Genomic DNA, 44032 nt, shown 5'->3' with positions numbered 1-44032 from the left:
ATGCTGACGATGGTGATGTCCATCGTCCACCGGATCACCGGCGCCGCGCTCTATTTTGGAATGTTGCTGCTCGCCTGGTGGCTGATCGCCGCCGCAAGCGGGCCGAACGCCTATGCGAGCTTTGAATGGTTCATGGGGAGCGTGCTCGGTCTGCTGCTGCTCTTCGGATACACCTGGGCCCTGATCCACCACATGCTGGGCGGTCTCCGCCATTTGATCTGGGATACGGTGCACGGATTCGAGCCGGCCGAGCGCGAAATGCTCACGCTGGCCACTTTGATAGGCTCGGTAACGCTCACGCTCATACTTTGGGTCGTCGGTTATCTCGTGATGGGAGGCCCCCGATGAGAGAGGCCCCGCACATGCGAACCCCCATGCGCCGCGTGCGCGGACTGGGTGCGGCTCATTCCGGCACCGGGCATTTTTGGCATCAGCGCGTCACGTCTGTTGCCGGCATCCCGCTGACCATCGCTTTGCTGCTCATTGTCACGGCATTACTTGGACGCAGTCATGCCGCAGTCGTGCAAATTCTCGCCTCACCGATCGTCTCGATCATTGTGCTGCTGTTCATCATCAACACCGCCTATCACATGTGGCTTGGCATGCAGGAAATAATTCTCGACTACGTGCATGACGAAAAGTGGAAGTTCTTGAGCCTGATGGCAAATACCTTCTTCGTCTTCGCGGTCAGTCTGGCGTCGGTCTACGCTGTCCTCAGACTGTCGTTCGGGGTCTGACATGGCGACGAATGGAAAATCGAACGGCGGCCCTGCGATCAACGGTCGTGCTTATCCGATCGAGGATCACAGCTACGACGTCGTTGTGGTCGGCGCCGGCGGTTCTGGGTTGCGCGCCGTGGTTGGCTGTAGCGAGGCTGGCCTGCGTACAGCATGCATTACCAAAGTCTTCCCCACTCGGTCACACACCGTTGCCGCGCAAGGTGGCATTGCAGCCGCGCTGGGCAACATGGGTGAGGATGATTGGCGTTGGCATATGTACGACACCGTCAAAGGTGCCGACTGGCTCGGCGACCAGGATGCCATTGAGTACCTCTGCCGTAATGCCCCAGCCGCCGTATATGAGCTGGAGCATTGGGGCCTGCCATTCTCGCGACGCGACGAGGATGGCAAGATCTATCAGCGTCCGTTCGGCGGCATGACCACGCATTACGGCAAGGGCACCGCGCAGCGCACCTGCGCCGCGGCGGATCGTACTGGCCACGCGATCCTGCACACGCTGTATCAGCAGGCGCTGGCGCATGACGCCACGTTCTTTATCGAATACTTCGCCATCGATCTGATCTTCGACGACGAGGGCGTGTGCCGCGGTGTGCTGGCGCTCGACATGAACGAAGGCACGCTGCATTTCTTCCGCGGCCAGGCCGTGGTGCTGGCCACCGGCGGCTATGGCCGTGCGTACTTCAGCGCCACCTCGGCACATACCTGCACCGGCGACGGCGGCGGCATGGTGCTGCGTGCCGGGCTTGCGCTGCAGGACATGGAGTTCGTGCAGTTCCATCCCACCGGCATCTATGGTGCGGGCTGCCTGATTACCGAAGGCGTGCGCGGCGAGGGTGGCTATCTCACCAACTCGAAGGGCGAGCGTTTCATGGAGCGCTATGCGCCGAGCGCGAAGGATCTTGCCTCGCGTGACGTGGTCAGCCGTGCCATGACGGTGGAAATCCGCGAAGGCCGCGGCGTAGGCGAACACAAGGATCATGTGCATCTGAACCTGATGCATCTGGGCCCCGAGGTGATTCACGAACGCCTGCCGGGCATCGCCGAATCCGCGCGCATCTTTGCTGGCGTGGACGTCACCAAGGAACCGATTCCGGTGCTGCCCACCGTGCACTACAACATGGGCGGCATCCCCACCAACTATCACGGCGAAGTCGTGCAGAAGAAAGGCGACGACGTTGATGCCGTCGTGCCGGGGCTGTTCGCCATCGGCGAGGCCGCGTGCGTGTCGGTGCATGGCGCCAATCGCCTCGGTTCCAACTCGCTGCTCGATCTGGTGGTGTTCGGTCGTGCGGTGTCGCATCGTTGCGCCGAGATCATCAAGCCGGGCGCTCCCCACAAGGATCTGCCGGCCAGCGTACTGGACAAGGCGCTGGCCCGGTTTGACAGCTTGCGCAACGCCGACGGCGGTACGCCCACGGCGAAGATCCGCCTCAACATGCAGCGCACCATGCAGGAAGACGCCGCCGTGTTCCGTACCGGCGAAACGTTGAAGGCCGGCTCAAAGAAGATCTCCGAGGTGCACGACTCCTTCAAGGACGTGCGCGTCAGCGATCGCTCGATGGTGTGGAATTCCGACCTGATCGAAACGCTGGAGTTGTCCAACCTGCTGGGCCAGGCGGTGGCGACCATGCATTCAGCCGAGCAGCGTCCGGAAAGCCGCGGTGCGCATGCCCGTGAAGATTTCCCCGAGCGCGACGACCACGACTGGATGAAGCACACGTTGGTGACGGTCGACGAAGCGGGCAAGACCAGTTTCGATTTCCGTCCGGTGCACATGTATACGCTCACCGGCGAAGTTGAAGTCGTGCCGCCTAAAAAGCGCGTCTATTAATCTGGAGAGGCAATCGTGGCCGAGTTCACGCTACCCAAGAATTCCAAGATCCAGCCGGGCAAGAACTATCCGGCGAAGGACGCGAAAAAACCGCGTACGTTTCGCATCTATCGCTGGTCACCGGACGACGGCCAGAACCCGCGCATCGACACGTATGAAGTCGATCTGGCCGCTTGTGGTCCGATGGTTCTGGACGCACTGCTGAAGATCAAGAACGAAATCGATCCCACTCTCACGCTGCGCCGTTCCTGCCGCGAAGGCATCTGCGGTTCGTGCGCGATGAACATCGACGGCACCAATACGCTGGCTTGCACCAAGTCCATCGAAGAGTGCGCATCGGGCGACGTGAAGATCTATCCGCTGCCGCACATGCCGGTGGTGAAGGATCTGGTGCCGGATCTCACGCACTTCTATGCGCAGTTCGCCTCGATCCGCCCATGGCTGCGTACGCAGAGCGCAACGCCGGACCGCGAGCGCCTGCAGTCGCCGGAAGATCGCAAGAAGCTAGACGGTTTGTACGAGTGCATCCTGTGCGCCTGCTGCTCGACCAGCTGCCCGAGCTACTGGTGGAACGGCGACCGCTATCTGGGTCCCGCGATCCTGTTGCAGGCTTACCGCTGGATCGTCGACTCGCGCGATGAAGACACCGGTGCACGCCTGGATGATCTGGAAGATCCGTTCAAGCTCTACCGTTGCCACACCATCATGAACTGCGCACGCACCTGCCCGAAGGGTTTGAACCCGGCGAAGGCGATTGCGGAGATCAAGAAGCTGCTGGTGGCGCGGCGGTCGGCGTAAGGCTCGTCACCCCGAGTAGGCTGGGATGAAATCCCAGCTTTCTTGCAACTTCGGATGCGGGGATTTCATCCCAGCCTACTCGGCTTTGAAAAACTGATTCTATGGACGAAGCCTACCTAAAACGCTTGCGCTGGCGCACTCGCCGAGGCACCCGCGAATTGGACGCATTGTTCGGCGGTTGGCTGGAAACCTCGTTCCCCACTGCCGATGCAGCCCTGCAACAAGCCTTCGACGAACTGCTCGACGTGCAGGACCCGGACCTGTGGGACTGGGTGATGGGCCACGCCAAAGCGCCGCGTGCCGATTGGCAGGCGATCATCGATGACATCCGCGCCCGCCATCGGCTTTGAATACCGGTCTTCTCGCTGGGTGCCGCGTCTGTTCGCAGGTGTGACAGGGCTGGCGATGGTGGCGATAGCCGTATCGGGGCTGCCATTGTCCGCGCGTATTGCACTGGTACTGGTGTCGATAGCCGGTTGCGTGCACGCCATCCGCCGCTTGTCCTTGCCGGTCTACGCCGTGGGTTGGGCCAGCCAAAGCGGCTGGACATTGCGAGGACTGGATGGCGGCGACGATGCGGCAACCCTGGTTGCCTTTCGCATCTTTCACCAATCGGTGTTGCTGCGTTTGGCCAGCGCCCGCTACGGCAAGCTCACCCTCTGGCTGATGCCGGACAACAGCGATGCGGATATCCGCCGCCGCCTGCGCATGCGTCTGGCGGTGTTGACCCATGACAGCGAGAAGTCCGCGTAGGTTGGGGTGCGAACCCCAACATTCCGGCGTCACCTTGCATGGCGATGTTGGGGTTCGCACCCCAACCTACGTTTTGGTCAGGTTGCCCCCTAGGCCCACTTCGGGCACTCTGCGCGCGCAGCGCGGTCTTACGGATTCCTACGGCCCGTCGCCCTTACCCCACAAGCGAAGCCTCCATGTTCCGACCGCTCGAGCTTTTCATCGGCCTGCGCTACGTCCGCGCCAAGCGGCGCAACCAGTTCATCTCCTTTATCTCCACCGTCTCCATCGTCTGCATCACCATCAGCGTGATGGCGTTGATCACGGTGATGTCGGTGATGAACGGTTTCGACTACCAGCTTCGTTCGCGCATCCTTGGCGCTATTTCCGACGCCACGGTTTCAGGCCTGCCAGGCGAGCCGGTGCAGAACTGGCAATACGCCATGCAGCAAGTCAAGGCCAACCCGCACGTGCGTGGCGCGGCGCCTTACGTGGAAATTCAATCCTTTCTGCAAGGACAGCGCTCCAGTGGCGCGATGGTGCGTGGTATCGATACGAAGCAAGAACCCAACGTGTCGGACATCAACCAGCACATGGTTGCCGGCTCGTTCGATTCGCTGAAGTCGGACGACTGGAATATCGTCCTCGGCAAGGATCTTGCCCTGCAGCTTGGCGTCAACGTGGGCGACAAGGTCACCATGGTCGTGCCGGAGCTGCGTACTTCACTATTAGGCGCGATGCCGCGCATTCGTGGCTTTACGGTAAGCGGCATCTTCGAGATGGGCATGGAGGAATTCGACTCCGGCCTCGGCCTGATCAGCCTGGACAATGCAGAGAAGCTCAAAAGCATCAACGGCCCCACCGGCATACGCCTCAAGCTCGACAATCTGTACAACGCGCAACCTGTTGCACGCGAACTGAGCGACTCGCTGGGCCAGGTCTATATGGTCACCACCTGGATGGACAGCCACGCCAACTTCTTCACCGCCATTTCGATGGAGAAGAAGGTGATGTTCATCATCCTCTCGCTGATCATCCTGGTGGCGGTGATCAATCTGATCTCGATGCTAATGATGTTAGTGACCGACAAACAGGCCGACATCGCCATCCTGCGTACCCTCGGTTCGACGCCGCGCAGCATCATGGGCATGTTCATGGTGCAGGGCGTGCTGGTGGGTTTTGTCGGCATCGGTTTTGGCGTGGGGCTCGGTTCGCTGCTTTCCTGGCGGTTGCCCGGTATCGTGAAATGGATCGAACACGTCACGGGATACACCTTCCTGTCGCCGGACGTCTATTACATCAGCGAAGTACCCAGCAAGCTCGACTGGCACGATGTGATTTGGGTATCGCTGGTCACCTTCCTGTTCTCCCTGCTTGCCACGCTCTATCCCGCATGGCGCGCCTCGCGTACGCAACCGGCCCAGGCATTGCGCTATGAGTAATCCCATGACTAACGACATCGTCCTGCGCGCCAGCCACGTCGCCAAAACCTATGAAGAAGGCGATCTGCGCACGCCGGTGCTGACCAACGTCAGCTTTACTCTCAAACGGCAGGAAACACTGGCCATCGTCGGCGCTTCCGGTTCCGGCAAGAGCACGTTGCTGCACATCATTGGCGGGCTGGATACGTTGACCCGCGGCGAAGTGGAAGTGGAAGGGCAGGTGCTTTCCAAATTGTCCGATGCCGAGCGCGGCCGCGTGCGCAATCGCTCGATGGGTTTCATCTACCAGTTCCACCATTTGCTGCCCGAATTCACCGCACTGGAAAACGTCTGCATGCCGCTGTTGATTCGCGGCACCGGCATACTGGAAGCGCAGAAGCATGCCAAGGTGTTGTTGGAACGTGTGGGCCTTGGCAAACGCCTGGAACACAAGCCGGCAGAGCTTTCCGGCGGTGAGCGTCAACGCTGTGCGGTGGCGCGTGCGCTGGTGACGCGGCCTTCCTGCGTGCTGGGCGACGAACCGACCGGCAATCTTGACGAGGACAACGCCGCACAGGTGTACGCGCTGATGCTGGAATTGAATCGCGAGATCGGCACCAGTTTCATTCTCGTTACGCACGACAGCCGTCTAGCGGCGCGGATGGATCGCACGCTGGAGCTGCATAACGGCGAGTTGCGCGAGAAGGCGTAAGGCTCACCACATGGCGATGCCACGCATTTGGCCGCACTCCGCTCGATAACTGAGAAAAGCCCTGAACCGTCGTCCCGGCAAAAGCCGGGACCCAGCGACTTTTTCAGATCCTCAAAGGCACTGGGCCCCGGCGTTCGCCGGGACGACGAGGCTTAAACTTCGTTCCATTTTTTCTTAGGTTGGGGTGAGGCGCAGCCTAACCCCAACATCGCCATGCATTGCGCCACGTCGGGGTTCGGCTGCGCCTCACCCCAACCTACGCGTGTCGCTTACAACCCCTGCGTTTTGCCTGCGCTAGCTTGCATGCATGGCAAGCGGAGATACACACGCGCGAGGATGGCCAAGCGTTGTCACGTCGGCACTGGCGTTGTTGCTTGGCATCGCCGTCGTGCAATGGCTTCCCGTGTTGCCGCCGCGTTGGCTTATGGGAATCCTGGCGATCGGTGCGTTGATTATTGCCTGGCGCCTGCCACGCTTGCGCGTACTGGCCGTGCTGCTGTTCGGCTTCGCCTGGGCGGCCTGGTATGGCAGCACGGCGATGGCGGCACGCTTGCCGAAAGATTGGGAAGGGCAGGATTTCCAGGTTACCGGCCGCGTCGTTGGTCTGGCGCAAACCAAGGCCGGCGCTACCAGCGTGCCATTCCAGATCGAACGAGCCTCGCGCGATGGACAAGTCGTGCCCTGGCATGGACGCGTGCGCATCAGCTGGTACGACCAGCCATCCGCGGAACCCGAGCCGTGTTCACGTTGGCGATTGCTGCTGCGTTTGCGCCGCCCGCGCGGAACGATCAACCCAGGCGGTGCCGATAGCGAACGCAGCGCACTCGCGCGCGGCATCACTGCGGTCGGTTATGTGCGCGATGATCCCGGCAACCAGCGCTTGAGCGTGGCGACGTGGTGCCTGGATCGCTTGCGTGGCTCGCTCGCCGACGGCATCCAGTCGCGCGTACGCAATCCACATGATGCTGCCTTGCTGCGCGCGTTTACTGTCGGCGACACGCGTGGGCTCGAACAGCACGATTGGGAGGTGGCACGCGCGAATGGCATCTCGCATTTGATCGCCATTTCCGGTTTTCATGTCGGCGTTGCGGCGGTGTTTGGCGTGTGGTCGTGTTACGCACTGTATTGGCTATGGCCTTCGCTCGCAGTGCGATGTCCGCGAGTGCAGGCAGAAGCGATGTCAGCGTTGGCTTCGGCCAGCGCATACGGTGCCCTGGCCGGCTTAGGTATGCCCACAGTGCGCACCATGCTGATGATCGGTGCGTTTGCCCTGGCGCGATGCAGCCGGCGCGCCACCGGTTCGGCACATGCGCTGGCGATGGCATTGATGGCGATCTTGTTGATGAATCCCACCGCCGTGCTGGAAGCGGGCTTTTGGCTCTCGTTTGTGGGCGTGGCGTTCCTGATCCTGTGCATGAATGCGAAGGGAAGCGGCCTGCGCGGTTTTCTGCGCGAATTGACGCTAGGTCAGATCGTGATGACAGTGTCGCTATTGCCGTTGACGATGTGGTTCTTCGGCGAGGCTTCTTTGGTGGGCGCCTTGTCCAACCTGGTTGCGGTGCCGTTCGTGAGTTTCGTGATCGTGCCTTGCGCGCTGTTGGGCATGTTGATGCTGATCATCTGCCCGCCGCTGGCAACGCCGTTGCTACGCGTGGCGGAATGGCTGACACATGCGCAATGGTGGTTGCTGGAACAGACGGCGACATGGCCAGGCGCACATTGGTATTTGCCCACGGTGGAACCTCGCGCGCTGCTGTTGGCGACGCTGGGCGCCGTGTGGTTGTTCATGCCGCGTGGCGTGCCATTGCGCATGTTGGGTGCACTGCTGTTTCTGCCATTGTTGTGGCCGGTACGACATCTTCCGGCCACGGGCGCATTCCAGACGTGGGTGCTGGATGTAGGGCAGGGGTTGGCCGTTGTCGTACGCACGCGCGATCACGCCCTGGTTTATGACGCAGGTGCGCGTTATCCCTCCGACTACGATCTTGGCGCAGCGGTCGTCATTCCTTCGCTGTATGCGTTGGGTATTGATCGGTTGGACATGTTGATGATCAGTCATGCCGACAACGATCACGCTGGCGGCGCACCTGCCGTGGCCGCCGCGTTTCCTGCCGCGCAACGCTATTCGGGAGAACCCGGTCGCCTTCGTTTGCCGATGGCGCAATGCCTGGCCGGACAGCAGTGGGAGTGGGATGGCGTGCGTTTTCGTGTGGTGAGTCCCACCGCGGCCATGTTGAATGCCTCGGCGAACGATCATTCCTGCGTGCTGCTGATCGAAGGCCGGGCGGGGCGCTTGTTGCTTACCGGCGATATCGCCATGGACACAGAGCCGTCGGTTGCCGCCTCATTGGGCGCGGGGCCGCGGCTGGTGTTGCAGGTGCCGCACCATGGCAGCAAGAGTTCCTCCAGTGCCGATTTCATTGCCGTGGTTCAGCCTGAATGGGCCGTGGTCTCCGCCGGCTGGCGCAACCGTTTCGGTCATCCGCGCCCGGAAGTCATGCAGCGCTACGCGGCGGCTGGGGTACCGGTGTTCAATACGGCCGTTGACGGGGCGGTTCAGATTGATTTTCCGGTGGCGGCGCCCGCTCGGCTGGCGGCGCGCTGGCGGACGCGGGAACAGCGTTATTGGCGCGAATAAATGAAAAAGCCGGCGTAGGTTGGGGTGCGAACCCCAACATTCCGATTTCCCATACATCCCATGTTGGGGTTCGCACCCCCAACCTACGGAGTGATTGGCCGCACGGTACGTTTCGGCATCACTGCTATGATGTTGGCTTGCGCAGACGGCAGGGCCGGGAGTTTTTCTGTGGGTGATTTGGGTCAGATTCTGATGGCGGGTGGCTGGGCGATGGCGCCCATCCTGATCTGCTCGGCGGTGGCGCTGGCGATCGTATTGGAACGGTGCTGGACCTTGCGGCGCAACTACGTGCTGCCGCCCGGATTGGCGCAGGAAGTGCGCGAGTGGGCGCGCTCCGACCAGCTCGATCCGGCCCACCTGGAAAAACTTGCGACCGGTTCCCCGCTGGGCGAACTGCTGGCGGCAGCGCTGGCCGTGCGCCATCACTCGCGCGAGTTGATCAAGGAGCGCATCGAGGACACCGGCCGCCACGTGGTGCATCGCATGGAGCGCTATCTGAACACGCTCGGCACCATCGCCCTGATCGGCCCGCTGCTCGGCCTGTTCGGTACCGTCATCGGCCTGATCCGCATGTTCATGCAGGTAATGGTCGGCGGCATGGCCGATCCCACCAAGATGGCCGGCGGCATCGGCGAGGCGCTGATCTGCACCGCCGCCGGTTTGACGGTGGCTATTCCCGCGTACGTGCTGCATCGCTACTTCCGTTCCAAGGTAGCCGGCTACGTGGTGGATATGGAAAAGCAGGCCACCTTGCTGTTGGACGATCTCACGCTCTCCGCGCCGGCGCCGCGCGCGCGCCGCGCGCCGTTGGCTGCAGGCGACAAGGCACAGGCTTAAAGCCATGCGTATCGGTAACGACCGTCGCAGCGATGATTTCGAGATCAACGTGGTCTCGTTGATCGACGTGCTGCTGACCCTGCTGATGTTCTTTGTGCTCACCACCACCTTCGTGCAGCATTCGCACCTGAAGGTGAACCTGCCGCAAGCCAGTGCAGAAGATCGCGACATGCAGCAACCTGCGATTACCGTGATGGTGGATCGCGATGGACATTTCTACGTGGGCAGCGATGAAGTGCAAGGTGCCAGCGTGGATGCGCTAAAGCAGGCCATTGCGCATGTGGCTGGCGACGATCGCAACCAGACCGTCACCATCCGCGCCGACGCCATGACCGCGCACCAGAATGTGGTCAGCGCCATGGATGCGCTGGGCCAGCTTGGCTTCACGCACCTTTCCATCGCCACGACGCCGACGCAGTCGGCCACGCAGCAATGAGCGAAGGCAAGAAGAAAGTCGCGTTATGGGATAAAGAGAGCCGGCAAGTCTATAGGCGATTGCTAGGCTATTCGGGTCGCTATTGGCCAGTCATCCTGATCGCCGTCATTGGCTTTGCGGTGGATGGTGGCGCGCTGGCTTATTTCACCAGCAAGCTGCAGCCGATCATGGATAAGCTGCTGCAGCAGAAGGATCCGTACCTGATTCATTGGATGCCGATCTGGATCATCGGCATTTTCCTCGTGCGCGGCGTGGCCATTCTCATCAGCAACTATGGCATGGGCTACGTTTCACGCAACGTGGTGCAGGCGATGCAGCGCGACGTGTTTGCGGCCTATCTGCGCTTGCCCGCCTCGTTTTTCGGCAGCGAGCATTCCGGCCATCAGATCTCGCGCATCACCTACACCAGCGAGCAGATTGCCGGTGCGGCTACCGATGCGCTGAAAGTGTCGGTGACGGAGAGCATCACCGTCATCGGCATGGCCGTAGTCATGCTGTACAAGAGCCTTTATCTCACCACCGCGCTGCTGGTGCTGGTGCCGGCGATCGTGGTGATTGCTTCGGCGGTCAGCAGGCGGTATCGCGTCGTCAGCCGGCGCATCCAGGGCCAGATGGGTTCGGTGACCGGTACGGTGGATGAGATGCTCAGGGCGCATCGCGAAGTACGCATCTACGGTGGCCAGCAGCAGGCGGACGAACGCTTCAAGAAAGTGTCTGACCACGCGCGCTATCTCAATCTGAAGATCGTGGCGACCAGTGCGCTTTCGGGTTCGTCCATCCAGACGGTGGCATCGCTGGCGCTGGCCGGCATGGTGTTTCTGGCCTCGCGTCCGTCCGAGATCGATCACATCTCACCGGGCGTGTTCATTGCCGTGCTCACCGCGATGGGCGGCATGTTGTCATCGCTCAAACGCCTCACCAATGTGCAGTCCACCATGCAGACGGGCATTGCCGCGGCGGAGAACTTGTTTGCGGTGATGGATTTGCCGCCCGAAGTGGATCACGGCACCAAGGTACTGGAACGCACGGAAGGCGATCTGCACTTCCAAGAGGTGGGCCTGGTTTATCCGCGCGGCAAATTCGAAGCGCTCGCGGGCGTGAACCTGCATTGCGCGCCGGGTACCGTTACCGCGTTGGTGGGCCGCTCGGGTAGCGGCAAAAGCAGCCTGGTGAGCTTGCTGCCGCGCTTCAACGAACCCACGAACGGGCGCATCCTGCTCGATGGCTCCGATTACGAAAGCTACACACTTGCTTCCCTGCGCAAACAAATCGCGTGGGTAGGACAGCATGTGGTGCTGTTCGACGGCTCCGTCGCCGAGAACATCGCCTATGGCGAACTGGCCGGTGCAAGCGAGCAGGACATCATCGCCGCCGCCGAAGCCGCCAACGCGATGGAATTCATCGGCAAGTTGCCGAACGGCATCCACAGCCCGATCGGCGAAGGCGGCAACATGCTTTCCGGCGGGCAGCGCCAGCGCATTGCGATTGCGCGGGCGATTCTCAAGAACGCGCCGATCCTGGTATTGGACGAAGCGACCAGCGCACTCGATACGGAATCGGAGCGTTTGATCCAGCAGGCGCTGCAGCGTTTGATGCGCGACCGCACCACATTGGTGATCGCTCACCGCCTGTCCACGATCGAGCACGCCGATCAGATCGCTGTGATGGATCAAGGCAAGATTGTCGAACGCGGCACGCATGCCGAGCTGATCGCACTGGGCGGCCACTACGCCGCGCTGCATCGCATGCAATTCAACGAACGTCCCGCCGCGGTTGCCGCCGATTGACGATGAGCCTGGCCGATACGCTCCAGGCAGGCTGGTATGAGGGAAAGCCACTGCCGTGGTGGTGTCATCCGCTGTCGAAGCTCTACGGTGCGGTGATTGCTTTGCGCCGCACGTTGTATCGGCACGGCTGGTTGCGCGCGGTGCGGCTGCCGTGTCCGGTGATCGTGGTGGGCAACCTTACGGCCGGCGGCACGGGCAAAACGCCGCTTACCTTGGCGCTGGCCGAGGCATTGCGCGACCGTGGCTACCGTCCCGGCGTGGTAAGCCGCGGCTATGGCGGAAGCCATCACGATCGCATGCTGCTCGGCGAATCGCCCGATCCAGTGGAAGTGGGCGACGAACCCTGCGTGATACGCGCCAGTGGCGTGCCGGTGGCGATTGGCCAGGATCGTCCCGCGGCGGCACAACTGCTGCTCGATGCCGGTTGCAATGTGGTGATTGCGGACGATGGTTTGCAGCACTATCGATTGGCGCGCGATATCGAGATCTGCGTGATCGACGGAACCCGACGCTTCGGCAACGCCCGCTTGCTGCCGTCGGGGCCACTGCGCGAGCCGCTGAGCCGCGCGCAGCAGGTGGATTTTCGTATTTGCAACGGCGGCCATCCGCAGGCGGACGAAGTGCTCATGCGCCTGCAAGGCGGATCGGTACGCGCACTGTCGGATGGACGCGAGCAGCCGATCGCAAGCTTTGCCGGCCAGCGCGTGCATGCGGTAGCGGCCATCGGCAATCCGCAGCGCTTCTTTGCCAGTCTTGCCGCGCAGGGGCTGGAAGTGATTCCGCATCCTTTTCCCGATCACCATTTCTTTATGCAGGCGGACCTTACCTTTGGTGATGACCTGCCCGTGCTGATGACGGAAAAAGATGCGGTGAAATGCTGGGCCTTCGTGCAACCGCACTGGTGGAGTGTGCCGGTCAAGGCTGAACTGCCGGCGAGTTTCCACGAGGATCTGTGCGCGCGGATCGCCGCCAAGGCACGCGTATCGCCGATGGCGTTATCATAGGCGCCGTTTTCCGGCGACCTGCCGGCCTTTTCCGCATGAGGTTTTTGCATGAGCCTGATCCAGGTACCGGTCTCCTTTGGCGAGCTGATCGACAAGATCACGATCCTCGAGATCAAGGCGCGCCAGATTTCCGATCCCGCCAAGCTCGCCAACGTGCACAACGAGCTCAACCTGCTCAACGCCACCTGGGCGAATGACCATGCCTCGCAAGCAGATATCAGCAAGGAGCGCGCACGCCTGCTCGCGGTGAACGAAGCGCTATGGGATATCGAGGACCGCATCCGCCTGAAGGAAAAGGCGCAGGCGTTCGATGCCGAGTTCGTTGAACTGGCGCGTTCAGTCTATTTCCAGAACGACGAGCGCGCAGCGGTGAAGCGCGAGATCAATCTCAAGCTTGGTTCGCAGCTGGTGGAAGAAAAGTCGTATCAGGATTACCGCGCGACGAAGTAACAGCGTGACTGCGTAGGCTGGAATGCAATTCCAGCACTGCCCTGCACATGAAAGCTGGGATTTCATCCTAGCCTGCGATCGATTCCCAGAAGTCCGGTGAGTCCCACTACACTGGCTGAAACGCCACAGGGGAGGTCGTCGTATGCGCCGATGGACGGGGTTGCTGGGGCTGTTGTTTCTCGTATCACCTTTGATGGCCCAGGAGGTTCCTCCTGCGCTGCGCGACTGGCAGGGATGGGTGTTGCATGACGTCCCTCAGCACAGCTGTCCATTCCTGGCCAACAGCGCTCCAGACGCCAACAGCCGCCAGTGCATCTGGCCGGGGCGCCTGAGCATCGACGCTGGCAAGAGCGGCGGCCATTTCAGTTTCGACGTACACGTGGATGCCGCCGGCTGGGTCGCCTTGCCCGGCGATGAGCACAGCTGGCCGCAACAGGTCATGGTGAATGGCAAACCATGGCCGGTATTGAGCCGCGACGAAGAGCCGGTACTGCGGCTGGAACCGGGCGACTACACCATCCAGGGAAATTTGCCGTGGGATACGCGTCCCACACGTTTGAGCGTGCCGTTGTCGATCGGCCTGGTGTCGCTCAGCGTGGATGGCGGTGTGGTCGATCGCATCGGGCGCAATGGCGATCAGCTCACGCTCGGCGAGGCGGCGGCGGCACAGCGCCAGGCCGATGCGTTATCGGTGCGCGTCTATCGCCATTTGACTGATGGCATGCCCGCGCTGCTGGAAACGCAGCTGCAATTGAACGTCACCGGCAGTGCGCGCGAACAACTGCTGGGACCTGCCCTGCCCAAGGGTTTTGTAGCCACGTCGCTGGATAGCGAGGTGCCCGCGCAATGGCAGCCCGATGGACGCTTGCGCCTGCAGCTTCGTCCCGGGCAATGGATGGTGCACCTGTCCGCACGCGCCACCGATACCTTGCATGACGTGAGTTTGGCGGCACCTGCCGACAATGTGTGGCCCAAGCAGGAAATCTGGAGCTATAGCGATGATCCGGCATTGCGCAGCACACGCGTCGAAGGCCGCGCGACGGATGCAGCGCAAGCAGGCGTACCCGCTGATTGGCGTGAACTTCCTGCCTACGTGCTGGACCAGGGCGGCGGTTTAGCCATCCAGCAAGGTACGCGTGGTGGAGAAGGCGAGGCGGGTGACCAGATTCGCCTGCAGCGCCAGGTCTGGCTCGATTTCGACGGCCATGGTTTGAGCGTGAGCGATCACCTCACCGGCACGCTGTCGCGCACGCAGCGTCTCGATGTGGGCGCGCCCTGGCAATTGCAGCGCGCGGCGCAAGGCGATTCTCCCTTGCTGATTACTGATTTGGGTCAGGGACGAACGGGTGTCGAACTGCGCAGTCCGGGGCTGGATCTGCATGCGGGCCTGCGCGTCGCCGATCACAGCGGATCGCTGCCCAGCGCGGGATGGCTGGTGTCGCTGGAAAACATCGACGCGGTGTTGCATCTGCCTTATGGCTATCGCCTGATCGGTGCAGCCGGCGTGGATCGTTCGCCGGATTCGTGGGTGGCGCAATGGAGCTTGCTGGATCTGTTTGTCGTCGCGCTGATGGCTTTGCTGGCGGGACGGCTGCTCGGTTGGCGGTGGGCCGTGATCGCTGCACTGTTTTTGATTCTTTCGCAGCACGAAGCCGGCGCACCACGCTGGACGCTGGGTGTGGCGTTGGCGTTCGCCTTGCTGATGCGTGCGCTTCCTGCGGGTCGGCTGCGGCAGTGGGCGCAGATGGCCAGCATGCTTGCGTTGGCCTTGGCGATTGTCTGGACGTTACCGTTTGCCAAAACGCAATTGGAAAATGCGCTGCATCCTCAGCTGGAAGGAAATGGCGATTTTTCGGCGTTGATGCAACGCATGGAGGCTCAAGGCGGTACCCAGCTGGAAGCGAAGAAGCAGATGAAGGTTCAAGAGGAAGAAGTTGAACAGGAAGCGGCCCCAGCACCGCCGCCGCCCGCACCTGCACCGCCTGCTCCTCCTTCCGTTGCGCAATACGCACCGGCTTCTGCACCGTCCCCAGGTTTGAATGTGAGGATCTTGGGCGGCTATCTGGCAAGGCCTTCCTCTGCCATGGATAGCCACAGCATCATCCAGGCCGGTGCCGGTGAACCCAGTTGGGACGTCGGCAACAACTACCACCTCAGTTGGTCTGGCCCGGTCACGCCGGAACAACACATGCGCCTGGTGATTGCACCGTCCTGGCTAGTTCGCCTGCTGCGCGTGGTGATGCTGGGCTTGTTGGCAGTGCTGCTTGGCAGGCTTGCGCGAAGCTTCACCAGACCATCGGGCGCATCGTGGCGAATCTGGCGCTGGGGCGGCACGGCGGCAGCATGTCTGTTGCTGGCGAGCTTGCCGCATGCCGCTCGCGCGCAAGCGACGCCCAGTGCGGACCTGCTGAGGCAATTGCAAACACGCTTATTGGAAGCGCCTAAATGCGCGCCCGATTGCGCGGTGGTTGCCGCCGCTTCCATGCAAGCCAAAGACGATCAAGTCGCGATGGAAATGGAAGTACACGCCGGTGCATCGATTGCATTGCCGTTGCCGCAAACCGACGCGGGCTTGCAACTCCTCGGCGTGACGGTCGACGGCCACGCCAATGCAGCGATCGGCAAGCAGGACGAACAGATGCTGGTCAGGCTGGAACCTGGCGTGCACAAGGTCGGCTTGAGCTATCGCGCGCAGCCAGTCGACAGCACTACCTTGCGCTTTGCCTTGCATCCGCAATGGCTGACGTTTACCGGACAAGCCTGGTCGCTGGATGGGATCGATGGTGGCCGTTTGCTGGGTGACAGCGTCACGCTCAATCGCGTTCGCACGGTGGCCGCCGATGGCAAGCCGGCGCCGGCTTCGCAGCAGGCATTCCCGCCGTACGTGCGTATCACGCGGACCATCTTGCTTGGCGTGGATTGGACGGTGATCAACACGGTGGAGCGAATGGCGCCGAGTGATGGCGGCTTCACACTGGAATTGCCGTTGTTGCCAGGAGAGCATCCCTTAGGGGATGGCATGCGCGTGCACGACGGACGTATCGGCGTAACGTTCAATGCTAGCGAAAACAGCGTCAGCTGGACCAGTCGTCTCGATCATGCCGATGCGCTGAAAATCTCCGCGCCGTCGTTGAGCGATCATGCCGAGGTGTGGCAGGTGCGTGCATCGCCCATCTGGCATGTGGAGATGCAAGGCGTGCCGGTGGGCGATCATGGCGACGGCCTTGGTTTCCAGCCGCTGCCGAATGAAACCTTGCAATTGACGATAAGCAAGCCCAAAGCGGTCGACGGCGACAGCCTTGCTTTCGACAGCGTCAATGCAAGTGTCAGCGTGGGTGATCGTGCCACGGAGACCGAACTCAATCTGCTTGCGCGCAGCACTCGCGGCGGTGAGCACGCCATCGCATTGCCGGGCGGCACGGAGCTGCTTGGGGCTACACGTGATGACGAACAGCTAAGCCTCGCCGTAAAGGATGGCAAGTTGAGTTTGCCGCTGCTGCCTGGCAAGCATCGTTACGTGATACGCCTGCGCGAACCTCGTGGCATTGGCATGCACGTCACGACGCCTGCCTTTGGCCTTGGGGCGACCTCGGCAAATATCGGCTTGAACCTCAAGCTTCCGGAAGATCGCTGGGTCTTGTGGACGTCGGGGCCGTCTGTCGGACCGGCCGTGCTGTATTGGTCGCAATTGATCGTGCTGTTGGTGGCCGCCTGGTTGCTGGGGCGTTATGCGCCGACACCGCTGCGTTTCTATCAATGGTTGTTGCTGGGGCTGGGTTTTTCGGCATTCGCCTGGACTGCGTACGCGTTCGTGGTGGTGTGGCTGATCCTGCTTGGACTGCGCGTTCGACACGAGCCGGCCATGGCCAAGCTTGCGGATACGCGCTTCAACCTCGTGCAATCGTTATTGGCGGTTGTCACCGTGCTGGCGCTGATTACGTTGGTATCCGCGGTACCAAAAGGCTTGCTTGGATTGCCTGACATGCACGTGGCGGGTAATGCGTCCACAGCATGGGATTTGAACTGGTTTGCCGATCAGGCCAAGGATGTCTTGCCGCAAGGCGGCGTCATTACGGTATCGCTGTGGTTCTACAAAGTCGCGATGCTCGCTTGGGCGCTGTGGTTGGCGAATGCGCTGATTGGCTGGCTGCGCTGGGGCTTCGATGCGTGGACCAAAGGTGGTTACTGGAAGAAGCGGGAGCGCAAAGCCGTCGCGCCGCCGCATTTGCCGGATGCGCCGCATGATAGCCAGTGACCTTTAAGGCAACGCTGATTAAGTATCGCCGTCGTCACCCGCCCTGTCTGTTCGCAGGCCATAGGGCCGTCGGCGAAGGCAGACTGGCTGTCTGTCGAGACGGCGGACCGAAGGCATGCGGACAGACAGGGCGGGCCCCAACGTATTGAATTCAAAGTGATGGGGTGATGCCTGGAAGGCTCGCAGGCTGCGCCGCGCGGCTTGGCAAGACAGCCAGTCTTCCCGGCGCCGCGCGACACACCCTGCGAGCCTTCCAGACATCATGACGACGGCGATACTTAATCAGCGTTGCCTTAAAGACGCTGGGCCCCGGCGTTCGCCGGGGCGACGGGCATCTGAAGGTTATGCGGTCAGGGAAGCCGCTGCCGCTTCAAAGCGCTCGATAACATCGTCGATCTCGATCAAGTCCATCACGCCTGGCTTCTCGATCTTCGTTCCCCACGGAATCTCGCTTGCCGGTTTGCCGAAATATTTGCGCGAAGCGGCGTCGTATTTGTCGACGCACCACGTGCGGTCGGAATAGGGGCCCGAACGTGCGGGATTACTCGCAGCGTGCAAGCCGAGCACTTTCAGGCCGACGGTATTGGCCATGTGCATCGGGCCGGAATCGGGCGTGAGCAATAGCTGGGCGCGGCAGAACATCGCCATCAATTTCTTCAGCGTGTCCTTGCCGGTGAGATCGAGCGGCGCGTGTTGGCAAAGGGCAAGGATGGCGTCGGCCATGCTGCGTTCGCCCGGTGACGGGCCGCCAATCAGCACAACGCGCCAGCCGCGCGTGGCGGCATGATCCATCACCGCTGCATAGCGCTCCGGTCGCCAGTTGCGCAGCGTGTGGCTGGAGGTGGGGCTGACCAACAACAGCGGTTTGTCGTTCGGCCATTGTTGCGCAGCCCAGGCATGGGCTTCGTCGGGAATGGGGATGTTCCAGCGCACGTCGGTTTGTTTCAGGCCCAGCGGTTCGCAAAAACTGCCGATGGCTTGCAATACATGTTCGCCGCTCCGCGCCGGAATGCGTTCGTTGATCACCAGGCCATGCAAGTCTTTGGCGCGGGCATGATCATAGCCGACACGGCGGTTTGCCTTGATGCCGAGGCTCAGCAGGTTGGAGCGCAAGGCCACCTGCATCTGCAGCAATGCATCGAAGCGCCGGCCTTTCAGTGCGGCATGCACCTCGCGCATGCCGGCCCAGCCGGCGCTTTTATCGAAGGTAACGAATTCCACGCCGTGCAGGTCGCCGACCAGCTTGCGTTCCAGCTTGCCGACGATCCAGGTCAGCGAGGTTTGCGGCCACGCACGCTGCAGCGTGTGGACCAGGGGGACCACATGGGTAACGTCGCCGATGGCCGACGTGCGCAACAGGCAGATGGAAGCAGGAGAGGACATGTAGAATCGCCGGGCAATGAACCAAAACAGGGCCGCCGCAGCACCGATGCACGAGCAACTGCGCCAAGACGCCAAGGGTGCGATTCTGTTCGACGCTACCGTATCGCCACAAGTCGATGGCCCATGGTTCGACGCCGACCATTGGCGCGCACTGGGTGCGCTCAGCACGCAGTCGGGCGGTCGCGGCGGGGTGGCGATCATCCACACCCCTGCGGGTGAATGCGTGCTGCGGCATTACCGGCGCGGCGGCATGGTGGCGCGGTTGATGGGTGATCGCTATCTGTGGAGCGGGGCGGATCGCACGCGCAGCTTCCAGGAATTCCGTTTGCTGCAGGCGATGGCGAAGCAGCAGTTGCCAGTGCCGCAAGTGCTGGCCGCGCAGTATCGGCGGGCCGGGCTTTATTACCAGGCCGACCTGATCACGCGACGGATTGCCGATGCCCACACGCTGGCAGAGAGCTTGACCCAAGGTCGACTGGATGCCGAGCTTGCACGGGAAGTCGGAACGCTGGCGGCACGCTTTCATCGCGCGGGCGTATGGCATGCCGATCTCAATGCACACAATGTGTTGATCGCGCCGACGGGGCTTTATCTGGTGGATTTCGATCGCGGTCGCCTGCGTACGCCGGAACAAAGCTGGCGCATGGCGAACCTGCAGCGTTTGCGCCGATCGCTGTTCAAGCTTGGCGCTGCGGCACAGGGCGAGGCCGTGTTCGATCAAGCCATTTGGACACCTCTCATGGACGGCTATGAGGAGACACTGGGCGCATGAGCTGGCATCTGCATTTTCTCGGCACAGGCGCCGCGCATGCGGTCGAACTGGGCTCCTCGGCCGCCGTCGTGGAACGCGATGGCAAGCCGTTGCTGCTGATCGATTGCGGTCCTGACACGCTCGATCGCTACGTCGCTGCGTATGGCGAGCAGCCGCGAAATCTCTACATCACGCATACGCACATGGATCATGTCGGCGGGTTGGAGCGGTTGTTCACGCGCGTGTGGTTCGATGAAACCTTGCGTGGAAAAACGCGCGTGTTTGCGCATGCGGGGCTGGTGCCGTGGTTGCAGACGCGGGTGGCCGACTATCCCGGTGTGCTGGCCGAGGGCGGCGTGAATTATTGGGAAGCTTTCCGGCTGGTGCCATGCTCGCGCGGTTTCTGGCTGGATGGTGTCTGGTTCGATGTGTTTGCTACGCGGCATCATCGCCCGGGTACGTCATACGGGCTGGCCTTGCAGGGTAGTTTCGCGTTTACCGGCGACACACGCCCCATTCCCGAAGTGTTGACGCAGTATTCGGGTGGCTCCGAATTGATTGCGCACGATTGCGGTTTGGTGGGCAACCCCTCGCATACCGGTGTTGATGACATCGAGCGTGAGTATGACGACGGATTGCGAGCGCGCCTGGTGCTTTATCACTACGGCAGCAAGGCGGATGGCGATGCGTTGACGGCGCGCGGCTATCGCGTTGCGCGGGCAGGAGCGCGCGTGGCGCTGGCCGATCCATCGCCAACGAGCCCCGATGCGGGTTGACCGCAGGTTGGGGTGCGAACCCCAACATGTGGACGCATGGGCATGGCAATGTTGGGGTTCGCACCCCAACCTACGCCGTCCCGCTCTTGTCCGTCAGACGGCTAACGGCTATCCTTCCGCTTCTTTGCCGGCCTCCCACCGGCAAGATGGTTTTGCGTGCGGAGAGATGTCCGAGTGGTTGAAGGAGCACGCCTGGAAAGTGTGTATACGGCTTATCCCCGTATCGAGGGTTCGAATCCCTCTCTCTCCGCCAGATATTGAAAGACGCGACGGCCTGGAAGCTGGCGCAACGTTGTAAGAACACGGATGAGAGAGAGGGTGAGAACCCTCTGGTTCGACAAATTCGTCTGGAACGAATTTGGACAGCCAAAGGCTGGCCCCGGAGCGCGTAGCGCGGAGGGGTGAGGCCCAAGGACGGGCCGAACAATCCCTCTCTCTCCGCCAGATATTGAAAGATGCGACGGCCTGGAAGCTGGCGCAATTCTTCAGCGAAGCTGGCAATGGCAAGCCAAGCGCCAGCTTCAGGGCTTCGATGCCCACCCCTATGGTGGCCCCGTCGGTCCCCCCGCGACGATAGTTCGCAAACCCCGCCAGGTCCGGAAGGAAGCAACGGTAGCGAATGACTCGGGTGCCGGGGTGTGGCTGGCGGGGCCGCCACCTTTTCGGGCCGGCCATCGCTCGGTTCGCATGACTTGCCATCCTGGACTTGGCACAATCGGTCTTTGGCCCAAACAGCGTTAACGCATGTCCTATCAGGTACTCGCGCGTAAGTGGCGCCCCCGCAAGTTCGCCGAACTCGTCGGTCAGGAGCATGTCGTACGCGCCCTCACCAACGCCCTGGATAGCGGGCGTATGCATCACGCCTACCTGTTCACCGGTACGCGCGGCGTAGGCAAGACCACCATCGCACGCATCTTCGCCAAGTCGCTGAACTGCGAGCGCGGCGAGTCGGCCGATCCCTGCGGCGAGTGTGCGGTGTGCACGGCGGTCGACGCTGGCCGCTTCGTGGATCTTTTGGAAATCGATGCCGCCAGCAACACCGGCGTAGACGACGTGCGCGAGGTGATCGAGAACGCGCAGTACGCACCGGCGCGCGGTCGCTTCAAGGTCTATCTGGTGGACGAAGTGCACATGCTCTCCAAACCCGCCTTCAACGCCTTGTTGAAGACGCTGGAAGAGCCGCCGCCGCACGTGAAATTCTTGCTCGCGACCACTGATCCGCAAAAATTGCCGGTGACGGTGCTGTCGCGCTGCCTGCGCTTCAATTTGAAGCGCCTGCTGCCGGATCAGATCGCCGGACAGATGCGGCACATCCTCGGCGCCGAACACCTCGACTATGACGATGCCGCCATCGTGGAGCTTTCCCGCGCGGCGGATGGCTCGCTGCGTGATGGTCTCTCGCTGCTGGATCAGGCGATCGCCTACGGCGGCGGCACGCTGAAGGCGGATGACGTGCGCGCCATGCTCGGCAGCGTCGAGCGCGGGCAGGTGCTTGGCTTGCTTGATGCGCTGGCTGCTGGCGACGGACAACAGCTGATGGCCGAATGCACGCGCATTGCGTCGTTCTCGCCGGATTTCGGCAGCGTGCTGGACGATCTGGCTGCTGCCTTGCATCGCATTCAGTTGCTGCAGCTGGTGCCTGGTTACCGGCTCGATCAGAACGAGGGTGACGACCCGGCCTTGACCAGCTTGGCCGAGCGCATGACGCCTGAGGACGTGCAGCTTTACTACCAGATCGCTACCGCGGGCCGCCGCGATCTGGCGCTTGCGCCCGACACGCGTACCGGCTTCGAGATGGCGCTGCTGCGCATGCTGGCGTTTCGCCCCGGCGACGACGCGGCCCCGGTAGCGGCATCGGGCGGTCAACGTTCGGCTGCGCCACCGCGTCCGCCCGTTGCGCCATCGCCATCTGCTGCGGCTCCGGCACCGGGCACGCGCGCTGCCGCTCCTCCGCAGTCGGCGCCATCCGCACCACAACGCGACCATGCCGCTCCTGCTGCACCGCCCGCGGCACCCATGCAGCGCGTTGCCAGCCCGGGCGGCATGCCCGATTGGGAAGCACTGATCCGGCGTGCCGATCTGCGTGGTCCGCTCGGCCAGCTCGCGCAAAACTCCGCGTTGCGTGGCCGGGAAGGGCAGACGCTGGTCCTCGCCTTGCAGCCTACACATATGCATCTGGCGGTCGAACCGATCGTGAGCCAGATTGCCGATCGACTCAGCGAAGCGATGGGCGAACCGATTCGCCTGCGTTTCGTCGAAGACAGCCATGGCGCCGCGCATACGCCGGCAGCGCGTGCGGCCGAGGCGCGCAGTGCGGCGCAATCGGCGGCAGAGGCCTCGATCGAAGGCGATCCGCTGGTGCAGACGCTGAAGCGCGAATTCGGTGCGCGCGTGGTGCCGCAATCCATCAAACCGATTGAATCTTGAGGTAGGAGTAAACGTTATGAGAGGACAACTTGGCCAGCTGATGCAGCAGGCGCAGCGCATGCAGGAAGACATGAAGCGCGCGCAGGAAGAAATCGCCAAGCTGGAAGTCACCGGCACCTCCGGTGGCGGCCTGGTCAGCGTCTTGATGACGGGTGCGCATGAAGTACGCCGCGTGCAGATCGATCGCAAGTTGTTTGCCGACGATCCGGAAATGGCCGAAGACCTGGTGGCTGCGGCCGTCAACGATGCGGTCAACAAGGTGGCCGAAGCGAGCAAGAACAAGCTGGGCGGCATTACCGCCGGCATGAATTTGCCGGCCGGGTTCAAGATGCCGTTTTGATGCCATTCCCTCTCCCGCTTGAGGAGAGGGAGCAAGCGAAACCATGAGCTCATCGCCCCTTCTTGCCGAACTCATCGAAGCCTTGCGCTGCCTTCCCGGTGTCGGCGGCAAGAGTGCTCAGCGCATGGCGTTCCATCTGCTGGAACGCGAACGCGAGCGCGGACTGAAACTGGCTAACGCGCTGCAGCAGGCAATGCAGAAAATCGGCCACTGCACTCGCTGCCGCAACTTCAGCGAAACAACGGTGTGCGCCATCTGCGCGAGCAGCAGCCGCGACCGGCATGTGCTTTGCGTGGTGGAATCGCCCACCGATCTTGCCGCGATCGAACAGGCGACCGGTTATCGCGGCCAGTACTTCGTCTTGATGGGGCGCTTGTCGCCGCTGGACGGCCTGGGACCGGAAGAGCTTGGTCTTGGTTTGCTGACCGAGCGCCTGGCTGAGGGCGAAGTGGAAGAACTGATTCTTGCCACCAATCCCACCGTGGAAGGTGAGGCAACGGCGCATTACCTGGCGCAGCTTGCACGCGCGGCTGGCATTCGTCCGACGCGTCTGGCGCACGGCGTGCCGTTGGGCGGCGAGTTGGAATATGTCGATCGCGGCACCCTGGCGCATGCCTTCGGTAGCCGGCAATCCGTGGATTAAGGACAATGACACTCACTTAGGCATCGTCGCCCCGGCGAAAGCCGGGGCCCAGTGACTTTCGGCGACCCAACAAGTCACTGGGTCCCGGCTTTCGCCGGGACGACGGATTCAAGGTTTTTGAACTAGTCAAACGAACACCGGCTAAGTTAGTGCCATGGGATTAAGGAGACTCGCACATGGGTGACACCATCTTCGGCAAGATCGTCCGGCGCGAAATTCCGGCCGATATCGTCTACGAAAATGACGACGTGCTGGCCTTCAAGGATCTCAATCCGCAGGCGCCGGTGCACGTGCTGTTCGTGCCCAAGCGCGCACTTGCCACCTTGAACGAAGCCACGCCGGCGGATGCCGAACTGTTAGGCAAGCTCATGCTAGCCGCCGCCGATTATGCGAAGGCACAAGGCTTCAGTCAGGACGGCTATCGCGTGGTGGTCAATTGCAACGAGCACGGCGGACAGACCGTGTTCCATCTGCATGTGCATCTGCTGGCCGGTCGGCGCATGCACTGGCCGCCGGGTTGATGCATTCGTCGCTTCGCGACGACGCAAGGAAAAACGCCGGCAGATGCCGGCGTTTTCATAGGTGCTTTGCTGGTGGCGATCAGCGGTGGCGAACCACGATCACCCGCGGCGAATACCAGCCACCCCAGCCCCAGCCGCCCCAGTACGGGCCACCCCAATACGGACCCCAGTAGGGGCCCCAGAACGGGTCATACCAGCCTGGACCATACGGATAACCGACAACCACCGGACGCTTCGGCCACAGGTAGACCACGTCGGCTTCCACGCGCGGGTAGGCGTAGTCGTAATCGCCCACCTTGCGGCTGACCGTGCCCTGGACTGCACCCGTCACGGTGATTTCGCGGCCGGGCTTGAAGACCTCAGGATCGTAGAAGCCAGGACGGCACGCCACGAAACGGCCCTGGGTGTTGCTGTTGTCGCCGGCGACCGGACGGGCTTCATCGTCGAGCGGGCGGCTCAAGACATAGAAGCAGGTGGCGTTCTGGCTCGGTTCGGTGCTGATGATGCTGCCGCCCCAGCGCACTTGCGTGCCGTTGGCGGTGCTGCCCTGCTGGACGCTAGCGGTGGTGATGGGAGCGAAGTTGCCCTGCAACGGCTTCGGCACCGTGGCGCACGCGGCCAACAGGGTGGAAAGCGCTGCAAGGCTGATGATTCTGTATAGGGGAGACATGACGTGTTTCTCCATCTGGGGCGGGTGCATGCTACATCGTTGCGCCATGTTCAGACCATGCGGCGCGGGCGGAAATTCCGTACCGCCTGCCTGAAGGTGCGCAAGGATTCCGTGGAAGGTTCAAGAGTGGCGTAGCGCAATTCGATATAGCACCTCATCAAATGGTCCAGTTCCGCGCGTTGAGCCGGTAGTGCGCGGCTGGCGCGGCGAAGGAAGTGCTGCGGCCCTTCGCTGCGCCGGCGAATGACACCAGCTTGCGCAAGCTTGCGTTCCAGTGAGCGCAGCGCTGCGAGAGCCGGGTCGCCTTCCGGTCGACGCCACAACGCCCACGCCAAGCCCAATGCTCCGAACACCGTTATGCATATCACCAGCAACCGGGTCAGCAGACCGATGTCCGCCTCGCGTATACCGAACGGGATCAGTAGTCCGCGCTGGCGCAGTGCGTCGAAACCGATAACGCTTTGGTTCCACCATCGGTTGACGATGTCCCAATGGTTGCGCATCGACTCCAGGAACCCTTCTTGATACCAGGGCAGCTGGTTGCCCGCGGCACTGGCCGCACCCAGCGAAATGCGTTGCGGACGTACGGCCGCGGTGGGATCCACGCGCACCCACCCGCTCCCTTCCAGCCACACTTCGCTCCAGGCATGCGCATCGGCATTGCGCACCAGCAAGTACTGGCCCAGGTTGTTCCAGAAGCCGCCCTGGAAACCGGTGACCACGCGTGCGGGAATGCCGGCGGCGCGCATCAACACAGTGAAGGCGGAGGCGTAGTGTTCGCAAAAACCTTCGCGCGTACTGAACAGAAAATCATCGACGGCATTACGGCCCAGCGGCGCCGGCAGCAAGGTGTAGCTGAAGCCGTCGTTGTGGAACATGTTCAGCGCAGCCCGGATGATCGCCGCGTTGTCGCGCCCGTAGCGCTGGCGCCACTGCTCGGCGAGTGCATGGGCGCGCGGATCGAAGCCATCGGGCAACTGCAGGGCATGCATGCGCGTGTCGATGTCCAGGCTCGGCTGCAAGCGATACGTCACGGCCGAGCGCAGGTCATAGTCCCGCACTTCATCGATCGGCTTGTCCGCAAAAACTTCACCATCCGTATGCGCTTGCGACTGCAATGGCGCCGCCAGCGGCACATCCAGCGTAGGCAGTACGTGCTGATGCGTGGGTTCCAGGCTGATGTGGTAGCTGATCGTCTTGGCGGCTTCGACCGGTATCGATGTGCTTAGCGGTTGCTCGGATCGCTGCCAGTCACGGCCGTCGTAGTTCCACATGACGAAGGCGCGGAAATAGCGCTTGTCTTGCGATGGCGGCGGTCCGTCGAAACTCACACGCATGGCGGCGGTGTCATCCGTGAGCAGTTCGTTGAATTCGCTGGGCGACATGTGATCGGCGAGCCCAGTGCGCGCCGCCGACTGGCTGTTGTTACCCCACAGCGGTGTACTCAGCCGCGGGACCAGCACGAAGGCGGTAAGCGCCAATGGCAAGGACGCAGCCAGCAGTCCGAGCGCCGGCAGCAACTGGCGCGGTAGTGTGGGCGAAGCCTGCGTGGGTTCAAGCGAACGCCAGGTCGTCAACGCAGGTAGCAGGCCGAGTGCCACCACGAAGGTCGCTACCATGCCTTGGCCGAACAACAACGCCGCCATCAACAGGAAGCACGCGAAGGCGGCGGCCACACGCGCATCGCGCGGCGCTTCGCTTTCGGTGAGCTTCAGGACGAGCAGGCCTGCGGCAAGCGCCGAACCTGGTTCGCGTCCGAACAGATTGCCGTAGTCGAGCACGACGGCACCGACCAGCACCGCCAGCAACGGCAGCTTCAACCAACTGTGTACGCGTGCCGGCCGATAGCGACGCTGCCACCAGCGCAGCCCAAGCGCCACGCACAGCCCCAGCGTCAGCCCGATGGGCAGATGGCCCGCATGCACCGCCAGCACAAAGGCGGTGGTGATGCACAGCAGGTCGAACGTGCGGTCGCCGATCCGCTCTTGCACGTGAGGTTTGGTTTGCCGCCAGCGGATCATGGAATCACGGCCAGTGCGCTCATGCAGCGCGCGTAATGCGAGGGACCGCCGCCGATACCGATCGCCTCGCTGGGCAACCACAAACTCCACTGCCGCCCTTGCGATTGGGCTTCGCCTAGCCAGCGCGCGAGTCGCGCGATGCGCGCTTCGCTATCGAGTCCGCGAAGATGACGCCAATCCAGTCGCCATTCCTGATTGCCCTGGGGCTGTTCGTAATCTTTCACCAGCAAGTTTTCATGCCGCGCGCTGGCCTTCCAGGCGACGTGCCGCATGGAGTCGCCGCTGCGGTAATCGCGCAGGGAAGCGAGATCTTCGCCGCGATGCAGACGCTGCCTGCGGTGGTCTTCCAGCGGCAGGGTCGGGCCGGGGCCGCCGATTTCAGGTCGTGGCCACACCAGTACGGCGTAGTGGGGATTCACCCAGCTCCATGCGCGAAACAGGCCCATCGGCCAGGTGGTCCAGATGCGCAGGCGCGGTATCGATAGCCACCCGCGATGCTCGGTGATAATGCTGACGGTGACGTCGGCACGGCTGTTTACATCGAAGGCTTGCGTCACCTCGCCGACGTCCAGCCGTACGGCTTGGCGTTTATGCCGGGCTTCGAAATCGAACGTCACGTCGATCGGATCGCCTGCCACCGCATGGCCTGCGCGCACGCCGCGTATGCGCAAACCATTCAAGGTGCGAAACGCTACCAGCATGCTGATCGATGTCGCCGCACCCAGTAGACAGGTCAGCAGCAATCCTGCGTTGTTCGAATAATTGAGGCTGCCGACCATCATCACCAGTAACAGCAGGGTGAACGCCATGCCGAATCCGGTCGGTACGATATAGATGCGCCGGCGATGCAGTTCGATCGGCAGGTCTTCCTGGCGTCGATGCCGGGTCAAGGCCGGCAAGCGACGTTCGGCCCAATGCTGCAGGCGCTGCCACTGAGCTCGTACTGGCATGTTCCCTCAGTCGACGGCGACTTCGTTCAATAAGGTGCGTGCAAGCGTGTCGCCATTGGCGCCGCGGGCGGCGACCAGTCGATGCGCGGCCAGCGGCACGAACAGTGCCTGCAGATCTTCCGGCAATACATGGCCACGATCGCTGAGCATGGCCCATGCACGCGCGGCGGCCAGCAAGGAGAGACCGGCACGTGGCGACAGACCCACGCGAATCTCCGGATGGCGGCGGCTTGCGGCCAGCAAGGCTTGCAGATAGTCGAGCAGGGCAGGGCTGGCGGTGATGGACCTGGTCTGCCGATTCAAGGCGGCGAGGTTGGCGGCATCCAGTTGCGGAACCAGATGGGTAAGCAGGTCGCGCCGATCGCTGCCGGTGAGCAGTTCGCGTTCGGCGCTGGCGTCCGGATAATCCAGCGATACGCGCAGCATGAAGCGATCGAGTTGCGAATCGGGCAGCGGGAACGTGCCGGCCAGGTCGAGCGGGTTCTGTGTCGCCACGACAAAGAACGGATCGGGCAGGGCATGCGTCTGGCCGTCCACCGTCACCTGCTTTTCGGCCATCGCTTCCAGCAGGGCGCTTTGCGTTTTCGGCGTGGCGCGGTTGATTTCGTCGGCGAGCAAGAGGCCGGCGAATACCGGGCCGGGGTGGAAGCGAAACTGTGCCGTCTCGCGCTCGTACATGCTGACCCCGATAATGTCGGACGGCAGCAGGTCGCTGGTGAACTGCACGCGCTGGAAGTCCAGCGCAAAACTCGCCGCCAACGCATGCGCCAACGTGGTCTTGCCGACGCCGGGTACGTCCTCCAGCAATAGATGGCCGCCTGCAATCAGGCAGGTGAAAGCCAGCTTGACCTGGCGTGCCTTGCCGAGCAGCACTTTGTTGACTTGGGCGATGGCGGCGTGAAGGCGCTTTTGCAGGTTTTCATCACGAAGCGGAGTGATGGCTGACATGGGTTTGCGGGAACCGAGGACAGATGGGGAGGGCGACGCCAGTGTAGTCGCCGGCATCGCACGCTGGCGAGCGGCTTTCGTCACAGTGTTCCTAGGTCTGTGGTTGGTGAAGCTGCTGCTTGTCTTGACCGTCCAGCCGTTCGGGGATGAAGCGTTCTATTGGGAAGAAAGCCGTCACCTTGCCTGGGGTTATAGCGATCTGCCGCCATTGACAGCCTGGTTGATCCGTGTGGGTGAGAGCGTGGCAGGGCATGGACTCTTGGGCATGCGCTGGCCATCCCTGTTGTTGGGCAGTGCGCTGCCTTGGCTGCTGGTGTTGTTCGCCCGCCGTGCGTTCGATGCGCGGGCTGGTTGGCAGGCCGGTTTGCTGTGCCTATGCCTGCCGTTGGCCGGCAGCCTAGGGGTATTGGCGTTGCCTGATGTGCCGCTTACCGTCGCGGGACTGGCCGCCATGTATGCGTTGCTGCGTGCGATGGATGAGGATCAATGGCGCTATTGGCTGCTACTTGGCGTGGCGCTCGCATGCTGTTGGATGAGTCATTACCGCGCAGCGATGTACATGCTGGCTGGCTTGCTGTTGATGCTGCTGATGCCGCGTGGGCGCATGCAATGGCGGCGTGCGGGTTTCTGGCTGGCAATGTTTATTGCCGCGTTGGGACTCGTGCCTTTGCTGATTTCCAATTGGCAACAGCACGGCGCTGGTGTTGCTTTCCAGGTGATCGAGCGCAATCCGTGGCGTTTCCATGCGGATGCGCTGGTGCAGCCGCTGGAGCAGGCGGTGACATGTACGCCGCTGTTGTATGCATGTCTGTTGTGGGCGGCGTGGCAATGCTGGCGTCGGCGCCGTGAAGGCAGTCCATGGGATGTCCTTGCATGGTTGTCGTTGACCTTCATCGTTGTTTATTTCGTGGCGGGATTGTTTGCCGATAACGAGCGCTTTCGTGTGCACTGGCCGTTGCCGGGTTATTTGCCGTTGCTGGTGGCGCTGCCAGCGTTGCTGCATCGATCGACAGGTGTGCGCGTGTGGCGTGTGATGGCGGTATGGGGTGCAGCGTTCGCGTTGTTGGTGCAAGTCGTGGGATTGACGTACTTGTTGCTGGCTGCGTATCCAGGTTCGGCGCAAGCGTTTGGCGCGACGCGCATCGTGCCGACGGCCTTTGTCGGTTGGCGCGAAAGTGCGGAAATCGCCAGGCAGCAACTGGCTACGCAGCCGGCGCTGTTGGTGGCGGACAATTTCATGATGGCAGCCGAGTTGGATTTTCAGTTCGACGGCAGGCGCGAGATCTACTCACTGGATAATCCGCTCAACGTGAAATACGGGCGCGCGCCGCAGATGGCGATATGGGCGATGGATGAAACCGCGCTGCGCAGCAAGTATCCCGGCGCATCGGTGTTGCTGGTCGTCGATGAAAACGCCGCGCGCGGGCGCGATCGTGAAGCGTGGTTGGGTTCGCTGTGTGCCCGTATCGATAACCTGCAACCCGTGCAACGTTTGAGTCTGTTTGAGGGGCGCAAGAGCATTGCGTTTTATCGTGGGGAGATTGCGCGTGTGATGCATACAAGCGATGCGCGTGATTGCGTTGCCTGGAAGGCTTACGCGTCGAATTTGTAGGCTGGGATGAAATCCCAGCATCATGAGCCATAAGCATGCTGGATTTCATCCCAGCCTAAGCAAGCGTTATGGCACCTTGATGCCTGCTTCGCGCAACAGTCTTGCGAGTGCTATCAATGGCAGGCCGATCAACGCCGTCGGATCGTTGTTTTCAATCCGCTCGAACAGGCTGATGCCAAGTCCTTCGCATTTGAAACTTCCGGCACAATCCAATGGCTGTTCGCGCTCGATGTAGCGGCTGATTTCTTCCCGTTGCAGCTGACGAAAATGCACGCGGGTGAGATCGAGATGCGTGCGTGATTGTCCGCTGGCGGTATCGAACACGCATAGCGCCGTGTGAAAGGAAACGATGTGGCCGGAGCAGGCGCTCAATTGCGCATGCGCACCTTCGACGGCGCCGGGCTTTTCCAGCAGCCGGCCATCGAGTTCAGCAACCTGGTCCGAGCCGATGACCAGGGCATCGGCCACACCGTTACCGGCATCGGTCGCCTTGGCGATGGCCAGCCGCATGGCGCGTGCGGCTGGCGTTTCTCCGGGCCGTTCGGTTTCAGGCGTGCCTGGAGCGCATTGCTCGAAAGCCAGGCCCAGTCGTCCAAGCAGTTCGGCGCGGTAGCGGGAGGTCGAGCCGAGCACCAGCCGCCGCTGGTGGCTCATGAATGCGAATCCTGGCGGATGTGCTCGCGCATTGCGCTGTCCAGCTCGTCCTGCGCCTCGCCAAGAGCCTGGAGCAGGGGGCGCAGCCGGTCACGGGTCTGGCCCATGGCTTGAGCGGCGGCGTCCAGTTCCTCCTGGGTGGCGGTGGGCGCATGGTCGCGGATCCAGATGCGCTGCTGCAGCAGGGCGCGCAGGCCGGCGTCTACGGCGTTGGCGGCTTCCTGCTCGCCAGCGGCGGGGAGATCGGGGTTCATCGACATCACCGCATGGGCCTGCTTGAGTCTGGTCCGGCAGGATTTGAGGTCGGCTTCGACCCGGTCGGTCAGTTCCAGCAGGCGCCTGAGGCTGGCGTTGCGCCGATTCAATTTACGCAGCAGGAAGGCGCCGCCAAGGGCGATGGCCAGTAGAATGAACAGGGCGATCAGGCCGATCGTGAGGGAAGTGTCCAAGGGAGTGCCGGCTTAGGGCTTAGGATGGACGCAGTCTGCCGCATGCATTCGGTTCAGGCAAAGCGTGCGGTTGAACGATGTGATGGGTTGCGCGGTTGACTTAACCTCCGGGGAAACTTACTATTTCCCGGTTATGTCCGCGACACTGCCAGAGTCCGTGGACGCTTGGCGCATGGTTTCCGCGCGGCGTTCGTTCCAGGGGTCACTGCCCATCGCCGCAATGTCTCGCCTCTGCGAGGCACTGGCGGACGACGCAGGTTTGGCCCAGTACCAGCTCGACTTCGGTCGGGACGAGTTCGGCACCGCCTATGTCGAAGTTCGCGTCCAGGCGCCCTTGTGGTTGGTCTGCCAGCGCACGCTCGATCCGTTCGTCATGCCCGTCACGGTGGATAGCCGTCTGGGCCTGATTCGTTCGGAACAGGAGGAGGCGGGGCTTCCTCCCGGGGTTGAGCCCTTGCTGGTCGCCGAGGACGGCAAGCTGAGTCCGATCGATGTGATCGAGGACGAACTGTTGTTGGCGCTGCCGCTGATACCGGTCAATCCGGACGCTGCATTGCCTGAAGAAGTCACACGCCCGCCGGCGGAAGCTGTTCCCGCCGAAGAGCGTCCCGATAACCCGTTCGCGGTGTTGCGCGAACTCAAGAACAAATGATTTAGCTGGAGAAACCACCATGGCCGTTCAAAAGAGCCGCAAGACCCCGTCCACCCGCGGCATGCGTCGCTCGCACGACAAGCTGAGCACCGTGCAGTTGGCCACCGACCAGACCAGCGGCGAAGTGCATCGTCGTCACCACGTGACCGCCGATGGCTACTACCGCGGCAAGAAGGTGATCGACACCAACACTGCGGTGGTCGACGAAGACTGATCCGTCGAAACCTATTGGTTTCGTTCGCAAAGCGGCGCGGCAACGCGCCGCTTTGCGTTCTGCTACGCCGGTGCGCCTATTGAATGGGGTCTCGCGGCAACGTAACGTTGCGGTCTTGGTGCTTGGATCACGCAGCCCTCGGGCGGATGGCGTCAAGCACCTTCGCCCGCTGATGGATATTCAATGACCCAGATCTATGCCCGCATCGTCGGCACCGGCAGCGCTCTGCCGGAGCGTGTTCTCACCAATGCCGATCTCGAAAAGTTTGTCGACACCAGCGATGAATGGATTCGCGAACGCACCGGCATTCGCCAGCGCCACGTCGCTGCCGATGGGGAAACCACGGGTGACTTGTCGACGCTGGCCGCGCAGCGCGCACTCGATGCAGCTGGCGTCAAGGCATCCGAACTCGATCTGATCGTGCTGGGCACCACCACGCCCGACATCATTTTTCCTTCCACGGCATGCTTGGTGCAACATCGTCTCGGCGCCAACGGTTGCGCGGCGTTTGACGTCAATGCCGCATGCTCCGGTTTCGTTTACGCCTTGGGCATTGCGGACAAGTTCATCCGCAGCGGCCAGTCGAAGAAAGTGCTGGTGATCGGCGCTGAAACGCTCACACGCATGGTGCGCTGGGAAGAGCGCGAAACCTGCGTGCTGTTCGGCGACGGTGCCGGGGCCGTGGTGTTGGAAGCCTCCAGCGAACCCGGCATTTACGCCACCTGCCTGCATGCCGATGGCGGCTACAAGGAGTTGCTCTGGAATCCGGTCGGCGTGTCCGTCGGCTTCAAAGACGACGAGCCCAACCACGGCGTGCGTATCCGCATGTCCGGCCGTGAAGTTTTCAAGGTCGCGGTGAAGACGCTCGATTCGCTGGTCGAGGAAACGCTCAATGCTGCCGGCATGGAAGCATCGCAGCTGGATTGGTTGATTCCGCATCAAGCCAACTTGCGCATCATCGAAGCCACGGCCAAGCGTTTGAGCATGTCGATGGAGCAGGTGATCGTCACCGTCGACAAGCACGCCAATACCTCCGCCGGCTCCGTGCCGCTTGCACTGGATTTCGCGGTGCGCTCGGGCAAGGTGCACCGCGGGCAGAACCTGTTGCTGGAAGCTTTCGGCGGTGGTTTTACCTGGGCCTCGGCCTTGTTGCGCTACTGATCCGAGCAAAGCAAAACCACGTTGCCTATCCACACGCGCAGCCGAATACGGCTGCGTACGTCGTGCATTGATGGCACCATTTCGTTTTTCCTGATGGATTGCGCCTGTTCATGACCCAATCGTCCGCATCGCTCGCTTTCGTTTTTCCCGGCCAGGGTTCGCAATCGGTCGGGATGCTTGCCGAATTGGCCGCTGTCCATGGCGAAGTGAAAGCCACGTTCGACGAAGCTTCTCAGGGCGCCGGTATCGATCTGTGGGCGCTCAGCCAGCAAGGGCCGGAGGATCAGCTCAACCGCACCGAGAACACGCAGCCAGCCTTGCTTGCGGCCAGCGTGGCGGTATGGCGCGTGTGGCAGACATTGGGCGGTGCGCAGCCGTCGCAGTTGTCCGGTCACAGTCTTGGCGAATACAGCGCGCTGGTTTGTGCGGGCGCTTTGTCATTGCATGACGCAGCAGCGCTGGTGGCCGAACGTGGTCGCTTGATGCAAGCAGCAGTGCCTGCCGGCGTAGGCGCAATGGCCGCGATTCTTGGCGGCGACGATGCGCAGATTGCTGCAGTATGCGAAGAGGTTGCGCAAGGGCAGATAGTGGCGCCGGCCAACTACAACTCGCCCGGCCAACTGGTGATTGCCGGCAACGCTGAGGCCGTCGATCGCGCGCTGGCCAAGCTTGCTGAGCAAGGCGTCAAGAAGGCGGTGAAGCTGGCGGTATCCGTGCCTTCGCACACTGCCCTGATGCGCGACGCGGCCGACAAGTTGGGTGAGCGCATGGCATCCATCGCATGGCAATTGCCGGCGATTTCGGTGGTGCAGAACGCGGAAGCGCGCAGCTACGCTTCGTTGGAAGACATTCGCGGCGCCTTGCAGCGCCAGCTTTACCTGCCGGTGCGCTGGACCGAATGCGTGCAGGCGCTGGTTGCCGGCGGCGCTACGCATCTTGCCGAATGCGGTCCGGGCAAGGTGTTGACCGGACTGATCAAGCGTATCGACAAGAGCGTGGAAACTCGCGCCATCGGTACGCCTGCCGACCTCGATGCCGCGCGCAGCGAGTGGGCCTGACGTTTTTCCCTCTTCGAATCACGCCTCACCCAAGGACACAAGCATGAGCACACTGCAGGGCGAAGTTGCACTGGTTACGGGCGCCAGCCGTGGCATCGGCGCGGCGATCGCTGATGAACTTGCAGCCATGGGCGCCACCGTGATCGGCACGGCCACCAGTGAAGCCGGTGCCGCCGCCATCGGCGAACGCCTGGCTCCGCACGGCGGCCATGGACGTGTATTGAACGTCACGGACGCTGCCTCGGTGGATGCGCTGATTGACGATATCGCCAAACAGCACGGCGCCGTATCGATCCTGGTCAACAATGCGGGCATCACACGCGATCAGCTCTTGATGCGCATGCGCGATGAAGACTGGCAGGCGATTCTCGACACCAATCTCACCTCGGTCTATCGCCTGTCCAAGGCGGTGATGCGCGGCATGATGAAGGCGCGCAAGGGCCGCATCATTTCGATCGCTTCGGTGATCGGTCTTACCGGCAATCCGGGCCAGGCCAACTACGCCGCTGCCAAGGCCGGCATCATTGCGTTCTCCAAATCGCTGGCGCGCGAAATCGGTTCGCGCAGCATCACCGTCAACGTGGTGGCGCCGGGCTTCATCGATACCGACATGACCCGTGGGCTGCCGGAAGAGTCCAAGCAAGCCCTGCTGGGCCAGATTGCGCTGGGGCGGTTTGGCGAAGCCAGCGACATCGCCAAGGCGGTGGGCTTCCTGGCGTCGCCGGCGGCGGCGTACATCACCGGCGAAACGTTGCATGTGAATGGCGGCATGTACATGCCGTAAGCGGTTGGGCCGAAAGGCCTGGCTTGAAAAGGGCGCGACCGGCTCAAGCTTGAGCTGGGTCGTGGCTCCCGTTTGAAACTTGTTAGCGGTTGAAATTACCTGCAACAAAAAGTCGTCACGAGAGCCGTTTTAGGTGACAATCGCGGCTTCGCGCCGTGCGGAACCCGCGGCGGCTTGTATTCCTGGCATAATTGGCGGCTTCGCGGCTTAGCTACTACAATGCCGCAGACTTTGCCGGGGGAAACCCGGCAGACGGACTAATTTCCCCTTGGGAGGCAAAGGCAACATGAGCACCATCGAAGAGCGCGTCAAGAAAATCGTCGTCGAGCAACTTGGCGTGAAGGAAGACGAGGTCACCCAGAACGCTTCGTTCGTAGATGATCTGGGCGCGGATTCGCTGGACACGGTCGAATTGGTGATGGCGCTCGAAGAGGAATTCGAAACCGAAATTCCCGACGAGGAAGCCGAGAAGATCACCACCGTGCAGCAGGCCGTCGATTACATCAAGGCCCACACCAAGGAGTGATCTGCGTGGCGGGGCCGATACACTGTCGTCCCATGTCCCACGTAGTGAATATCGGAAGCTGCGCCATCTCGGCGCAGTTTTCGTTTCTGCATTTTGCAACGTCCGATCCCGTATGGTGTGCGCGGTCGGCGCATCGCGATAAGTCGGAAAGTGATGCTTGAAAGCTGACCTTTCCCGAACCAGCTAGGAATTCGATCCATGAGCAAACGACGTGTGGTAGTGACCGGCATGGGCATCATTTCGCCGGTTGGCAACGACATCGCCACCGCCTGGAACAACATCCTCAAGGGCGTCAGCGGCATCGGCCCCGTCACGCACTTCGACGCGACGGCGTATGCCACGCGCATCGCCGGGCAGGTGCGCGATTTCGATCCTGCGCAATGGATCGCGCCGAAGGAAATCAAGAAGATGGATCCGTTCATCCACTACGGCATCGCCGCGGGTACGCAAGCCCTGCGCGACTCCGGCCTGGAAGTGACGGAAGCCAACGCGCCGCGCATCGGCGTGGCCGTGGCGGCAGGCATCGGCGGCCTCAACACCATCGAAGATACCTCCATCGAGCTGCATGAGAAGGGGCCGCGCCGCGTGTCGCCGTTCTTCGTGCCGAGCTCGATCATCAACATGGTGTCGGGCCATCTGTCGATCATGTTTGGCTTGAAGGGCCCGAACATCGCTTGCGTCACCGCGTGCACCACCGGCTCGCACAACATCGGTCTGGCCGCACGCATGATCCAGTACGGCGATGCGGACGTGATGCTGGCCGGCGGCGCCGAATTTGCCACCACCGGCACCGCCATGGCGGGCTTCTGCTCGGCCAAGGCCATGTCCACCCGCAACGACGAACCGACCAAGGCCAGCCGTCCGTGGGACAAGGGCCGCGACGGTTTCGTGCTCTCCGACGGCGCTGGCGTGCTGGTGCTGGAAGAATACGAACAAGCCAAGGCACGTGGCGCGCGCATCTACTGCGAGCTGGTCGGCTTCGGCATGAGCGGCGACGCGTACCACATCACCGCGCCCAGCGAGGGGGGCGAGGGTGCGGCACGCTGCATGGTGGCGGCGCTGCGTGATGGCGGCATCAATCCCACCGACGTGCAATACGTCAACGCACACGGCACCTCCACACCGCTGGGCGACCTGGGCGAAGTGCTGGCCGCCAAGAGCGTGTTCGGCGATCACGCCTACAAGCTGGCGATGAGCTCCACCAAGTCCACCACCGGCCACTTACTGGGCGCGGCGGGTGGCGTGGAGGCGATCTTCACCATTCTCGCCATGCGCGATCAGGTGCTGCCGCCCACCATCAACCTGGATGAACCGGGCGAGGGCTGCGATCTGGATTTCGTGCCGCACACCGCGCGCGAGGCGAAGATCGACATTGCCATCTCCAACTCGTTCGGCTTCGGCGGTACCAACGGCACGCTCGCTTTCCGTCGACTCTGACGTATCGAGTGGGCTGCGCCATTCGCACCTTTGCCGGCCGGCGCGATCTCCTCGCGCCGGCCGCTGCATTTCCGGAGCGCTATCCGGCCTTGCTGGAAAGCGTGACGCGCGCGAATGCGCACGCGCGCTATGACATCCTGTTTGCGTTTCCGCAATCCACGCTGACGCTTACTTCCGACGGGTTCGTGCACGAACCGAATGGGCGCGTGCATGCGGGCCGTTTCCTCGATGCGCTGGATAATGCGTGGCGTGCGGAACGACTACCGCAGGGTGGCGATGACGGGCTACCGTTCCACGGCGGCTGGGTGATGTTGCTGACGTACGAATTGGCAGCGGAAATCGAGCCGACGCTGCGTTTGCATTACTCGCAGCCATTGCCGGTGGCGATGGCGCTGCGTTGCCCGGCGGCGATCATTGTCGACCATGTGCGTGAACGAACCATCCTGGTGGCGGAAGCAGGGCAGGATGCGTTGCTCGATGCAATGGAAGCGGATCTTTCCGCCATGCCGGAAATAGCACCGCTGGCGCTTGCGGCAGCGATTGAGGAAGACGCGCCGGCGCGCTTTCTCGATGGCGTGGCGCGCGTGCATGAGCATCTGCATGCAGGCGATCTGTTTCAGGCCAATTTGTCGCGCGAATGGCGTGCGCGCTTTGCACAAGAGCCCACCGCTGCCAGTCTCTATGCCGCCCTGCGTCGCGCCAACCCGGCACCGTTTGCAGGTTTGCTGCAGCAGAAAGATTGGGCAGTCGTCAGTTCGTCTCCGGAACGCCTGGTCGAAGCACGCCGCGGCATGGCGCAGACGCGTCCCATAGCGGGCACACGGCCGCGTGTAGCGGGCGACGATGACCTGGCGCGCATCCGCGAACTGACCGCGCACCCAAAGGAACGCGCCGAACATGTGATGCTGATCGACCTGGAGCGCAACGATCTGGGACGCGTGTGCAAACCGGGCACGGTGGAAGTGAATGAATTGATGGTGGTGGAAAGCTACGCGCACGTGCATCACATCGTTTCCAACGTGCGCGGGCGATTGCGCGATGGCGTCACCCCGGGGCAAGTGATCGCGGCGACATTCCCAGGCGGCACCATTACCGGTTGCCCCAAGGTGCGCTGCATGGAAATCATCGCCACCTTGGAAGATGCGCCGCGCGGCGCTTACACCGGGGCATTGGGTTATCTCGATCGCAATGGCGATCTCGATCTGAATATTTTGATCCGCACGCTGACCTTGCATGGCAAGGAAGTCAGCCTGCGCGCGGGCGCCGGCATCGTGGCCGACTCCGATGCCGCAAAGGAGCTCGATGAAACGCGCGCCAAGGCGCGCGGCATGCTGCGCGCGCTGGGAGTGGCCGGCTGATGATGCTGATCAACGGCCAGCCGCACGATAGCGTCTCGGCGTTCGATCGGGGCTTGAGCTATGGCGATGGCTTGTTCGAAACGATTCGCTTCGAACAGGGCAGGGCACCCTTGTGGACCCGGCATATGCAACGCCTGGCATGGGGGTGCGAGCGTTTACGCATGCCTGCACCGGATATCGTCCTGCTTTGGCAGGAAGCACAACAGGTGACACGTGTGCAGGCGTCATGCGTCTTGCGCATCACCATCACTCGCGGCCCTGGTCAACGTGGTTACGCATTGCCGGTGCCCGTTTCGCCCACGCGCATCGTTGCGGCGTTCCCCATGCCGGTCGTCTCCAGTGATCTCTACACCCATGGCATGCGTCTGCATTGTTGCCGCACCATGCTCGCCGATCAGCCGCTGCTTGCCGGCATCAAGCATCTCAATCGTTTGGAGCAGGTGCTGGCGCGCGCCGAATGGAACGATGCAGCCATTGGCGAAGGCCTGGTCTGCGATAGCCATGGAAACGTGATTTCGGCAACGGCCGCCAATCTTTTCGCCGTCATTGACGGTATAACCGTGACGCCTGCGGTGGACCGTTGTGGCGTCGCTGGCGTGGCTCGCGCGGCCATGCTGGAAGCCTTTCCCAACTGCCAGGTGAGGGACGTGTCCTTGGACGAGGCCCTGTGCGCTTCGGAGCTCTTCCTCAGCGCCAGCGTTCGCGGCATTCTGCCTGTTCAGGCCGTGGGCGATACCGTGTACGCTCCCGGTCCGGTCGCTCGCGCCATGCAGCAGCATTGGCGCGAGTTGGGTTTCGCGGTGGAGTGCGCATGAGTCGAGGCGATACACAAAAGGGGCGCGTATCGTGGCGCCTGCTGCTGCTAGTCCTGTTGCTGGCGCTGGTGAGCGCCGCAGGATGGTTCTGGCACGATTTCTCACGCTTTGCCGTCACGCCGCTGCGTGTCAGCGCCACGGGCGAAAGCGTGGACATCGGGCGCGGCACGAGCTTCAAGGACATCGTGCATCAATTGCGCGCGCAACATCTCACCACATCCTCGCCGCTGTACTGGCGGCTGCTGGCGGAAAAAATGCACATCGCGGGCCGTTTGCACGCTGGCGAATATGCCGTGACGCCGGGGATTACGCCGGAGCAACTGCTCACCGCCATGGCGCAAGGCAAGGTGATGCTGCGCGACGTCACCATCGTCGACGGCTGGACCTTTCGTGAAGTCCTGCAAGCCCTGGACAAGGCCGACAAGCTCAAGCACGAAACCGATGGTCTCGACGATGCGGCCATCATGCAGAAGGTCGGTGCGTCCGGCGAAAGACCGGAAGGACGTTTTCTGCCGGAAACCTACGCCTACGTAAAAGGTGATAGTGACATCGACATACTCCGCCGTGCGCATGATGCGATGAGCAAAACGCTGGCCGCGTTGTGGGCGCAACGCGATCCCAATCTGCCGCTGGCCACGCCGTACGACGCATTGATCCTCGCTTCCATCGTGGAAAAGGAAACGGGGCGTGCGGATGAGCGTCCACGCGTGGCAGGTGTCTTTATCAGGCGCTTGCAAAAGAACATGCTGCTGCAGACCGATCCTACTGTGATCTACGGTATGGGCAGCAGCTACACCGGCAATATCCACAAAAGCGATCTGACCACCGATACGCCTTACAACACCTATACGCGTCCCGGCCTGCCGCCTACACCGATTGCGATGCCTGGCAAGCCGGCGATCGAGGCGGCCTTGCATCCGGCCGCGGGCGATGCGTTGTACTTCGTCGCGCGCGGTGATGGCACACATGTGTTTGCCAGCACGCTGGAAGAACAGAACCGCAATGTTGCCTGCTATCAATTGAAGCGCTGCCAATGAACCGACGCGGACGTTTCATTTCCCTGGAAGGCGGCGAAGGCGCGGGCAAGAGCACCTTGCTTGGCGGCCTGCGCGACTATCTGCAACAACATGGTGTGCAGTTGCTGCAAGTACGCGAGCCTGGCGGTACCCCGCTCGGTGAGGCGATTCGTTCGCTGGTACTCGATCCAGCCCATGCATCGCTCAGCGCGGAAAGCGAATTGCTGCTGATGTTCGCTTCGCGCGCGCAATTGGTGCGCGAACGTATCCAGCCCGCGTTGGAATCAGGGCAATGGGTGCTGTGCGATCGCTATGTGGATGCCAGTTATGCGTACCAAGGTGGCGGGCGCGGCCAGCCGATCGAGCGCATTGCCGATCTGGAACGCTGGGCGTGCGATGGCGTGAAGCCGGATCTCACGCTGCTGCTCGATCTGCCCGTATCGACCGGACGTGCGCGTGCGGCCGGCCGCGGCGCGGCTGATCGCATCGAGACGGAAGCCGATACGTTCTTCGAGCGCGTGCGCCAGGCCTATCGCGATCGTGCGCACGCAGAGCCGCAACGTTTCCGCGTGATCGATGCCAGCCTGTCGCCGGATCAGGTACTGCAGGCGGCAATCGCCGCGACGACGCATCTGTTCGAGGCAAACCGATGAGCCATCCTTCCTGGCATGCCGAACATTGGGCGCGACTGCAGGCACGCCGTCGGCGCGATGCCTTGCCGCATGCGCTGTTGCTGTGCGGTCCGCAGGGCTTGGGTAAGCGTGATTTTCTCCGCCGCTTCGTGCGTGGCCTGCTTTGTCAGCATCCGCAGGAGGGCGATGCCTGCGGTACGTGCCGTAGTTGCTTGTTGTTCGATGCCGGCACGCATCCGGATTACGTCGCCCTCAGTTACGGTCTTCGCAAGGATGGCGTGCAACGCCAGGAGATCGTGGTGGATCAGATTCGCGAATTGTCCGCGCGTCTGGCCACCGCCAGTCAGTTTGGCGGCTGGCAGATCGCCAGCATCGATCCGGCCGATGCGATGAATGCCGCTGCGGCCAATGCCTTGCTGAAAACGCTGGAAGAACCCGCTTCGCAAACCATGCTGATCCTGATCGCCGATGCGCCGTGGCGCATGCCGGCGACGATCCGCAGCCGCTGCCAGCGCATCGAATTCCAGTTACCCAAGCATGAAGAATCCCTCACTTGGTTGCAGGGCGTTGGCGTGCGTGATGCCGAAGCGGCTTTGGCCGCGGCAGGCGGTAATCCCGGCATGGCGCGGATGTGGGCGCAAGAGGGGGCGCTCGCGCAGCGTCAGGACGTTCGCAAGGATCTTGCCGCGCTGGCATCGGGCCGTGGCGATGCCATGGCGATGGGCAAGCGCTGGCTCGACGATGCGCCGGAGCAGCGCCTATGGTTTGCCGCACAGGCCGTGGCGGAGGAAATGCGCGCACGCGCTACGGCGCAAAACACGCCCTTGTCGAGTTCGCTGGATGGCGAAGGACTGATGGCGTGGTACGACGCCGCCAACCGCACGCGCGAGGCACTGCGCGGTCCGCTGCGAGGCGATCTGCTGCTCTTGGAGTTGCTGGGGCGCTGGCGCTGATGCAGCGATTGCTCGTTTCCGCGCAAACCCGCCTGCTGGTGATTGCGCCGCACCCGGACGACGAGACATTGGGTGGTGGAATATTGCTGCAGCAGGTGTTGGCTGCCGGTGGCGAGGTGTGCGTTTTGCTGCTGACGGATGGCGACAATAATCCATGGCCGCAGCGGTATATAGAGCGCCGCATCTTGATCGACGACGCGGCACGCCAGCGCTGGGGCGCCAGGCGTCGCGAGGAAGTGATGCACGCGCTGGCGCGTCTGGGCGTGCCGTCATCCACGCTACACGCGCTGGGTTGGCATGACATGGAAATAACTGGCCGCCTGCGTGATGACGCGTCCAAATCGACAGCATCGATGCGTGCGGTCATCGCGGCATTCCAACCCAATCTCGTGTGTGGCCCTGCGCTGCGTGACAGCCATCCTGACCACGGCGCGGCGCACGTGCTGTGCCGATTGGCTCTGACGGGAATGGAGGCTGCCTGCAGGTTGCTTGCCTATCCTGTGCATGGCGGTGACACGTCGGATTACCCGCTATCCGTCGATGCCTCCGCAGAGCAGCGGCAGCGCAAGCTGGCGGCGCTCGCCGAACACCGGACCCAGATGGTACTCAGCCGCCGACGCATGCTGCGCCTGGCGGATAGTCCCGAGCGTTATATGCCTGCGGACGGCAGCGGCGGGGATGGGCGTTTGCCCTGGCAGCCGCCGGCGGCATTGCAGCCATGGTTGCGGTTGCTGGTGGCGACGCCGGCCGGCGTGAAGGACTGGCCATGGCCATCGGCGCCGCTGACGCGCGATGCCGATGGGGCATTCCGGCTATCGGAACGGCATGCGGGACCGACCTTCGCGAAGCTGCACCTGGATTGGCCTTCGCCCTGGATTTTCGATCACTGGGGTTGGTGCGAAGTTTGATGCCGGGTGGCTTCCGACGCTGGAATTGCCGTTCCGGCCTGCGAACTGAGCATCCCGTCTTTGCGCACATCCAGCCGCATGGTTAGGATGTACCTCCACCAGTAGGAGCCTGTCGGACTTGAGTTGGCCGGGCTGCAAATGCGCCTGCGCGGTCCATATTTCCGTCGATTCTTGACCCATAGAACCACTATGGATCGGCGAATCGCCGAAAATCTGTCCTCGCGCAGTCGCATTTGACCAGCTACGCTGTTGTAAAGCGCCTCGCCTCGACCACTCAAGTCCGACAGGCTCCTAGCCGCCAGCGCTGTAGCAAGGGGAACAGGCATGAATCCGGTCGCCGCCCGCCAGGGCATCATCTCGCTGAAATTCAAGGACACGGCATCGCTGTACAACTCGTACATGCCGTTCCTGAAGCATGGCGGCCTGTTTGCACCTACTGCGCAGCGCTATTCGCTGGGTGACGAAGTGGTGCTGTTGATCAGCCTGATCGACGAAAGCGAACGCTTGTCGGTGGCCGGCAAGGTGGTGTGGATCACGCCGATCGGCGCACAGGGTAACCGTACGGCCGGCATCGGCGTGCAGTTCAACGATTCCTCCGATGGGGAAGCGGCGCGTGGCCGCATCGAAGCCCTGCTGGCAGGCGTGCTGAATTCCGAGCGCGCCACGCAGACGATGTAAGCAAGCGCTACCGTCGGCTTTTTGACCTTTGGCAGAATTTCTTGCGTGCAGGGC

General features: G+C 62.3%; 43 protein-coding genes, 1 tRNA gene and 1 other RNA gene. 38 read left to right on the top strand and 7 right to left on the bottom strand.

The genetic code is table 11. From position 1 onward, the window contains the following. The 15 genes from sdhC to VJR68_RS08615 form a co-directional block, all read left to right on the top strand. A partial coding sequence (gene sdhC / locus VJR68_RS08685; protein ID WP_324147277.1) for a succinate dehydrogenase, cytochrome b556 subunit occupies positions 1-348 on the top strand: 348 nt, incomplete at its 5' end. Between the two features lie 26 nt (positions 349-374). Further along, the gene (sdhD, locus tag VJR68_RS08680; protein ID WP_324147276.1) at positions 375-737 is read left to right on the top strand and encodes a succinate dehydrogenase, hydrophobic membrane anchor protein; all 363 of its coding nucleotides are present in this window, start codon (positions 375-377) and stop codon (positions 735-737) included. Between the two features lies 1 nt (position 738). Further along, on the top strand, positions 739-2571 hold the full coding sequence (sdhA, locus tag VJR68_RS08675; RefSeq protein WP_324147275.1) for a succinate dehydrogenase flavoprotein subunit: 1833 nt from the start codon (positions 739-741) through the stop codon (positions 2569-2571). A 15-nt stretch (positions 2572-2586) separates the two neighbouring features. Beyond that, positions 2587-3369: a succinate dehydrogenase iron-sulfur subunit gene (locus VJR68_RS08670; protein WP_324147274.1), complete on the top strand. Its 783-nt coding sequence runs from the start codon at positions 2587-2589 to the stop codon at positions 3367-3369. A 101-nt stretch (positions 3370-3470) separates the two neighbouring features. Then, positions 3471-3719 carry a succinate dehydrogenase assembly factor 2 gene (locus VJR68_RS08665; protein WP_324147273.1) on the top strand — a complete coding sequence of 83 codons (249 nt, stop codon included), beginning with the start codon at positions 3471-3473 and terminating at the stop codon, positions 3717-3719. Next, a complete protein-coding gene (locus VJR68_RS08660) occupies positions 3691-4122 on the top strand; it encodes a hypothetical protein (protein ID WP_324147272.1) in 432 nt (143 codons plus the stop codon). The genes VJR68_RS08665 and VJR68_RS08660 overlap by 29 nt, the downstream gene beginning before the upstream one ends. Positions 4123-4298: 176 nt before the next feature. Next, positions 4299-5543, top strand: coding sequence for a lipoprotein-releasing ABC transporter permease subunit (locus tag VJR68_RS08655; RefSeq protein ID WP_324147271.1), 1245 nt, complete (start codon positions 4299-4301; stop codon positions 5541-5543). A gap of 4 nt (positions 5544-5547) precedes the next feature. Further along, a complete protein-coding gene (gene lolD / locus VJR68_RS08650) occupies positions 5548-6234 on the top strand; it encodes a lipoprotein-releasing ABC transporter ATP-binding protein LolD (protein ID WP_324147270.1) in 687 nt (228 codons plus the stop codon). A 307-nt stretch (positions 6235-6541) separates the two neighbouring features. Next, on the top strand, positions 6542-8872 hold the full coding sequence (locus VJR68_RS08645) for a DNA internalization-related competence protein ComEC/Rec2 (RefSeq protein ID WP_324147269.1): 2331 nt from the start codon (positions 6542-6544) through the stop codon (positions 8870-8872). A 177-nt stretch (positions 8873-9049) separates the two neighbouring features. After that, positions 9050-9709, top strand: coding sequence for a MotA/TolQ/ExbB proton channel family protein (locus tag VJR68_RS08640; protein ID WP_324147278.1), 660 nt, complete (start codon positions 9050-9052; stop codon positions 9707-9709). Between the two features lie 4 nt (positions 9710-9713). Further along, entirely contained in the window at positions 9714-10145 is a 432-nt protein-coding gene (locus VJR68_RS08635; protein ID WP_324147268.1) for a biopolymer transporter ExbD, read from the top strand. Continuing rightward, positions 10142-11932 (top strand): lipid A export permease/ATP-binding protein MsbA, encoded by a 1791-nt coding sequence (gene msbA / locus VJR68_RS08630; protein WP_324147267.1) that lies wholly within the window; start codon positions 10142-10144, stop codon positions 11930-11932. The genes VJR68_RS08635 and msbA overlap by 4 nt, the downstream gene beginning before the upstream one ends. A gap of 2 nt (positions 11933-11934) precedes the next feature. Further along, a complete protein-coding gene (gene lpxK, locus VJR68_RS08625; RefSeq protein WP_324147266.1) occupies positions 11935-12936 on the top strand; it encodes a tetraacyldisaccharide 4'-kinase in 1002 nt (333 codons plus the stop codon). Between the two features lie 48 nt (positions 12937-12984). Next, the gene (locus VJR68_RS08620) at positions 12985-13386 is read left to right on the top strand and encodes a DUF6165 family protein (RefSeq protein ID WP_324147265.1); all 402 of its coding nucleotides are present in this window, start codon (positions 12985-12987) and stop codon (positions 13384-13386) included. Between the two features lie 142 nt (positions 13387-13528). Next, entirely contained in the window at positions 13529-17641 is a 4113-nt protein-coding gene (locus VJR68_RS08615) for a hypothetical protein (RefSeq protein ID WP_324147264.1), read from the top strand. Positions 17642-17983: 342 nt separating this feature from the next. Here the strand turns inward: VJR68_RS08615 and VJR68_RS08610 are convergent, their stop codons facing one another. Next, positions 17984-19024 carry a glycosyltransferase family 9 protein gene (locus VJR68_RS08610; protein WP_324147263.1) on the bottom strand — a complete coding sequence of 347 codons (1041 nt, stop codon included), beginning with the start codon at positions 19022-19024 and terminating at the stop codon, positions 17984-17986. A 16-nt stretch (positions 19025-19040) separates the two neighbouring features. Between VJR68_RS08610 and VJR68_RS08605 the strand changes: the two genes are divergently transcribed. The 8 genes from VJR68_RS08605 (at position 19041) to VJR68_RS08570 (ending at position 24482) form a co-directional block, all read left to right on the top strand. Next, entirely contained in the window at positions 19041-19796 is a 756-nt protein-coding gene (locus VJR68_RS08605) for a 3-deoxy-D-manno-octulosonic acid kinase (RefSeq protein WP_324147262.1), read from the top strand. After that, the gene (locus VJR68_RS08600) at positions 19793-20551 is read left to right on the top strand and encodes an MBL fold metallo-hydrolase (RefSeq protein ID WP_324147261.1); all 759 of its coding nucleotides are present in this window, start codon (positions 19793-19795) and stop codon (positions 20549-20551) included. The genes VJR68_RS08605 and VJR68_RS08600 overlap by 4 nt, the downstream gene beginning before the upstream one ends. A gap of 160 nt (positions 20552-20711) precedes the next feature. After that, positions 20712-20804: transfer RNA gene (locus VJR68_RS08595), tRNA-Ser, on the top strand. Between the two features lie 301 nt (positions 20805-21105). Beyond that, an RNA gene (gene ffs, locus VJR68_RS08590) (signal recognition particle sRNA small type) lies at positions 21106-21202 on the top strand. A 93-nt stretch (positions 21203-21295) separates the two neighbouring features. Then, a complete protein-coding gene (dnaX, locus tag VJR68_RS08585) occupies positions 21296-22978 on the top strand; it encodes a DNA polymerase III subunit gamma/tau (RefSeq protein WP_324147260.1) in 1683 nt (560 codons plus the stop codon). A gap of 16 nt (positions 22979-22994) precedes the next feature. Beyond that, positions 22995-23318 (top strand): YbaB/EbfC family nucleoid-associated protein, encoded by a 324-nt coding sequence (locus tag VJR68_RS08580; protein WP_324147259.1) that lies wholly within the window; start codon positions 22995-22997, stop codon positions 23316-23318. Positions 23319-23361: 43 nt separating this feature from the next. Beyond that, the gene (gene recR / locus VJR68_RS08575) at positions 23362-23961 is read left to right on the top strand and encodes a recombination mediator RecR (protein ID WP_324147258.1); all 600 of its coding nucleotides are present in this window, start codon (positions 23362-23364) and stop codon (positions 23959-23961) included. Positions 23962-24137: 176 nt separating this feature from the next. Further along, positions 24138-24482, top strand: a complete 345-nt coding sequence (locus VJR68_RS08570; RefSeq protein ID WP_324147257.1) for a histidine triad nucleotide-binding protein — start codon at positions 24138-24140, stop codon at positions 24480-24482. Positions 24483-24561: 79 nt separating this feature from the next. Here the strand turns inward: VJR68_RS08570 and VJR68_RS08565 are convergent, their stop codons facing one another. Genes VJR68_RS08565 through VJR68_RS08550 form a run of 4 tightly spaced genes read right to left on the bottom strand, consistent with a single transcriptional unit; the run spans position 24562 to position 29071 of the window. Beyond that, positions 24562-25152 (bottom strand): Slp family lipoprotein, encoded by a 591-nt coding sequence (locus tag VJR68_RS08565; RefSeq protein WP_324147256.1) that lies wholly within the window; start codon positions 25150-25152, stop codon positions 24562-24564. Positions 25153-25202: 50 nt separating this feature from the next. Continuing rightward, entirely contained in the window at positions 25203-27143 is a 1941-nt protein-coding gene (locus VJR68_RS08560; protein WP_324147255.1) for a DUF3488 and transglutaminase-like domain-containing protein, read from the bottom strand. 26 nt (positions 27144-27169) lie between these two features. Then, the gene (locus tag VJR68_RS08555) at positions 27170-28123 is read right to left on the bottom strand and encodes a DUF58 domain-containing protein (protein ID WP_324147254.1); all 954 of its coding nucleotides are present in this window, start codon (positions 28121-28123) and stop codon (positions 27170-27172) included. A 6-nt stretch (positions 28124-28129) separates the two neighbouring features. Next, complete coding sequence (locus VJR68_RS08550) at positions 28130-29071, bottom strand: AAA family ATPase (RefSeq protein WP_324147253.1); 942 nt, start codon at positions 29069-29071, stop codon at positions 28130-28132. Positions 29072-29177: 106 nt separating this feature from the next. Here VJR68_RS08550 and VJR68_RS08545 point away from each other — a divergent pair, with 106 nt between their 5' ends. Further along, a complete protein-coding gene (locus VJR68_RS08545) occupies positions 29178-30683 on the top strand; it encodes an ArnT family glycosyltransferase (protein WP_324147252.1) in 1506 nt (501 codons plus the stop codon). A gap of 66 nt (positions 30684-30749) precedes the next feature. Here VJR68_RS08545 and VJR68_RS08540 read toward each other — a convergent pair whose 3' ends face one another. Next, positions 30750-31337 carry a Maf family protein gene (locus tag VJR68_RS08540; protein WP_324147251.1) on the bottom strand — a complete coding sequence of 196 codons (588 nt, stop codon included), beginning with the start codon at positions 31335-31337 and terminating at the stop codon, positions 30750-30752. Further along, complete coding sequence (locus VJR68_RS08535; protein ID WP_324147250.1) at positions 31334-31786, bottom strand: hypothetical protein; 453 nt, start codon at positions 31784-31786, stop codon at positions 31334-31336. Before VJR68_RS08535 ends, VJR68_RS08540 begins: the two co-directional genes overlap by 4 nt. A 172-nt stretch (positions 31787-31958) precedes the next feature. On the opposite strand from VJR68_RS08535, the gene VJR68_RS08530 reads away from it, so the two are divergent. The 14 genes from VJR68_RS08530 (at position 31959) to VJR68_RS08465 (ending at position 43978) form a co-directional block, all read left to right on the top strand. Next, positions 31959-32438, top strand: a complete 480-nt coding sequence (locus VJR68_RS08530; protein WP_324147249.1) for a YceD family protein — start codon at positions 31959-31961, stop codon at positions 32436-32438. Between the two features lie 19 nt (positions 32439-32457). Beyond that, positions 32458-32652: a 50S ribosomal protein L32 gene (gene rpmF, locus VJR68_RS08525; RefSeq protein WP_324147248.1), complete on the top strand. Its 195-nt coding sequence runs from the start codon at positions 32458-32460 to the stop codon at positions 32650-32652. Between the two features lie 183 nt (positions 32653-32835). Further along, positions 32836-33813 carry a beta-ketoacyl-ACP synthase III gene (locus tag VJR68_RS08520; protein ID WP_324147247.1) on the top strand — a complete coding sequence of 326 codons (978 nt, stop codon included), beginning with the start codon at positions 32836-32838 and terminating at the stop codon, positions 33811-33813. Between the two features lie 110 nt (positions 33814-33923). After that, entirely contained in the window at positions 33924-34871 is a 948-nt protein-coding gene (fabD, locus tag VJR68_RS08515) for an ACP S-malonyltransferase (protein WP_324147246.1), read from the top strand. Positions 34872-34914: 43 nt separating this feature from the next. Further along, positions 34915-35655 (top strand): 3-oxoacyl-ACP reductase FabG, encoded by a 741-nt coding sequence (fabG, locus tag VJR68_RS08510; RefSeq protein WP_324147245.1) that lies wholly within the window; start codon positions 34915-34917, stop codon positions 35653-35655. Positions 35656-35941: 286 nt separating this feature from the next. Then, entirely contained in the window at positions 35942-36181 is a 240-nt protein-coding gene (gene acpP, locus VJR68_RS08505) for an acyl carrier protein (RefSeq protein WP_324147244.1), read from the top strand. A gap of 198 nt (positions 36182-36379) precedes the next feature. Then, a complete protein-coding gene (gene fabF / locus VJR68_RS08500) occupies positions 36380-37618 on the top strand; it encodes a beta-ketoacyl-ACP synthase II (RefSeq protein WP_324147243.1) in 1239 nt (412 codons plus the stop codon). Positions 37619-37626: 8 nt separating this feature from the next. After that, positions 37627-38976, top strand: coding sequence for an aminodeoxychorismate synthase component I (locus tag VJR68_RS08495; RefSeq protein ID WP_324147242.1), 1350 nt, complete (start codon positions 37627-37629; stop codon positions 38974-38976). Next, the gene (gene pabC / locus VJR68_RS08490; RefSeq protein ID WP_324147241.1) at positions 38976-39791 is read left to right on the top strand and encodes an aminodeoxychorismate lyase; all 816 of its coding nucleotides are present in this window, start codon (positions 38976-38978) and stop codon (positions 39789-39791) included. The genes VJR68_RS08495 and pabC overlap by 1 nt, the downstream gene beginning before the upstream one ends. Then, positions 39788-40828 carry an endolytic transglycosylase MltG gene (mltG, locus tag VJR68_RS08485; protein WP_324147240.1) on the top strand — a complete coding sequence of 347 codons (1041 nt, stop codon included), beginning with the start codon at positions 39788-39790 and terminating at the stop codon, positions 40826-40828. The genes pabC and mltG overlap by 4 nt, the downstream gene beginning before the upstream one ends. Next, on the top strand, positions 40825-41460 hold the full coding sequence (gene tmk, locus VJR68_RS08480) for a dTMP kinase (protein WP_324147239.1): 636 nt from the start codon (positions 40825-40827) through the stop codon (positions 41458-41460). Before mltG ends, tmk begins: the two co-directional genes overlap by 4 nt. Then, the gene (holB, locus tag VJR68_RS08475) at positions 41457-42392 is read left to right on the top strand and encodes a DNA polymerase III subunit delta' (protein WP_324147238.1); all 936 of its coding nucleotides are present in this window, start codon (positions 41457-41459) and stop codon (positions 42390-42392) included. The genes tmk and holB overlap by 4 nt, the downstream gene beginning before the upstream one ends. Next, positions 42392-43300, top strand: coding sequence for a PIG-L deacetylase family protein (locus tag VJR68_RS08470; protein ID WP_324147237.1), 909 nt, complete (start codon positions 42392-42394; stop codon positions 43298-43300). Before holB ends, VJR68_RS08470 begins: the two co-directional genes overlap by 1 nt. A gap of 324 nt (positions 43301-43624) precedes the next feature. Next, the gene (locus VJR68_RS08465) at positions 43625-43978 is read left to right on the top strand and encodes a PilZ domain-containing protein (protein ID WP_284330436.1); all 354 of its coding nucleotides are present in this window, start codon (positions 43625-43627) and stop codon (positions 43976-43978) included. The last annotated feature ends 54 nt before the right edge of the window (positions 43979-44032 follow it).

The organism is Dyella sp., from assembly GCF_035277725.1.
GTDB lineage: Bacteria > Pseudomonadota > Gammaproteobacteria > Xanthomonadales > Rhodanobacteraceae > Dyella_B.
The sequence above is the reverse complement of the archived record's forward strand: the minus strand, read 5'-3'. Positions and strand labels throughout refer to the sequence as shown.

Bases quoted from the DNA above. Each gene is read 5' to 3' on its own strand.
- VJR68_RS08565 (WP_324147256.1), bottom strand. From the start codon at position 25,152: ATGTCTCCCCTATACAGAATCATCAGCCTTGCAGCGCTTTCCACCCTG.
- acpP (WP_324147244.1), top strand. From the start codon at position 35,942: ATGAGCACCATCGAAGAGCGCGTCAAGAAAATCGTCGTCGAGCAACTT.
- VJR68_RS08620 (WP_324147265.1), top strand. From the start codon at position 12,985: ATGAGCCTGATCCAGGTACCGGTCTCCTTTGGCGAGCTGATCGACAAG.
- VJR68_RS08470 (WP_324147237.1), top strand. From the start codon at position 42,392: ATGCAGCGATTGCTCGTTTCCGCGCAAACCCGCCTGCTGGTGATTGCG.
- lolD (WP_324147270.1), top strand. From the start codon at position 5,548: ATGACTAACGACATCGTCCTGCGCGCCAGCCACGTCGCCAAAACCTAT.
- msbA (WP_324147267.1), top strand. From the start codon at position 10,142: ATGAGCGAAGGCAAGAAGAAAGTCGCGTTATGGGATAAAGAGAGCCGG.
- recR (WP_324147258.1), top strand. From the start codon at position 23,362: ATGAGCTCATCGCCCCTTCTTGCCGAACTCATCGAAGCCTTGCGCTGC.
- VJR68_RS08580 (WP_324147259.1), top strand. From the start codon at position 22,995: ATGAGAGGACAACTTGGCCAGCTGATGCAGCAGGCGCAGCGCATGCAG.
- pabC (WP_324147241.1), top strand. From the start codon at position 38,976: ATGATGCTGATCAACGGCCAGCCGCACGATAGCGTCTCGGCGTTCGAT.
- holB (WP_324147238.1), top strand. From the start codon at position 41,457: ATGAGCCATCCTTCCTGGCATGCCGAACATTGGGCGCGACTGCAGGCA.
- VJR68_RS08645 (WP_324147269.1), top strand. From the start codon at position 6,542: ATGGCAAGCGGAGATACACACGCGCGAGGATGGCCAAGCGTTGTCACG.
- VJR68_RS08520 (WP_324147247.1), top strand. From the start codon at position 32,836: ATGACCCAGATCTATGCCCGCATCGTCGGCACCGGCAGCGCTCTGCCG.
- VJR68_RS08610 (WP_324147263.1), bottom strand. From the start codon at position 19,024: ATGTCCTCTCCTGCTTCCATCTGCCTGTTGCGCACGTCGGCCATCGGC.
- lpxK (WP_324147266.1), top strand. From the start codon at position 11,935: ATGAGCCTGGCCGATACGCTCCAGGCAGGCTGGTATGAGGGAAAGCCA.
- VJR68_RS08555 (WP_324147254.1), bottom strand. From the start codon at position 28,123: ATGCCAGTACGAGCTCAGTGGCAGCGCCTGCAGCATTGGGCCGAACGT.
- VJR68_RS08550 (WP_324147253.1), bottom strand. From the start codon at position 29,071: ATGTCAGCCATCACTCCGCTTCGTGATGAAAACCTGCAAAAGCGCCTT.
- sdhD (WP_324147276.1), top strand. From the start codon at position 375: ATGCGCCGCGTGCGCGGACTGGGTGCGGCTCATTCCGGCACCGGGCAT.
- VJR68_RS08635 (WP_324147268.1), top strand. From the start codon at position 9,714: ATGCGTATCGGTAACGACCGTCGCAGCGATGATTTCGAGATCAACGTG.
- VJR68_RS08660 (WP_324147272.1), top strand. From the start codon at position 3,691: ATGACATCCGCGCCCGCCATCGGCTTTGAATACCGGTCTTCTCGCTGG.
- dnaX (WP_324147260.1), top strand. From the start codon at position 21,296: ATGTCCTATCAGGTACTCGCGCGTAAGTGGCGCCCCCGCAAGTTCGCC.
- VJR68_RS08570 (WP_324147257.1), top strand. From the start codon at position 24,138: ATGGGTGACACCATCTTCGGCAAGATCGTCCGGCGCGAAATTCCGGCC.
- fabF (WP_324147243.1), top strand. From the start codon at position 36,380: ATGAGCAAACGACGTGTGGTAGTGACCGGCATGGGCATCATTTCGCCG.
- tmk (WP_324147239.1), top strand. From the start codon at position 40,825: ATGAACCGACGCGGACGTTTCATTTCCCTGGAAGGCGGCGAAGGCGCG.
- VJR68_RS08540 (WP_324147251.1), bottom strand. From the start codon at position 31,337: ATGAGCCACCAGCGGCGGCTGGTGCTCGGCTCGACCTCCCGCTACCGC.
- sdhA (WP_324147275.1), top strand. From the start codon at position 739: ATGGCGACGAATGGAAAATCGAACGGCGGCCCTGCGATCAACGGTCGT.
- mltG (WP_324147240.1), top strand. From the start codon at position 39,788: ATGAGTCGAGGCGATACACAAAAGGGGCGCGTATCGTGGCGCCTGCTG.
- fabD (WP_324147246.1), top strand. From the start codon at position 33,924: ATGACCCAATCGTCCGCATCGCTCGCTTTCGTTTTTCCCGGCCAGGGT.
- fabG (WP_324147245.1), top strand. From the start codon at position 34,915: ATGAGCACACTGCAGGGCGAAGTTGCACTGGTTACGGGCGCCAGCCGT.
- VJR68_RS08665 (WP_324147273.1), top strand. From the start codon at position 3,471: ATGGACGAAGCCTACCTAAAACGCTTGCGCTGGCGCACTCGCCGAGGC.
- VJR68_RS08655 (WP_324147271.1), top strand. From the start codon at position 4,299: ATGTTCCGACCGCTCGAGCTTTTCATCGGCCTGCGCTACGTCCGCGCC.
- VJR68_RS08605 (WP_324147262.1), top strand. From the start codon at position 19,041: ATGAACCAAAACAGGGCCGCCGCAGCACCGATGCACGAGCAACTGCGC.
- VJR68_RS08465 (WP_284330436.1), top strand. From the start codon at position 43,625: ATGAATCCGGTCGCCGCCCGCCAGGGCATCATCTCGCTGAAATTCAAG.
- VJR68_RS08615 (WP_324147264.1), top strand. From the start codon at position 13,529: ATGCGCCGATGGACGGGGTTGCTGGGGCTGTTGTTTCTCGTATCACCT.
- VJR68_RS08530 (WP_324147249.1), top strand. From the start codon at position 31,959: ATGGTTTCCGCGCGGCGTTCGTTCCAGGGGTCACTGCCCATCGCCGCA.
- rpmF (WP_324147248.1), top strand. From the start codon at position 32,458: ATGGCCGTTCAAAAGAGCCGCAAGACCCCGTCCACCCGCGGCATGCGT.
- VJR68_RS08600 (WP_324147261.1), top strand. From the start codon at position 19,793: ATGAGCTGGCATCTGCATTTTCTCGGCACAGGCGCCGCGCATGCGGTC.